This window comes from Mitsuaria sp. 7 (genome assembly GCF_001653795.1).
Classification (GTDB): domain Bacteria; phylum Pseudomonadota; class Gammaproteobacteria; order Burkholderiales; family Burkholderiaceae_C; genus Roseateles.
In genome coordinates, this window is the sequence record NZ_CP011514.1 from 4,878,474 (window position 1) to 4,934,953 (window position 56,480).

The 56,480-nt window shown below is 69.1% G+C and carries 51 protein-coding genes and 1 riboswitch (2 of these 52 cut by a window edge); of the genes, 26 read left to right on the forward strand and 25 right to left on the reverse strand.

All coding sequences use genetic code 11. The features are described from left to right. The 3 genes from ABE85_RS21445 to ABE85_RS21455 all read left to right on the forward strand — a co-directional run. Window positions 1-1,597, forward strand: partial view of a TonB-dependent receptor gene (locus ABE85_RS21445; RefSeq protein WP_067279422.1) — the 3' portion only. It extends 989 nt beyond the left edge of the window; only the last 1,597 of its 2,586 coding nucleotides appear in the window; its start codon lies off the left edge, out of view; its stop codon occupies window positions 1,595-1,597. A gap of 20 nt (window positions 1,598-1,617) precedes the next feature. Further along, window positions 1,618-3,294, forward strand: coding sequence for a phytase (locus ABE85_RS21450; protein ID WP_231993154.1), 1,677 nt, complete (start codon window positions 1,618-1,620; stop codon window positions 3,292-3,294). 103 nt (window positions 3,295-3,397) lie between these two features. Further along, entirely contained in the window at window positions 3,398-3,859 is a 462-nt protein-coding gene (locus ABE85_RS21455; protein ID WP_067279430.1) for a GNAT family N-acetyltransferase, read from the forward strand. An 11-nt stretch (window positions 3,860-3,870) separates the two neighbouring features. Here ABE85_RS21455 and ABE85_RS21460 read toward each other — a convergent pair whose 3' ends face one another. After that, window positions 3,871-4,470, reverse strand: a complete 600-nt coding sequence (locus ABE85_RS21460; RefSeq protein WP_067279432.1) for a diguanylate cyclase domain-containing protein — start codon at window positions 4,468-4,470, stop codon at window positions 3,871-3,873. A gap of 307 nt (window positions 4,471-4,777) precedes the next feature. On the opposite strand from ABE85_RS21460, the gene ABE85_RS21465 reads away from it, so the two are divergent. The 3 genes from ABE85_RS21465 to ABE85_RS21475 are packed head-to-tail and all read left to right on the forward strand — an operon-like array spanning window position 4,778 to window position 8,511. After that, complete coding sequence (locus ABE85_RS21465; RefSeq protein WP_067279435.1) at window positions 4,778-5,332, forward strand: ECF-type sigma factor; 555 nt, start codon at window positions 4,778-4,780, stop codon at window positions 5,330-5,332. A 56-nt stretch (window positions 5,333-5,388) separates the two neighbouring features. After that, window positions 5,389-8,100, forward strand: coding sequence for a serine/threonine-protein kinase (locus ABE85_RS21470; protein ID WP_067279438.1), 2,712 nt, complete (start codon window positions 5,389-5,391; stop codon window positions 8,098-8,100). A gap of 27 nt (window positions 8,101-8,127) precedes the next feature. Continuing rightward, entirely contained in the window at window positions 8,128-8,511 is a 384-nt protein-coding gene (locus tag ABE85_RS21475; RefSeq protein WP_067279442.1) for a hypothetical protein, read from the forward strand. 4 nt (window positions 8,512-8,515) lie between these two features. On the opposite strand, the gene ABE85_RS21480 is transcribed toward ABE85_RS21475, so the two are convergent. Further along, a complete protein-coding gene (locus tag ABE85_RS21480) occupies window positions 8,516-9,136 on the reverse strand; it encodes a hypothetical protein (RefSeq protein ID WP_067279445.1) in 621 nt (206 codons plus the stop codon). A gap of 63 nt (window positions 9,137-9,199) precedes the next feature. Here ABE85_RS21480 and ABE85_RS21485 point away from each other — a divergent pair, with 63 nt between their 5' ends. The 3 genes from ABE85_RS21485 (at window position 9,200) to ABE85_RS21495 (ending at window position 12,252) form a co-directional block, all read left to right on the forward strand. Further along, entirely contained in the window at window positions 9,200-9,724 is a 525-nt protein-coding gene (locus ABE85_RS21485; RefSeq protein WP_067279449.1) for a hypothetical protein, read from the forward strand. 153 nt (window positions 9,725-9,877) lie between these two features. Further along, window positions 9,878-10,117, forward strand: coding sequence for a hypothetical protein (locus tag ABE85_RS21490; RefSeq protein ID WP_067279452.1), 240 nt, complete (start codon window positions 9,878-9,880; stop codon window positions 10,115-10,117). 158 nt (window positions 10,118-10,275) lie between these two features. After that, window positions 10,276-12,252: an RDD family protein gene (locus tag ABE85_RS21495; RefSeq protein WP_067279456.1), complete on the forward strand. Its 1,977-nt coding sequence runs from the start codon at window positions 10,276-10,278 to the stop codon at window positions 12,250-12,252. Window positions 12,253-12,365: 113 nt separating this feature from the next. Here ABE85_RS21495 and ABE85_RS21500 read toward each other — a convergent pair whose 3' ends face one another. From ABE85_RS21500 to glpD, 8 genes are all read right to left on the reverse strand, one after another. Further along, window positions 12,366-12,842: a TerB family tellurite resistance protein gene (locus tag ABE85_RS21500; protein WP_067279459.1), complete on the reverse strand. Its 477-nt coding sequence runs from the start codon at window positions 12,840-12,842 to the stop codon at window positions 12,366-12,368. Window positions 12,843-12,952: 110 nt separating this feature from the next. Next, window positions 12,953-14,689, reverse strand: coding sequence for an ABC transporter substrate-binding protein (locus ABE85_RS21505; protein WP_067279460.1), 1,737 nt, complete (start codon window positions 14,687-14,689; stop codon window positions 12,953-12,955). Window positions 14,690-14,807: 118 nt separating this feature from the next. Next, window positions 14,808-15,116 (reverse strand): DUF2160 domain-containing protein, encoded by a 309-nt coding sequence (locus ABE85_RS21510; RefSeq protein ID WP_067279463.1) that lies wholly within the window; start codon window positions 15,114-15,116, stop codon window positions 14,808-14,810. Between the two features lie 12 nt (window positions 15,117-15,128). After that, entirely contained in the window at window positions 15,129-15,941 is an 813-nt protein-coding gene (locus ABE85_RS21515; RefSeq protein ID WP_067279465.1) for a carbohydrate ABC transporter permease, read from the reverse strand. Further along, window positions 15,934-16,818, reverse strand: a complete 885-nt coding sequence (locus tag ABE85_RS21520; protein WP_067279467.1) for a carbohydrate ABC transporter permease — start codon at window positions 16,816-16,818, stop codon at window positions 15,934-15,936. Before ABE85_RS21520 ends, ABE85_RS21515 begins: the two co-directional genes overlap by 8 nt. Continuing rightward, window positions 16,815-17,948 (reverse strand): ABC transporter ATP-binding protein, encoded by a 1,134-nt coding sequence (locus tag ABE85_RS21525; protein ID WP_067279470.1) that lies wholly within the window; start codon window positions 17,946-17,948, stop codon window positions 16,815-16,817. Before ABE85_RS21525 ends, ABE85_RS21520 begins: the two co-directional genes overlap by 4 nt. Then, on the reverse strand, window positions 17,948-19,018 hold the full coding sequence (locus ABE85_RS21530; protein ID WP_067279472.1) for an ABC transporter ATP-binding protein: 1,071 nt from the start codon (window positions 19,016-19,018) through the stop codon (window positions 17,948-17,950). Before ABE85_RS21530 ends, ABE85_RS21525 begins: the two co-directional genes overlap by 1 nt. A gap of 93 nt (window positions 19,019-19,111) precedes the next feature. Beyond that, window positions 19,112-20,803, reverse strand: a complete 1,692-nt coding sequence (glpD, locus tag ABE85_RS21535) for a glycerol-3-phosphate dehydrogenase (RefSeq protein ID WP_255362588.1) — start codon at window positions 20,801-20,803, stop codon at window positions 19,112-19,114. Between the two features lie 168 nt (window positions 20,804-20,971). Here glpD and ABE85_RS21540 point away from each other — a divergent pair, with 168 nt between their 5' ends. The 4 genes from ABE85_RS21540 to ABE85_RS28125 all read left to right on the forward strand — a co-directional run bounded on the left by ABE85_RS21540 (window position 20,972) and on the right by ABE85_RS28125 (window position 24,146). Continuing rightward, window positions 20,972-21,736 (forward strand): DeoR/GlpR family DNA-binding transcription regulator, encoded by a 765-nt coding sequence (locus ABE85_RS21540; RefSeq protein ID WP_067279475.1) that lies wholly within the window; start codon window positions 20,972-20,974, stop codon window positions 21,734-21,736. A 57-nt stretch (window positions 21,737-21,793) separates the two neighbouring features. After that, window positions 21,794-23,287, forward strand: coding sequence for a glycerol kinase GlpK (gene glpK / locus ABE85_RS21545; protein WP_067279478.1), 1,494 nt, complete (start codon window positions 21,794-21,796; stop codon window positions 23,285-23,287). 131 nt (window positions 23,288-23,418) lie between these two features. Further along, window positions 23,419-23,679: a hypothetical protein gene (locus tag ABE85_RS28120; protein WP_067279481.1), complete on the forward strand. Its 261-nt coding sequence runs from the start codon at window positions 23,419-23,421 to the stop codon at window positions 23,677-23,679. After that, window positions 23,676-24,146: a PIN domain-containing protein gene (locus ABE85_RS28125; RefSeq protein ID WP_067279485.1), complete on the forward strand. Its 471-nt coding sequence runs from the start codon at window positions 23,676-23,678 to the stop codon at window positions 24,144-24,146. Before ABE85_RS28120 ends, ABE85_RS28125 begins: the two co-directional genes overlap by 4 nt. Here the strand turns inward: ABE85_RS28125 and ABE85_RS21560 are convergent. The 3 genes from ABE85_RS21560 to ABE85_RS21570 form a co-directional block, all read right to left on the reverse strand. Beyond that, window positions 24,068-24,646 (reverse strand): TMEM165/GDT1 family protein, encoded by a 579-nt coding sequence (locus ABE85_RS21560; RefSeq protein ID WP_067279489.1) that lies wholly within the window; start codon window positions 24,644-24,646, stop codon window positions 24,068-24,070. The two genes, ABE85_RS28125 and ABE85_RS21560, sit on opposite strands and share 79 nt — an antisense overlap. 29 nt (window positions 24,647-24,675) lie before the next feature. Next, a riboswitch (yybP-ykoY riboswitch) is annotated at window positions 24,676-24,859 on the reverse strand. Further along, window positions 24,839-26,251, reverse strand: a complete 1,413-nt coding sequence (locus tag ABE85_RS21565; protein ID WP_067279492.1) for a pitrilysin family protein — start codon at window positions 26,249-26,251, stop codon at window positions 24,839-24,841. (Overlaps the previous riboswitch by 21 nt.) Next, window positions 26,248-27,567: a pitrilysin family protein gene (locus ABE85_RS21570; RefSeq protein ID WP_067279496.1), complete on the reverse strand. Its 1,320-nt coding sequence runs from the start codon at window positions 27,565-27,567 to the stop codon at window positions 26,248-26,250. The genes ABE85_RS21565 and ABE85_RS21570 overlap by 4 nt, the downstream gene beginning before the upstream one ends. Before the next feature lie 198 nt (window positions 27,568-27,765). On the opposite strand from ABE85_RS21570, the gene ABE85_RS21575 reads away from it, so the two are divergent. Next, window positions 27,766-28,149 (forward strand): VOC family protein, encoded by a 384-nt coding sequence (locus ABE85_RS21575; protein ID WP_067283298.1) that lies wholly within the window; start codon window positions 27,766-27,768, stop codon window positions 28,147-28,149. Window positions 28,150-28,191: 42 nt separating this feature from the next. Here the strand turns inward: ABE85_RS21575 and ABE85_RS21580 are convergent, their stop codons facing one another. Next, entirely contained in the window at window positions 28,192-29,499 is a 1,308-nt protein-coding gene (locus ABE85_RS21580) for an NAD(P)/FAD-dependent oxidoreductase (protein ID WP_067279499.1), read from the reverse strand. A gap of 62 nt (window positions 29,500-29,561) precedes the next feature. On the opposite strand from ABE85_RS21580, the gene ABE85_RS21585 reads away from it, so the two are divergent. Next, the gene (locus ABE85_RS21585; protein ID WP_067283301.1) at window positions 29,562-30,254 is read left to right on the forward strand and encodes a YafY family protein; all 693 of its coding nucleotides are present in this window, start codon (window positions 29,562-29,564) and stop codon (window positions 30,252-30,254) included. A 22-nt stretch (window positions 30,255-30,276) separates the two neighbouring features. On the opposite strand, the gene ABE85_RS21590 is transcribed toward ABE85_RS21585, so the two are convergent. Next, window positions 30,277-31,371 (reverse strand): acyltransferase, encoded by a 1,095-nt coding sequence (locus ABE85_RS21590; protein ID WP_067279502.1) that lies wholly within the window; start codon window positions 31,369-31,371, stop codon window positions 30,277-30,279. 170 nt (window positions 31,372-31,541) lie between these two features. Then, a complete protein-coding gene (locus tag ABE85_RS21595; protein ID WP_067279506.1) occupies window positions 31,542-32,111 on the reverse strand; it encodes a CoxG family protein in 570 nt (189 codons plus the stop codon). 95 nt (window positions 32,112-32,206) lie between these two features. Between ABE85_RS21595 and ABE85_RS21600 the strand changes: the two genes are divergently transcribed. Further along, entirely contained in the window at window positions 32,207-33,214 is a 1,008-nt protein-coding gene (locus ABE85_RS21600; RefSeq protein ID WP_067279509.1) for an XdhC family protein, read from the forward strand. 9 nt (window positions 33,215-33,223) lie between these two features. On the opposite strand, the gene ABE85_RS28130 is transcribed toward ABE85_RS21600, so the two are convergent. From ABE85_RS28130 to ABE85_RS21610, 3 genes are all read right to left on the reverse strand, one after another. Beyond that, entirely contained in the window at window positions 33,224-33,433 is a 210-nt protein-coding gene (locus ABE85_RS28130; protein WP_197507107.1) for a hypothetical protein, read from the reverse strand. 75 nt (window positions 33,434-33,508) lie between these two features. Continuing rightward, window positions 33,509-34,612 (reverse strand): acyl-CoA desaturase, encoded by a 1,104-nt coding sequence (locus ABE85_RS21605; protein ID WP_082938831.1) that lies wholly within the window; start codon window positions 34,610-34,612, stop codon window positions 33,509-33,511. A gap of 118 nt (window positions 34,613-34,730) precedes the next feature. Next, window positions 34,731-35,357 (reverse strand): DUF6515 family protein, encoded by a 627-nt coding sequence (locus tag ABE85_RS21610; RefSeq protein ID WP_067279513.1) that lies wholly within the window; start codon window positions 35,355-35,357, stop codon window positions 34,731-34,733. A gap of 302 nt (window positions 35,358-35,659) precedes the next feature. Here ABE85_RS21610 and ABE85_RS21615 point away from each other — a divergent pair, with 302 nt between their 5' ends. Beyond that, a complete protein-coding gene (locus tag ABE85_RS21615) occupies window positions 35,660-36,340 on the forward strand; it encodes a glutathione S-transferase family protein (RefSeq protein ID WP_067279516.1) in 681 nt (226 codons plus the stop codon). Between the two features lie 57 nt (window positions 36,341-36,397). Here ABE85_RS21615 and ABE85_RS21620 read toward each other — a convergent pair whose 3' ends face one another. Genes ABE85_RS21620 through ABE85_RS21630 form a run of 3 tightly spaced genes read right to left on the reverse strand, consistent with a single transcriptional unit; the run spans window position 36,398 to window position 40,259 of the window. Continuing rightward, a complete protein-coding gene (locus ABE85_RS21620) occupies window positions 36,398-37,240 on the reverse strand; it encodes a hypothetical protein (protein ID WP_067279519.1) in 843 nt (280 codons plus the stop codon). Continuing rightward, complete coding sequence (locus ABE85_RS21625; RefSeq protein ID WP_067279523.1) at window positions 37,237-39,675, reverse strand: penicillin acylase family protein; 2,439 nt, start codon at window positions 39,673-39,675, stop codon at window positions 37,237-37,239. Before ABE85_RS21625 ends, ABE85_RS21620 begins: the two co-directional genes overlap by 4 nt. Beyond that, on the reverse strand, window positions 39,672-40,259 hold the full coding sequence (locus ABE85_RS21630) for a response regulator (RefSeq protein ID WP_067279526.1): 588 nt from the start codon (window positions 40,257-40,259) through the stop codon (window positions 39,672-39,674). Before ABE85_RS21630 ends, ABE85_RS21625 begins: the two co-directional genes overlap by 4 nt. Window positions 40,260-40,644: 385 nt before the next feature. Between ABE85_RS21630 and ABE85_RS21635 the strand changes: the two genes are divergently transcribed. Then, a complete protein-coding gene (locus tag ABE85_RS21635; protein WP_067279529.1) occupies window positions 40,645-41,688 on the forward strand; it encodes an Abi family protein in 1,044 nt (347 codons plus the stop codon). 15 nt (window positions 41,689-41,703) lie between these two features. Here the strand turns inward: ABE85_RS21635 and ABE85_RS21640 are convergent, their stop codons facing one another. The 3 genes from ABE85_RS21640 to ABE85_RS21650 all read right to left on the reverse strand — a co-directional run bounded on the left by ABE85_RS21640 (window position 41,704) and on the right by ABE85_RS21650 (window position 44,872). Next, window positions 41,704-43,062, reverse strand: coding sequence for an MATE family efflux transporter (locus ABE85_RS21640; RefSeq protein WP_067279531.1), 1,359 nt, complete (start codon window positions 43,060-43,062; stop codon window positions 41,704-41,706). Between the two features lie 203 nt (window positions 43,063-43,265). Further along, window positions 43,266-43,529, reverse strand: a complete 264-nt coding sequence (locus tag ABE85_RS21645; protein WP_067279535.1) for a hypothetical protein — start codon at window positions 43,527-43,529, stop codon at window positions 43,266-43,268. A gap of 134 nt (window positions 43,530-43,663) precedes the next feature. Continuing rightward, window positions 43,664-44,872, reverse strand: a complete 1,209-nt coding sequence (locus ABE85_RS21650; protein ID WP_197507109.1) for a phospholipase A — start codon at window positions 44,870-44,872, stop codon at window positions 43,664-43,666. Between the two features lie 100 nt (window positions 44,873-44,972). On the opposite strand from ABE85_RS21650, the gene ABE85_RS21655 reads away from it, so the two are divergent. The 8 genes from ABE85_RS21655 to ABE85_RS21690 all read left to right on the forward strand — a co-directional run. After that, window positions 44,973-46,385, forward strand: a complete 1,413-nt coding sequence (locus tag ABE85_RS21655) for a hypothetical protein (RefSeq protein ID WP_067279538.1) — start codon at window positions 44,973-44,975, stop codon at window positions 46,383-46,385. Window positions 46,386-46,601: 216 nt separating this feature from the next. Then, a complete protein-coding gene (murQ, locus tag ABE85_RS21660; protein ID WP_067279542.1) occupies window positions 46,602-47,495 on the forward strand; it encodes an N-acetylmuramic acid 6-phosphate etherase in 894 nt (297 codons plus the stop codon). Between the two features lie 90 nt (window positions 47,496-47,585). Next, window positions 47,586-48,905 carry an MFS transporter gene (locus ABE85_RS21665; RefSeq protein ID WP_231993155.1) on the forward strand — a complete coding sequence of 440 codons (1,320 nt, stop codon included), beginning with the start codon at window positions 47,586-47,588 and terminating at the stop codon, window positions 48,903-48,905. Further along, complete coding sequence (locus ABE85_RS21670; protein WP_067279545.1) at window positions 48,902-50,050, forward strand: acyltransferase family protein; 1,149 nt, start codon at window positions 48,902-48,904, stop codon at window positions 50,048-50,050. Before ABE85_RS21665 ends, ABE85_RS21670 begins: the two co-directional genes overlap by 4 nt. Window positions 50,051-50,085: 35 nt before the next feature. After that, entirely contained in the window at window positions 50,086-51,621 is a 1,536-nt protein-coding gene (locus ABE85_RS21675; protein ID WP_067279549.1) for a glycoside hydrolase family 10 protein, read from the forward strand. Between the two features lie 614 nt (window positions 51,622-52,235). Next, a complete protein-coding gene (locus ABE85_RS21680) occupies window positions 52,236-54,704 on the forward strand; it encodes a TonB-dependent receptor (RefSeq protein ID WP_067279552.1) in 2,469 nt (822 codons plus the stop codon). A gap of 171 nt (window positions 54,705-54,875) precedes the next feature. Next, on the forward strand, window positions 54,876-55,892 hold the full coding sequence (locus ABE85_RS21685) for an N-acetylglucosamine kinase (protein ID WP_082938833.1): 1,017 nt from the start codon (window positions 54,876-54,878) through the stop codon (window positions 55,890-55,892). Further along, window positions 55,889-56,480 carry the 5' portion of an N-acetylmuramoyl-L-alanine amidase gene (locus ABE85_RS21690; RefSeq protein ID WP_067279555.1) on the forward strand. The gene runs 251 nt beyond the window's last position, so the window shows 592 of its 843 coding nt (coding positions 1-592); the start codon lies at window positions 55,889-55,891; its stop codon lies off the right edge, out of view. The genes ABE85_RS21685 and ABE85_RS21690 overlap by 4 nt, the downstream gene beginning before the upstream one ends.

Genomic DNA, 56,480 nt, shown 5'->3' on the forward strand with positions numbered 1-56,480 from the left:
CCGTGGCCTGAAGGCGCGCAAGGAGATCAACAAGTCCAGCGCGGTGGTGCTGGGCACCGAGCTCTCGCGCGGCGACTGGAAGTTCTGGGCCGAAGCCGGCGCCGGCCGCGCCAGCGAGAACAAGCCCGACACGCTGGCCTCGTCCTCGTTCACGGCGGACTTCTCCGGCCTGGGCTACACGGACACCGTCAAGCCGATGCCCACGACCGCCACCGGCCTGAACGACCCGTCGCGGTATGCCTTCAACAAGGCCAAGATCGAGAAGAGCGACGCCACCGACCGCGTGCGCCACCTGAAGGCGGACGTGCAGCGCGAGTTCGACCTCGGCGGCTGGGACCTCGACCTCAAGACCGGCCTGAAGGCGACGCGCCGCGACAAGGACAACGAGCAGGAGACCTACGCCCCCAGCGCCAAGGTATTGAAGAAGGCGCCGTACAGCCTGGGCAACGCGCAGCTCGGACTGGGCAACTTCGTCGGCGGCGGCCCGGTCGACTACCCGTGGACCTCGTTCGGCCCCGGCATCGACTTCGACAAGCTGCACGGCCTGTACGGCGGCTACGACCTGAACGCGTTCCGCGACGCGGTCGATTCCACCGTCAACGACTACGGCATGAAGGAGCGCACCGACGCCGGCTACCTGCAGGCGACGCTGGAAAGCGGCGGCACGCAATGGCTGGTCGGCGTGCGCCACGAGCGGGTGCGCTTCGCCGCCGACGGCACCGCGTGGAAGGACGGCGTGCTGAGCCCGGTGCATGAGGAGACGCGCTCGCGCCACTGGCTGCCGGCCGTGCTGCTGCGCCAGACGCTGAACGAGGGCCTGGTGCTGCGCGCGGCGCTGACGCACTCGGTGGTGCGGCCGGCCTTCGGTCAGTTGAGCCCCGGCGTGACCGTGGACGGCGACGAGGCCACCATCGGCAATCCGCTGCTCAAGCCGCTGCGCGCGCGCAACCTGGACCTGGGCCTGGAGCAGCGCCTGGGCCGCGACGGCGCGATGTCGGCCTACGTGTTCCACAAGAAGATCCGCGACTTCGCGTTCCAGACCGATCTGGCGGGCACGCCGGGCTGGGAGGACTTCAGCCACGTCGAGGCCTTCGCCAACGGCGGCGACGCGACGGTGCGCGGCGTGGAGCTCTCCTGGAGCCAGGCGCTGAGCACGCTGCCCGCGCCGTGGAACGGCCTGGTGATCGGCGCGAACGGCAGCTTCGTGAAGTCGCGCGCGACCATCGGCGGTTACGACGGGGGCCAGTTCGTCAGCCGCCGCATCGCGCTGCCGAGCCAGTCCGACCGCAGCGTCAACCTGAGCCTGGGCTGGGAGTCGCCGGCCTTCGGCGCGCGCGTCGCGCTGAACCACAAGTCGCCCTACCTGCTCGAAGTCGGCGACGTGCTGGACGCCCGCCAGGACCGCAAGGTCGACACGCAGAACCAGGTCGACGCGTCGATGCGCGTGCAGCTCACCAAGCAGCTGCAGCTCCAGTTCGAGGCGCTGAACATCGGCAATGAGCGCTACTACGTGTACCAGGGCAGCAAGGCCTTCAACACCCAGTACGAGCAGTACGGCCGCGCCTACAAGCTCAGCCTGAAGCTGGCGATGTTCTGAGGCGGCGGCACAGGATGACGATGACCATGATGAAGAAGACGATCCGCGCGCTCGCTGTGTCGACCGTGCTGGCCGCGGCGATCTCGATGGTGGGGTTCTCCGCCCACGCGGCGACGCCGAAGGCGTCGCTCGAACTCGGCAAGAGCGGGCTGCGCCTGCTCGACGACAAGGGCCAGGTGGTGGACGAGTTCGGCGTCCGGTCCAAGCGCTGGGACCGCCGCCAACTGGCGGACGGAACGACGGTCGCGCTGCTGCAGGACGCCGACTCCGGCGCCCTGCGCCTCATCGAGGTCCGTGATCGCCAGCTGCGTGAACGCGCGCACTGGGCCGGTCCCGCCTTCGATGTGGAAGCCGTCTGCCTGTACCTGGAGCCGCGGCAGCAGACGCTGCAGGCGTTCCTGCTGGGCAGCGACGGCTTGGCCGAGCAGTGGCTGCTGGGGCTGTCCGGCCAGGTCCGGGGCAGCGGCAAAGGCAAGGACAGCGGCGGGGACCTCGCTCGGGGCCAGGTGTTGCGTCAGCTCGCCACGGTGCCCGATGCCAAGGGTTGCACGGTGCGCGACGACGAGGCGACCCTGTACGTCGCCGAAAGCGGCGTGGGTCTGTGGGCCTTCGTCGCCGATTCGGAACGCGCGGGCCGTGAGCTCGTCGCCCCGGGCCTGGCGCCGCAGGACATGGCGCTCTGGCTCGAAGCCCGCGCGGCGCAACCGCTTCCGGTGATCCCGGTCGCGACGCCGTCGGCCCAGACCGAGCCGGTGCGCGGCGGCGGCGATGCGGCGGACGACCCGGCGATCTGGGTCCATCCGACGCAGCCGGCGAAGAGCCGCATCCTCGGCACCGACAAGAAGCGCGGCCTCGCGGTCTACGACCTGCAGGGCCGCGAGACGCAGTTCCTCCCGGTGGGCCGGGTCAACAACGTCGACCTGCGGCAGCGCGTGCGCTACGGCGATCGCTCCTGGGATCTCGCGGTCGCGACGCAGCGCGACCAGCGCAGCGTGCTGCTCTTCGGCATCGACGGGGCGGGCAAGGTCTCGACGCTCGCCGAGTTGCCGACCGGGCTGGACGAGGTCTACGGCATCTGCAGCGCGCGCAATCCGGCGGGCGGTCTGGACGTGTTCGTCAATGACAAGGATGGGCGTCTCCTGCAGCTGCGCGTGATGCGCAAGGCGGGCGCGTGGGCGTCGGCGCAGGTGGCGTCGATGAAGCTGGCGACGCAACCCGAAGGCTGCGTCGCGGACGAGCCCGGCCGGCAGCTGTTCATCGGCGAGGAGAAACGCGGCCTGTGGCGCGTGGCGCTGGACGCGGACGGCCGGCTCGGCGACGCCGCGGTCATCCTGCCGGTGGGCGACATGCTGCACGCGGACGTCGAAGGCATGGCCGTGCACCGCAGTCCCGCGGGCGCGTGGCTGGTGGTGTCCTCGCAGGGCAACGACAGCTACGTGGTGCTCGACGCCGACGCGCCGCATGCGGTCAAGGGGCGCTTCCGTGTCGGTCTGAATCCGGCGCGCGGCATCGACGCGGCGTCGGAGACCGACGGCCTGGACGTGACCTCGGCCTCGCTCGGCGGCGAGTACGGTGAAGGGATGCTCGTCGTCCAGGACGGCCACAAGCGCTGGCCCATGGGCCGGCAGAACTTCAAGCTGGTGCCGTGGAGTGAGGTGGTGCGGGTGATCGAGGTGCCAGGCGCCGCGGGCCGCTGAGACGTCCGCTCAACACGCGCGATCGACGGGTTGATCGCGCGGGCATGAGGGCTGATGATCCGGGCCTTTCCAACCCGGACTCAGTCCCTCAGCCTCGACGCGCATGTCCTCTGATCTCGTCATCCGCCCGATCGCCCCGTCCGACCTCGCCGCCTGGCGTCCGCTCTGGGACGGCTACAACGCCTTCTACGGACGGATGGGCGAGACCGCCCTGCCCGAGGCCGTCACCGCGTCCACCTGGTCGCGCTTCTTCGACGAGCGCGAGCCGGTGCACGCCTTCGTCGCGGAGCTCGACGGCCGGCTGGTCGGCCTGACGCACTACCTGTTCCATCGCAGCACGTCGCGCATCGAGGACACCTGCTATCTGCAGGACCTGTTCACCGCCGACGACGTCCGCGGTCGCGGCGTCGGACGTGCGCTGATCGCGGCCGTCACCGCCGCCGTGCAGGCGCGCGGCGGTCGTCGCCTCTACTGGCAGACGCACACGACCAATGCCGCCGGCCGCGCGCTGTACGAGCGCGTCGCGGAACACAAGGGATTCATCGTCTACGGCCAGGACTTCTGACCGGGTCGCGCTCAGCGCATCCGGCGGCGCAGATCCTGGCGCGCGCTCTCCGCAAGATCGGTGCCACGCGCACCGCCCTCCGGGAACGACGCCATGCCCATCTGCAGGCGCACGTGCATCGTCACGGCGTCCACGCCGTACGGCCCGTTGAGCGCGGTCTCCAGACGATGCTGGACCAGATGGGCCTCGGCGATGCCGGCGTCCAGCAGCAGCACCGCGAAACTCGTCTCCCCCACCTGCAGGACCATGTCGGTCCCGCGCACCCGGCTGCGCAGACGACGGCCCACCGCCGTCATCAAGCCGTCGCGGGCCTCGTTCGCAGCGGCGCGTTCTCCGGCACCCTCGCCTTCATCCGCGTCGTCGGCGCGGGCCGCGGGCCCGGCGGCCGCCGTCGCCGGCATGGCCGGCTCGGCCTCCAGCCACAGCACCGACAGATGGCCGCCATAGCGGCGGCACTGCGTCAGCTGGCGCGAAATCATGAGGCCGAACTCGGCCAGCGAATCGACCCGCGGCACCCACAGCGCCGGCGTCTGCCGCGGCGGCTTGATGAGCGCGACCCGGCCCTGCTCCAAGGCGTCGGCGGGCGCTGCGGCGGCGGTGGACGGGCTCATGCGCAACTGCTCCAGGCGGAAGACGGGTCACGCCCGCGCGCCGTGATCGGCCGCCCGCGGGGTGCGAAAAAATGAGGGTGAGGACACGACCCGCTGAAGCAGCCCGATCCATGCCGGCCTCCCTTGCCACATTGACCAAGCCGTGTCCTCATCTACTAAAACGGATCCCCGACGACGATCCCGACATCCGCTAACAAAAATCTTCTCAGTGGAAACCCTTGAATTGACGCCTGCATCGCGCTGGGCGCGTCATCCGTCGCCCGCTCCTCTGTAACAAGGTCATACGAGACCGCTAGAGTTCCGCTCCATGAAGGACATCACCGAACTGCTGCACGACGCCGGTCAAGGGGACCGGTCCGCCGCCGACCAGGTGGTGGCGCAGCTGTACGGCGACCTTCAGCGCCTGGCGCGTCAACGCATCCGCCAGGCAGGAGACCTGACCCTGCTGGACACCACCGCGCTGGTGCACGAGGCCTGGCTGCGGCTGGCCGGGTCGCAGGGCCAGACCTTCCCGGACCGGCGCCACTTCCTGGCCTACGCGGCGCGCACCATGCGCCACGTGGTCATCGACCTGGTGCGCGCGCGCCAGGCCGAGCGTCGCGGCGGCAACCAGCCGGACCTGACGCTGAACACCGCCGTCGTCGAGGGCGCACCGCAATCCGACGATCACATCCTGCGCGTGCACGAGGCGCTGGATGAACTGGCGACCATCGATCCGCGCATGGCGCAGGTGGTCGAGATGCGCTACTTCGGCGGCCTGCTTGAGCAGGAAATCGCGGAAGCCCTGGGCGTCACAGAACGGACGGTCCAGCGGGACTGGCAGAAGGCGAGAATCCTGCTTTCCATGAGCCTCAAGGACTGACCCCCGCCGGGTCGGCTCCGACGGATCCGTCCTCATCGCCACCAGACGCCCGCCCGATGGACGCACTCGATAAACAGCGCTGGATCGCGCTGAGTCCGCTGCTCGACGAACTCCTGGACCTGGAGAGGCCCGACCGCGCCCGCCGGCTGGAGGAGATCCGCGCCGGCGACGTCGCCATGGCCGAGCACCTCGAGGCGCTGCTCGCGCGCGACGAGGCGCTCAACGAGGACGGCTTCCTGGAACAACCCGCCGCGGAAGCGCTGCAGGGACCGGTGCCGTCGGCGGTGCCGCCGCTGGACTTCCGCGGCGAGTCGCTCGGCCCCTACGAGCTGGAGCGCGAGCTCGGCCAGGGCGGCATGGGCGCGGTGTGGCTCGCGAGCCGGGCCGACGGCCGCTTCGAGGGTCAGGTCGCCGTCAAGTTCCTGAAGTCCGGCCTCTTCGGCAAGGGCGACAGCGGGCGCTTCGAACGCGAGGGACAGATCCTCGCGCGACTCTCGCATCCCAACATCGCGCGGCTGCTGGACGCGGGCGTGCACAACGGGCATCAGCCCTACCTGGTGCTGGAGTACGTCGACGGTCTGCCGATCGACCGCTACTGCCAGATCAACGCGCTGGATGTCGAATCGCGCATCCAGCTCTTCCTCGACGTGCTGGCGGCGGTCGCGCATGCGCATTCGCGGCTGATCCTGCACCGCGACCTCAAGCCCAGCAACATCCTGGTCACGCACGACGGCCAGGTGAAGCTGCTGGACTTCGGCATCGCCAAGCTGCTCGACGACGCGACCCACTCCGGCGCGGCGACCGAGCTCACGCAGCGCGCCGGCAGCGCCTTCACGCCGCAGTACGCGGCGCCGGAGCAGGTGCAGCAGGCCGACGTCACGACCGCGACGGACGTGTATGCGCTGGGCGTGCTGCTCTATCAGCTGCTGGGCGGCAGGCACCCCACGGCCGACGACACGCAGACCCACCTCGACCGGCTGCGCGCCGTGGTGGACCTGGTGCCGAAGCGGCTGTCGGACGTGGCGCGGGACCAGCTCGACCCGGTCATCGCGCGCCAGGCCAAGCTGCTGCGCGGCGACCTGGACACGATCGTCGGGAAGGCGCTGAAGAAGAAGCCGTCCGAGCGCTATGCCAATGCCGAGTCGATGGCCGTCGACCTGCGGCACTGGCTGGCGCACGAGCCGATCACGGCAAGACCCGACACCCGGCTCTATGTGCTGGGCCGCTTCGTCCGGCGGCATCGGTGGAGCGTCGCGGCCAGCAGCATGGCCGTGCTGGCGATGGTGTCGCTGACGGGGCTCAGCGTGCTGCAGGCGCGGCGCGCGGAGCGGGCGGAACATCAGGCGCAGGAGCGGCGCCAGCAGGCCGAGGACCTGCTCAGCTACATGCTCGGCGAGTTCGCCGACAAGCTGCGGCCGGTCGGCCGGCTGGAGCTGCTCGACAGCGTGGGCAGCAAGGCGCTGACCTACCTGGCGCAGGATCAGGACGCGTCGCCGATGGAGCGGCTGCAACGCGCCAAGGCGCTGACCGTGATCGGCGAAGTGCGCGTCTCCAAGCGCAATCTGAAAGAGGCGCTGGAACCCCTGGTCGCGGCCCGCAAGCTGCTGGAAGGGGCGCCCCCGTCGGAATCCCTCACCGCCGAATGGCGCAAGGCACAGGGGGCCGCCGCCTTTTGGATCGGACACGTTCACTACTATTCCCGGGAGCTCGACAAGGCCACGGACGCCTGGCTCGCGTACCGCGACGCCATCCAGGCGTGGGTCGATGCGCAGCCGACGAATCGAGAGGCGCTCGTCGAGCTCTCCTACGCCTACAACAGCCTGGGGACGGCTCGACTCGACAGCGCCGATCTGCGCGGCGCCACCGACTACTTCCGACGCTCGATCGATCTCAAGCGGGCACGGGCCACCACCGGCGACTCGGACAACGCCGCAAAGATGGACCTCGCGGACAGCCTCAGCTGGCTGGGCAGCGTCACGCTGTGGCGTGGCGACGCCAGACCCGCGGAAGCCATGTTCTCCGAGGGAGCCGCATTGATCGCGGAGGTGCGCAACAGCGCGCCGAACGACGGCGCGTGGTCCTACCGGGAGGCCGTCATGCGCCGCTGGCGGTCAGAGGCGTTGATCAAGCTGGGTCGCGTGAAGGAGTCTGTCGCGGAAGCACGCAGTTCCGTGGATCTCCTGCGCAAGTTGCACGGACAGGACGCATCGAATGTTCAATGGTGGCTGAATCTGCTGCTCAGCGAAGCCACTGCGCTCGACTTCGAATGGTCGCAATTGACCCGGGCCGCGCGCATCGAGCAGGCGGCAGCATTGAAGACGCAGATCGAGGATTTCGCGAAGTCGAGACCCGAGACGAACAAGTCGCGGATGGTGGAGATCTGGGGACGGTGGTCGGTCATCGCCGCACGCACGCAAGCGGCGGACGGAGAGGCGGAGAGAGGGCTCCGGACACTGCAGGAGACGGCGGACGCGCAGGCGACACTGCTGGCGACACGCGCATCCGACATTCGATTCGTCCTCTTCTATGTGGATACGCGCCGTCAAATGATTGCCATTGCTCGACGCCATTCACTGCCTGCGCCTACCGCCGCGTGCCGGGAGATCGATGACATCACAATGAAGATGCCCGCCGCAATAGGCGTTCATCTCCAGATCACGCAGGGCTGGGTTGAGGCTCAATCCTGTCTGGGGAGAGGACATCGAGACGACGTCCGGCGTGCGGCCGAATGGCTGGCAATGAGCCAATCCAACGATCCTTCTCCCTGACAACCAAACTGCTCAAGGGAAAAAATCATGGCTTACACCATCTATGTCGACGGGAAGATCAGTGCCGACGGCAACTTCGCCGACTGCACCTATTCGCTGAACTATGACGGTTCCGATCCCATCGCGGGTTCGGAACTGCACATCCCCGTCAATGCCGGCGAATGCGTCTTCACGCAGGGTGAAAACACCGACCTGCTGCTGATCGGCGCGACGTTCAAGACCATCGGCTCCACGCCCGGCATGAATGCCAGCAATTTCGCCCCGGCGAATGACGAGAACTCTGTCAGCTTCGTCATGCCGGCCAACACGATCACCAAGGGTGTCGTGCTGCTTTTCTCGACGCCCGGCGTCGTGGAGAACCTGTACCCCAGCAGCGATCCGCAGGTCATCAACGACCAGCCGACCTGCTGATCGCTCAGGGCCGTCCGGCCCCTGGCGAGAGGCTGGTGAGCGCCTCCTCCGCCATGACCCGTCCCAGCCGGGACGGGTCCACCCGATCCATCACGCGCGCGTCGAGCGCGAATTCCTTCTGCTGCGTATAGGCCACCGCGCCTATCCGGGGCAGACTGCCGGCCGCCTGCGGCCCGAGCATCCCGAACACCGGATAGACGCGCAGCCGCACGATCAGCAGCCCCTGCGCCACATCGGCGAACAGGGCCGTCTCCAGCACCCGCGTGCAGCCGCGCCGCTGCACTTCCGCCAGCAGTCCCTGCAGATTGCGCGGCACGTCGGTCGCGGACACCGGCAGCACCACGTTCACCACCGGCAGGCCCGCAGCCACGAGCGGCTCGCGCGCCGCGAGGTTGAAGGCGCTGTTGGCCTCGTCCCAGCGGCGGTTGGCGGCAGGCTGGTCGGGATCGAAGTTGCGGCCCTGGCCGAACAGCAGCACGCACGGCGCGCCGCTTGCCACGGAGGCTGAGGCGGGCGTCGGAGCGGACGCCTGGGCGTGCGCCTTCGGCAGCCCGGCAGTCACGACGATGGCGAAGGCGACGATGGCGGCTTGAAGAAGCGCCTTCCGGGTGTGCGGTCTCGACATGGGGCGGATTGTGCGCCGCCGTGATCGCCGCACAATGGCCGCTCCGCCTTGCAGGAGAGAACGATGCGCGAATGGACGAGCCTGGGCCCCGTGTGTGTGACGACGGTGGCCGTGGTGGCGACGGTCGCCCTCGCCGGCTGCGCGACGCCGCTGAAGGACGAGCGCATGAAGGCCGGCGCGACGACCAGTGCCGACGTGCAGCAGTACTACGGCGCGCCGACGCGCGTCTGGCCCGAGGCCGACGGCGGCCGCACGCTGGAGTACGCGACGCAGCCCTTCGGCCAGACCTGCTACATGGTCCGCCTGGATGCGCAGGACCGCCTCGTCAGCACGACGGACGCCCTGTCGTCGGCGAGCCGCGAGCGCATCGTGCCCGGCCTGACGACCGACCAGGTCACGCGGATGCTCGGCCAGGAGCGCAAGCGCGTGTTCTTCAGCCTCAGCGGCGAGGACGTCTGGGACTGGAACATCGCGCCGGAGATGAGCGGCTACCTGCTGCGCTTCAACGTCCACTTCAAGAAGGGCGTGGTGGTGCGCACCTCGCAGAGCGTGGTCTATCCCGACCGGCGCTTCTTGTGGGATGACTGAGGCGCCGCGCGGCGGCGTCGTCGCGCGAGCGCGACGACCTCGCAACTTCAGGCTGTCCGTGCAGCAAGACGAGTCATTGAATCGCGCCTCCGTCTTGGAGACGATGGTCCACCGCGATGCCTGTTCCAAAGGCACCGAGAAAGGACCGCTCCCATGACCTCCATTGAAATCCAGTTGCCCCCGCTCCTTGCGCGCGACGCAGCGCGCGCCGGACTTTTTGCCCCGGACCGCCTGGAGGCCATGTTCCGCAGACAACTCCACGTCGACGATCTCCAAGCATTCTTGAGGGAGGAGGAAGACCTCGAAGAACTGGTCATGCAAGAGATTCAGGTGGACGTCGATGCAGTCCGAGCAGACAAACGAGCAGCCAAATGCAGTACGACTCGTGCTTGACACGAATGTCGTCGTTGAAGGTTCGTTCCCCTCCCAAAGGGGGAAGTCCAGCCCCACCCCTGTGACGGAATGAATACAGCCCCGCCGATGTCGTCGCGCTGACGCGGGGAGCGGTTCACACCCTCTTTACACTCCCGGCCCAAGAGGGAGAGAAGAGGATGTCGAACCAATCCGTCGGCCTGGCGCCCCGCGCGCTGGCCATGGTCATCGACGGCGTTTTGATGATCGCCGCGAGCACCTTGTTGATGTGGGCCGTGTACGGCGACCCGGTGTCGAAGTGGAACGATCTGCGGCCCGGCACCATTGCCATCAACTGGCTGCTGCCACTGATCGTCTGCGTCGTGTTCTGGAGCTGGCAGGGCGCCACGCCCGGCAAGCTCGTCGCCGGCCTCAAGGTCGTGGACGCCCGCACCGGCGAGCGCCCGACCCCCGTGCAGGCCGTGATCCGCTGGATCGGTTATCTGCTCTCGACGATTCCGCTGTTCGCGGGCTTCCTGTGGGCGCGCGTCGACGCCGAGGGTCGCACTTGGCATGACCGCCTGTCCCGCACCGCCGTCGAGCGCAGCCGGCCCGCGCCGGCCAACGGCGAGGGGCTGCTCATCGGCTACATCGCCAGCCACTGGCGCGGTGAGCAGAGCCTCGCCCAGAGCTTCTGGATCAACCACGTCCTGCTGACCTGGCCCCTGGCCGCCGGCGTGCAAGGTCTGGTCGCCTGGCTCGCCACCAAGAGCGACGGCCTGCAGGGCGTCGCGATCGCACTGCTGATCGTCTGGCCGCTGCTCATCATCGTCGAGATCTGGAGCGCCGTCGGCACCTGGCGCTCGGTGCGCGGTTACGTGGACGCCGGCGGGTCCTACCTGATCTCGGGCTTCGCCCGCCTGTCGCTGCTGGGCTCGTTCCTGCAGATCGCGTTCTCGCTGGCGCTCGGCGTGTTCGGGGAACTCCCCGAGCTGTGGAAGCTCGCCCGGGGCATCGACCCGATCGGCAACGTGCAACTCGTCGTCAGTGCCGACGGCCGCACGATGAAGCTCAATGGCCCCATCGGCGCCGGCGACGCGGGCCGGCTCGGCTCGCTGCTCGAAGCCTCCCCGGCCGTGCGCCTGCTGGAGGTCGCCTCGCCCGGCGGACGCGTGACCGAAGCCGAACGCATGGTCCAGCTGCTCCGCCAGCGCGGCGTCGGCACGCGCGCCACCGGCAATTGCGAGAGCGCCTGCACGCTGGTCTTCCTGGCGGGCAACAGGCGCCAGCTGATGCCGGGCGCCCAGCTCGGCTTCCACCGCGCCACCAGCGGCTCCTTCAATCCGGCCTTCGACGAGATCGCCAACCAGGAGCTTGCACGCACGTACCGCCGCATGGAGCTGCCGGAGGAATTCATCCAGAAGACGCTCAGCACGCCGGCGCGCACCATGTGGTATCCGCCAGCCGTCGACCTGGTGCGTCACTCGCTGATCCAGCCGCCGCCCAAGACGCTGGACGTCGCCCTGCCCGACGGCGACAAGCCCGGAGAGTTCGCGCCGCTGAGCGAGTACGTCAACGCGCTGCGCGCGAGCGACGCGTGGTTCCGGCTCGACCAGCGCTTCCCCGGTTTGATCGACGACGCGGCGGGCCGCATGCGCGCGGCCCATGTGGGGCTGGCCGGCTCGGAACATGCCGTCGACGGCGCGCAGATCGCGGCCCAGGGCGCGCTCGCCCCCAACGTGCGCGAGATGCTGCTCACCGGCTCGCGCGACCTGCGCCGCCGCTACCTGCAGGTGCTGCGCGCGCAGCTGACCGCCGCGCAGGCGCTGGGCGCCGAGACCTGCCAGTCCTGGCTGTCGGGATCGCCGGTGCCGCGCCGGCTGCTACCGGAAGATGCCATGGCGCTGGAGGCCCTCTGGCTCACCGACGCCGCCGGCGAGGCGCTCCCCACGCGCGCCCGCACGTCGCAGGCGACGCCGCTGGAACTCGAGGTGGTGAGCCGGACCGTCGGCGCCACTGCGGCGGGCGCGTTCTCCAAGCTGTGGACCGAAGGCACGGCAGGGTCCGCGCCCATCACGTGCGAGCGTGCCGGACAGGTGCTCGATCACATCCAGCGTCGCACCGTCGGCGCGCCGCGTGAGCTGGCGGAGCGGGTGGTGTTCCAGAACGCGCGCTGAGGCGGCAGCCGCGCGCGGCCACCACGTCACACCACGAAGAAGGCCCTCGTCAGAGGGCCTTTCCGTTTCCGGGGATACGAGGGGGAATGCGACGCAGCGGTCCGCGCCGCCGGTCAGTCTTCTTCGCCGAGGCCGGCCGCCGTCTTCGCGCGGATACGCGCGTGGTGGTAGGCCCCTTGCGGGATGTGCAGCAGATCGGCGATGCGCCACATCGTGTGGCGCTCGATGTCGCCGAGCTTGCCGTCGGCATAGGCCACGCCCCACATCAGTTCGATCAGGCGCAGCTTCGCGGACATGTCCCAGCGCTCGTCGACCGGCGAGGTGAAGGCGAACAGGTCGGATGCGGTGCGGGCGGTGCGCTCGGCCTGCGCGGTCAGCGCGTCGGCTTCATCGTCCGGCAGCGCGAACAGCGCCGTCAGCGCCTTGCGCACCGCGGCGCGCTCGACGCCGGAGAAATCGGCGTCCGAGCGCATCACCTCGACCAGCAGCACCGCGGCCGCCAGCGGCAGCGACGGCGCGACGACCCGCGAGCCGCCGAACGCGTCGTCCGGCACCAGCGTGTCGAAGAGATCGGTGAGCGACTTGAACATGCCTCGATGGTGGCATGTGGCGAGGGCCAGGGCTTATGCCGTGCTTAAGCCGCTGGCCCTCACCCCTCACCCCTGCCCTCTCCCGCAAGCGGGAGAGGGAGAAGCGCGGATCACCGCACCTTGCCGTCCTTCCACGCATTCAGCAGCTTCTCGTAGGCGATCGTCTCGCCCTTGGGCTTCTCGTTGGCCAGCTTGGCCCACGGCGCACCCTTGTCGGACAGCCACTTCTTCGGGTCTTCCTTCTTGTTGAGCTTGGGCGCGCACTTGGCCATGCCCGCGCGCTCCAGACGCGCCATGACCGCGTCCATCTCGTCCGCCAGCGTGTCCATCGCGGCCTGCGGCGTCTTCTCGCCGGTCACCGCCTGGGCCACGTTCTTCCACCACAGCTGCGCCAGCTTCGGATAGTCCGGCACGTTGGTGCCCGTCGGCGTCCACGCCACGCGCGCCGGCGAGCGGTAGAACTCGATCAGGCCGCCGTACTTGTTGGCGTTCTTGGTGAAGTAGTCGCTGCGGATGTCGCTGTCGCGGATGAAGGTCAGACCCTGGATGCTCTTCTTCAGGCTCACCGACTTCGCCGTCACGAACTGCGCGTACAGCCACGCTGCCGCGGTGCGGTTGGCGTCATGCCCGCTGAAGAAGGTCCAGCTGCCCACGTCCTGGTAGCCGTTCTGCATGCCGTCCTTCCAGTACGGGCCGTTCGGTCCGGGCGCCATGCGCCACTTCGGCGTGCCGTCGGCGTTCACCACCGGCAGACCCGGCTTGACCATGTCCGCCGTGAAGGCCGTGTACCAGAAGATCTGCTGCGCGATCTGACCCTGCGCCGGCACCGGACCCGATTCCCCGAAGGTCATCCCGGTGGCTTCCTTGGGCGCGTACTTCTTCATCCAGTCGACGTACTTGGTCAGTGCGTAGACCGCCGCCGGCGAGTTGGTCGCACCGCCGCGCGCCACCGAGGCGCCCACCGGCGTGCATTTGTCGTCGGCGACGCGGATGCCCCACTCGTCGACCGGCATGCCGTTGGGGATGCCCTTGTCCGCCGCGCCGGCCATCGACAGCCACGCGTCGGTGAAGCGCCAGCCCAGCGACGGGTCCTTCTTGCCGTAGTCCATGTGACCGTAGATCGGCTTGCCGTCCAGCGTCTTCACGTCGTTCGAGAAGAACGCGGCGATGTCCTCGTACGCGCTCCAGTTCAGCGGCACGCCCAGGTCGTAGCCGTACTTGGCCTTGAACTTGTCCTGCAGGTCCTTGCGCGCGAACAGGTCGGCGCGGAACCAGTACAGGTTGGCGAACTGCTGGTCGGGCAGCTGGTAGAGCTTGCCGTCCGGCGCCGTGGTGAAGCTGGTGCCGATGAAGTCCTTCAGGTCCAGGCCCGGATTGGTCCACTCCTTGCCCGCGCCGGTCATGTAGTCGGAGAGATTCATGATCTTCCCGTACCGGTAGTGCGTGCCGATCAGGTCGGAGTCGGAGATCCAGCCGTCGTAGATGCTCTTGCCCGACTGCATCGAGGTCTGCAGCTTCTCGACGACGTCGCCTTCCTGGATCAAGTCGTGCTTGACCGTGATGCCGGTGATCTCGGCGAAGGCCTTGGCCAGCACCTTGCTCTCGTACTCGTGCGTGGTCAGGGTCTCGGACACCACCGAGATCTCCTTCACGCCCTTGGCCTGGAGCTTCTTGGCCGCCTCGATGAACCACTTCATCTCAGCCGTCTGCTTGTCCTTGGACAGCGTCGACGGCTGGAATTCGCTGTCGATCCACTTCTTCGCCTCGGCCTCGCCCGCCCATGCGGCGTTCGCTCCCAACGCCAGCAATGCGGCCACGGCCAGCGCTGAATACTTGCTCTTGTTCACGCTTGTCTCCTGTGTCTGTCGAATCTCCCCCTGCTTGAGGACGAATCGCGGCTCCGGGGGAACGGGAAAGCCGAATTCCTTGAAGCTTCAACTACTCGATCAACGGCATCACCGCCGCTCAACCCTTGCGCAGGATCAGTCCCAGCACCAGCATCGATGCGACGAAGCTGAACCAGACGCTGGGCTCGGCTTCCAGCTGGAACCATTCCATCATCTTCGCGCCCAGGCCGACGAAGGCCAGGTTGATGTACGCGGCCGTCAGCAGGCCGATGAACAGCCGGTCGCCGCGCGTCGTGCGCATCGGCAGCCAGCCCTTGCGCAGCGTCGTCGGCGACTTGATCTCCCACACCGTCATGCCGACCAGCATCAGCACCACGCAGCTGAAGAAGACGGCCACCGGCGTGGTCCACACCATCCAATCGAACATCGTGGACCTCCTTTAGACGCGACCCATCGCAAAGCCTTTTGCGATGTAGTGACGGACAAACCAGATGACGATCGCGCCCGGCACGATGGTCAGCGTACCGGCGGCGGCCAGCGTCGCCCAGTCCATGCCGGAGGCGCTGACGGTACGCGTCATCGTCGCGACGATGGGCTTGGCGTTGACGCTGGTCAGCGTGCGCGCCAGCAGCAGCTCCACCCAGCTGAACATGAAGCAGAAGAACGCCGCCACGCCCACGCCCGCCTTGATGAGCGGCAGGAACACGGTCAGGAAGAAGCGCGGGAACGAGTAGCCGTCGATATAGGCGGTCTCGTCGATCTCGCGCGGGATGCCGCTCATGAAGCCTTCCAGGATCCACACCGCCAACGGCACGTTGAACAGCAGATGTGCCAGCGCCACCGCGATGTGCGTGTCCATCAGCCCCAGCGTCGTGTAGAGCTGGAAGAAGGGCAGCAGGAACACCGCCGGCGGCGTCATGCGGTTGGTCAGCAGCCAGAAGAACACGTGCTTGTCGCCGAGGAAGGAATAGCGGCTGAACGCATACGCGGCCGGCAGCGCCACGGCGACCGAGATCACCATGTTGATGCCGACGTAGATCAGGCTGTTGATGTAGCCGCTGTACCAGGACGGGTCGGTGAAGATGGTCTTGTAGCTGGCCAGCGAGAAGTGCTGCGGCCAGAGGCTGAAGCTGGAGAGGATCTCCTCGTTGGTCTTGAAGCTCATGTTGACCATCCAGTAGATGGGCAGCAGCGCGAAGAGCAGGTACGCGATCAGGAAGATCGTGCGCTTGCGGAAACGACGTTCATCCATGAGCGCTCTCCGTCTTGTCTTGAGTGCCCAGCGATTGCATCCAGTTGTAGAGGATGAAGCAGAGCAGCAGGATGATCAGGAAGTAGATCAGCGAGAACGCCGCCGCCGGGCCGAGATCGAACTGGCCGACCGCCTTCTGCGTCAGGTACTGGCTGAGGAAGGTGGTCGCGTTGCCGGGACCGCCGCCGGTGAGGACGAAGGGCTCGGTGTAGATCATGAAGCTGTCCATGAAGCGCAGCAGCACCGCGATCATCAGCACGCCCCGCATCTTGGGCAGCTGGATGTAGCGGAACACGGCGAACTTGCTGGCGCCGTCGATGCGCGCCGCCTGGTAGTAGGCATCGGGGATGGAGCGCAGTCCGGCGAAGCACAGCAGCGCCACCAGCGGCGTCCAGTGCCACACGTCCATGATGAGCACGGTGACCCACGCGTCGGTCGCGTCGCCGGTGTAGTTGTAGTCGACGCCCAGCGCCTGGAGCGAGGCGCCGAGCAGCCCGATGTCCGCGCGGCCGTAGATCTGCCAGATCGTGCCGACGACGTTCCAGGGAATCAGCAGCGACAGCGCCACGATCACCAGCACCAGCGACGAACGCCAGCCCTGCGCCGGCATCGACAGCGCCAGGCAGATGCCCAGCGGGATCTCGACCAGCAGCACCGCCAGCGAGAAGCCGAGCTGCCGCAGCAGCGCGCCGTGGAGCTCCTCGTCGCGCATCACCGCGGCGAACCACTCGGTGCCGACGAAGACGCGCCGCTCCGGCGAGATGATGTCCTGCACCGAGTAGTTCACCACCGTCATCAACGGCAGGATGGCCGAGAAGGCCACGCAGATGAACACGGGCAGGACGAGGAACCAGGCCTTCTGGTTGATCGGTTTCATGCGAGGCCCTCCGTGGTCGCCGCGATCAATCGCTCGTCGGCGCCGTAGAAGCAGGTGTGGGGATTGAGCACGCGCAGCGCCACGGTGGCGCCGGCGTCGGGCGGCTGCGCATGGGCGGACAGCCGCGCCTTCAGCGTGTGCGGGCCGACCTTCGCGGTGAGCAGCCAGTAGGTGCCGATGTCCTGGACCTGGCTGACCACGCCGGTGATCGTGCCGGGCAGCGCGGGGACGCCGTCGCTCACGTCGTCGACCTCCACGTACTCGGGCCGGATGCCCACCATGAACGGCTCCGCGCGCGACAGCGCCGCGCCGGAATCCGGCGGCACCGAGCCGGCGACCGGCTGGCCCGCGACGCTCAGACCCCCGCCGTCCTCCAGCGCCGCCGGCAGGAAGTTCATGCCCGGCGAGCCGATGAAGTGGCCGACGAAGCGGTGGCTGGGGCGCTCGAACAGCTCGCCCGCCGAGCCGACCTGCACCGCGCGGCCGCGCGTCATGACGACGATCTGGTCCGCGAAGGTCAGCGCCTCGACCTGGTCGTGGGTGACGTAGATCAGCGTGAGCTTGAGCTCGTTGTGGATCTGCTTGAGCTTGCGGCGCAGCTGCCACTTGAGGTGAGGATCGATGACGGTCAGCGGCTCGTCGAAGAGCACCGCCGAGACGTCCTCGCGCACCAGTCCGCGGCCCAGCGAGATCTTCTGCTTCGCATCGGCGGACAGGCCCGAGGCGCGCTGGTTCAGCTGGCCGTTGAGTTCCAGCATCTCGGCGATCTTGCCGACGCGCGCCTTGATCTTGTCCGCCGCCACGCCGCGGTTGCGCAGCGGGAAGGCGAGGTTCTCGGCCACCGTCATCGTGTCGTAGATGACGGGGAACTGGAAGACCTGCGCGATGTTGCGCTGCTGCGGCGTCAGCGCGGTCACGTCGCGGCCGTCGAAGCGCACGCTGCCCTGCGAGGGCCGCAGCAGTCCGGAGACGATGTTCAGCAGCGTCGTCTTGCCGCAGCCCGACGGGCCGAGCAGCGCGTAGGCGCCGCCGTCCTCGAAGCTCATCTTCAGCGGCAGCAGCGCGTAGTCGCTGTCCTCCTTCGGATCGGGACGGTACGCGTGGGCGAGGTCCAGGTCGATGCGGGCCATCAGCGGGCTCCCCGGCGCTCGGGGGCGCGTGTCAGCAGGCCGGCCGCGTCGAAGACGTGGACGTGGGCGGCGTTGAGGTACAGCGTCAGCGGGGCGCCGAGCTCGAAGTCGTGCACGCCGGTCAGCTGCGCGACCAGCTCGCCGATCTGCGTGCGCGCGTGGACGAAGGTGTCGGAGCCGGAGATCTCGGCCAGCTCGACCTCGCCCTGGATCGCGATGTCGCCGGGTCGCTGCGTGACGTGCAGCGCGCTGGCGCGCACGCCCACCGTCACGCCGCCCTGCCCCGGCAGCGCCAGGTCGAGCCCGGGCCGCAACTGCAGCCGGTCGCCCATGCCTTGCGCGATGAGCAGGTTCATCGGCGGATCGCTGAAGGCGCGCGCGACGCGCAGCGACGCGGGACGATGGAAGACTTCGGCGGTCGGGCCGTACTGCAGCAGCTCGCCGGCATCCATCACCGCGGTGTAGCCGCCGAGCTGGAGCGCCTCGGCCGGCTCGGTGGTCGCGTAGACCACGGTCGATTCACCGGCGGCGAAGAGCTGTCCGAGTTCCTCGCGCAGTTCCTCGCGCAGCTTGTAGTCGAGGTTCACCAGCGGCTCGTCGAGCAACATCAGCGGCGCCTGCTTGGCCAGCGCACGAGCGAGCGCGACGCGCTGCTGCTGGCCGCCGGACAGCTGCGCGGGGAGCTTGTCGAGGTGCATCTCGATGTGGAGCTTGTCGGCGAGCGCATCGACCCGCTTGCGGATGGCGTCGCGGTCGAGCTTGCCGCGCAGCTTCAGCGGCGACGCGATGTTGTCGCGCACGCTCATCGACGGGTAGTTGATGAACTGCTGGTAGACCATCGCGACGTCGCGCTTGCGCACCGGCCAGCCGGTGACGTCCGTGCCGTCGACCGTCACCGTGCCGTCGCTGGGCTTGTCCAGGCCCGCCATCAGGCGCATCAGCGTGGTCTTGCCGGCCTGCGTCGCACCCAGCAGCACGGTGACCGCGTTCGGCACCAGCCGCAGGTCCATCGGGTACAGGTGCTGCTGCGCGCCGACCTTGTGGCTCACGCCGCGCAAGGTCAGCTCCATGATGTCGGCTCCATCGATGTGTCTCTTCGCATGTCGTTCTTCTGGATCAGTCTCTGGATCGGATTCCGGACCGGCGCCCGCGCCGGGGTCAGGTCATGCCGCGGCGGCCGACGGCTTGGCCCAGAGGTGCTCGCGCTCGGCGAACCACTGGACCACCGCCATCCGCTGCGCCTCGGTGTAATGCAGTCCCAGCTTGGAACGGCGCCACAGCACGTCGTCGGCCGCGCGGGCCCATTCCTCGCGGACCAGATATTCGAGTTCCGCCTGGTGCAGCCCAGGGGCAATCTCCGGGCCAAGGTCGTCGAGCCGCTCCGCGCCGCCGAGCACGCGTCCGAGGCGCGCGCCGTAGGCCCGCGCGAGGCGCCTTGCGAGCGAGGGCGGCAGCCACGGGTGACGCTGGCCGACCGCGGACAGCAGGCGCTGGAAATCGGTGTCAGGCCGCTGCGGCGCGCCGATCCACTCGCGCAGATCGCCACCGGGCAGATGCGCATGCTCGGTCCAGGCGCGGCGACGATCGCCGAGCAGGTCGCCCAGCAGATCGGCCGCATCCTCGGCCAGCTTGCGGAAGGTCGTGATCTTGCCGCCCCAGACGCTCAGCAGCGGCGCGCCGCCGTCGGCATGGGTCTCGAGCAGGTAGTCGCGCGTCACCGCCGAGGGATCGCCGGACGCGTCGTCCAGCAGCGGCCGCACGCCGGCGTAGGTCCACACCACGTCCGACGCGACCACCGGCTCGCGGAAGTAGCGGCTGGCCTGCTCGCAGAGGTAGGCGATCTCGCGCTCGTCGATGCGCGCCTTGCCGAAACCGGCCAGCGCATCCGGTGCCAGCTCCACGTCGGTCGTGCCGATCAGCGTGAAGTCGTCTTCGTACGGGATGGCGAAGATGATCCGCTTGTCCGGGTTCTGGAAGATGTAGGCGTGGTCGTGCTGGAAACGCTTGTGCACGATGATGTGGCTGCCCTTGACCAGGCGCAGGCTCTTCGTGGCGAGCGCCTCGCCGCGGGCGGGCGCGGCGACCTCGCGCAGGAAGCCTTCGGCCCAGGGGCCGGCCGCGTTGACCAGCGCGCGCGCCTTCAGCGTGCGGTCGCCGTCGGCGCAGCGCAGTGTCGCGGTCCAGTGGTCCGCATGCCGCTTCGCCGCCGTGACCGTCGTGCGGGTGTGCAGCGCCGCGCCGTGCTCGCGCGCATCGAGCGCGTTCAGCAGCACCAGCCGCGCGTCGTCGACCCAGCCGTCGGAGTAGACGAAGCCCTTCGTGTACTCGGCTTTCAGCGGCTCGCCGTAGGGGGAGCGGCGCAGGTCCACGCCCTCGGAGGCGGGCAGCACCTCGCGCCGCGCCAGGTGGTCGTAGAGGAACAGGCCGATGCGGATCATCCAGGCCGGGCGCATCGCCGCGTCGTGCGGCATCACGAAGCGCAGCGGCCACATGATGTGCGGGGCGCTGCGCAGCAGGACCTCGCGCTCCTGCAGCGCCTTGCGCACGAGCGAGAACTCGTAGTACTCGAGGTAGCGCAGCCCGCCATGGATCAGCTTGGTCGAGGACGACGAGGTGTGCGCCGCGAAATCCGAGGCTTCCGCCAGCACGACCTTCCAGCCGCGGCCCGCCAGGTCGCGCGCGATGCCCGCGCCGTTGATGCCGCCGCCGACGACGAGCACGTCGCATTCACCCTCCGCGCTGCCAGGGCCGCCCGCACCGGACGCGTCGCGCGCGCCGGCGGCGCCTGCATCGAGAGAGGCGCGGTCGGCGGAGATCGGTTCGGGAATCGAGGCAGCGGTCGAGGCGGCGGTCAAGGTGTCTCCTTGGATCGAATTGGCCGGACAGTCAAACGGCCACCCTGCGATGGCCGTTGGAAAGTTCGCAATTCTGTTCTTCTTTTTTCTTTTTAGCGCGAATATGCGCGTTTCGACTGAGGGTTAACCCGGTCAATTGTTCGTTTCGGTTCCTTTAGCCTGCGCGCCATGAATCCGAACCCTCGCCAGAACAATCTGCTGCAGGAGGTGCGCGCCCATGGATCGGTGAGCGTGGAATCGCTCGCCGAGAAATTCGGCGTGACGCTGCAGACGGTGCGCCGGGACGTGCAGCGCCTGGCCGAAGCCGGCCTGGTGCAGCGCTTCCACGGCGGTGTGCGCGTGCCCTCGTCGACCACCGAGAACATCGCCTACCGCCAGCGCCAGGCCATGCAAGCCGACGGCAAGGCGCGCATCGCGCGCGCCATCGCGGCGCGCATCCCCAACGGCTGCTCGCTGATCCTGAACCTCGGCACGACGACCGAGGCGGTGGCGCATGCGCTGCTGCGTCACAAGGGCCTGCGGGTGATCACGAACAACCTGAACGTCGCGATGATCCTGAGCGACAACCCGGACTGCGAGCTGGTGATGGTCGGCGGATCGGTGCGGCACCGCGACCGCGGCATCGTCGGCGAGGCGGCGGTCGACTTCATCCGCCAGTTCAAGGTGGACATCGGCCTGATCGGCATCTCGGGGATCGAGTCCGACGGCAGCCTGCGCGACTTCGACTACCGCGAGGTGATGGTGGCGCGGACCATCGTCGAGCACTCCCGCGAGGTGTGGGTCGCGGCGGACGCGACCAAATTCAACCGGCCCGCGATGGCCGAGGTCGCCCGATTGCCGCAGATCGACGCGCTGTTCACCGACGAGCCGCCGCCGGAGCCCTTCCCCGCGTTGATGGCCGACGCCGGCGTGGAGCTCGTGGTCGCGCCGTAGCATCGCGACAGGGTTCGCTCAAGAAGCAGTTCAAGAACACAACGAACGAGACAAGCCATGACCTACCTGCTCGCCCTGGACCAGGGCACCTCGAGTTCGCGCGCGATCGTCTTCGACGCGCAGGGACGCATCGTCGCGATGGCGCAGCGCGAGTTCCGCCAGATCTATCCGCAGCCCGGCTGGGTCGAGCACGATGCCGATGAAATCTGGGAAACGCAGCTCTCCGTCGCGCGCGAGGTGCTGACGAAGGCGTCGCTGAAGGCCTCCGACGTGAAGGCGCTGGGCATCACCAACCAGCGCGAGACCACGCTGGTGTGGAACCGCAAGACCGGCCGGCCCATCCACCACGCGATCGTCTGGCAGGACCGCCGCGCCGAGCCGCAATGCGCCGCGCTGCGCGAGCAGGGTCACGGCCCGCGCATCCAGGAGAAGACGGGCCTGGTCGTCGACGCGTATTTCTCGGGGACCAAGCTGCAGTGGATCCTCGACAACGTCAGCGGTGCGCGCGACGCGGCCGAGCGCGGCGAGCTCGCCTTCGGCACGGTCGACAGCTGGCTGATCTGGAAGCTCACGAACGGCGAGGTGCACGTCACCGACGTCAGCAACGCCTCGCGGACGATGCTGTTCAACGTGCGCGAGAACCAGTGGGACGAAGAGCTGCTCGCGTTGCTGCGCATTCCGAAGTCGCTGCTGCCCGAGGTGAAGCCGTCGGCGTCCGAGTTCGGGCGCGTGGCCCCGGAGCATCTCGGCACGGCGCTGATGATCGGCGGCATCGGCGGCGATCAGCAGAGCGCGCTGTTCGGCCAGGCCTGCTTCGAAGCCGGCATGGCGAAGAACACCTACGGCACCGGCTGCTTCATGCTGATGCACACGGGGCCGCGTTTCCAGACGAGCGCGAACGGGCTGATCACGACGAGCGCCGCGCAGATCGATGCGACGCCGCAATACGCGCTGGAAGGCAGCGTCTTCATCGGCGGCGCGGTGGTGCAGTGGTTGCGCGACGGGCTGAATGCGATCAAGGGCAGCGGCGAGGTGCAAGGCCTCGCGGAGAGCGTGCCCGACGCGGGCGGCGTGATGTTCGTGCCGGCCTTCACCGGCCTCGGCGCGCCGTACTGGGACGCGGAAGCACGCGGTGCCATCGTGGGTCTGACGCGGGGCTCGACCGTGGCGCACATCGCGCGCGCGGCGTTGGAGAGCATCGCGTTCCAGAGCGCGGCGCTGCTGCAGGCGATGAGCCGCGACGCGGTGGCGGCCGGTGGCGCGCCGGTCAGCGAGCTGCGCGTCGACGGCGGCGCCTGCGTGAACGACCTGCTGATGCAGTTCCAGGCGGACCTGCTGGGCATCCCGGTCGTTCGTCCGAAGGTGATCGAGACGACGGCGCTCGGCGCGGCCTACCTCGCCGGCCTCACGGCAGGCGTTTACGGCAACCTCGGCGACATCGGCCGCAACTGGCACACGGAACGCACCTTCCGCCCGACCATGTCGCGCGACCGCGCCGAGACGCTCATGGCGCAGTGGGAACGCGCGGTGAGGCAAGCCTCGGCGCGCTGACCGGATCCCTCTTCGGAGGGCCCCATTCAGAGGGTCAGGTCTTCACCCCTCAATGACAAGTTTGAGGAAGTGCCAAGCAGGATCGGTCTGCCTAGAGTTGCGAGCTTCTGTTCCATTGAAGGAGAAGCTTCATGTCTGCACTGGATACCCTGGTCAAGGTTGGCACGTACGAAGAAGGGCAGGTGCTCAACATTCCCGACGCCGTCCGGGACGAACTCCGCTTGAATCCGGGAGACCGGGTGGAGTTCCTCAGGCTCGCGCCGCACGAGTATCTGATCTATTCGAAGGAGCACCCCCTCAGCCTGGAGGGAATGATCGGCAAGCCGAAACGCAAGGTAACGATCAAGGACATGAACCGGGCAATTCGTGCCCGGGGAGGTCATGTCGGATGAAGGGCATCGATACAAACATCCTCGTTCGCCACTTCGCGAACCAGGATGACCCGCAGACTGCGGTTGCCCGGCGCTTCTTGGGTTCTCTCACTCCGGAAGATCCCGGCTATGTCTCCACCGTAGCGCTGATGGAGCTGTGGTGGGTCCTCAGCAAGACCTACGAAATGGAAAGGGCCGGCCTCATCCGCACCGTTGGACGGATGCTTGCGGACCCTCGCCTACGCGTCGAACATGAGTTCGAGGTCGCCGACGCGGTGGATCGATTTGTCATGGGAACGGCTGACTTCCAGGACTACCTGCTTGAGCGTCGCTGTTCAGGCGAAGGCTGCGCCCGAACGATGACTTTCGATCATGGCGCAGCCAAGTCAGCGGGGATGACGCTGGTCGATCAGATCCCCAGCGATTCGCCGGCCCCCAGCAGCGTCAGCACCCCCAGCACCGCAAAGATGATCGCCGCGATCCCGTGAACCAGCCGCACCGGCATCTTGTGCGCGAGCTTGTCGCCGACGAAGACTGCCGGCACGTTGGCGATCATCATCCCGAAGGTCGTGCCCGCGACCACCGGCCACAGGTCGTTGAAGCGCGCCGCGAGCGCCACCGTCGCGATCTGCGTCTTGTCGCCCATCTCCGCCAGGAAGAAGGCCACGATCGTCGTACCCAGCACGCCCAGGCGGAACTTGCCGCCCGTCTCCTCTTCATCGATCTTGTCGGGGATCAGCGTCCACGCGGCCATCGCGATGAAGCCCACGCCCAGCACCCAGCGCAGCGTCTGCGGTGACACCTGCGTCGTGATCCAGCTGCCGACGGCACCGGCACATGCGTGATTGACCAGCGTCGCGATCAGGATGCCCAGCACGATCGGTCCCGGCTTGCGGAAGCGCGCCGCCAGGATGAAGGCCAGCAATTGGGTCTTGTCGCCGATTTCGGCGAGGGCCACGAGGCCGGTGGAGATGAAGAAGGCTTCCATGAAAGACTCAGCGGCCGAGACATACCAATGACCATGTCGCCGCCGGCCGCAAAAGTCCGGGGACATGGTCAAAGGTCTCGCCAGGCTGGGAACCCGTGGGTTCCTGGCTACCTCGCGCCATGAGCCAAAGCTCAAGTCTGTTGACGCGGGTCTGCTGAATCGGCCCGTCAGGCGACGGGCGGGGTGCAGCGGCTACTCCCCAATGACAGCCTTCATTGTAGTCGCAGTCAGTCCCGGCCACGCGCGCTGCACCGGCTCCGGCGGGCCGGCATCGCCCAGCAGCAGCAGATGTGTGCGGGTATCGCGCCAGCTGGACGCCATCAACAGCTGCAGCACCGGCGCACTCACCGCGCGCACGCGCTGCGGCCACTGCACGCAGTCGTCGAGCTCCCCCACCGCCAGCGCCAGTGCCAGCAGTGCGTCCGGCGCTTCGGCAAGCTGGAACTCGCAGTCCCCCTGCGCCAGCGCCTGCGCGAGCGCCAGATCCTCCGGCGTCACCGCCTCGGCCGCGAGCAGCGGCAACTGCTCGCGCAACAACGCGAGCTGGTCCGGCACCGCCGACACCGGCAACGTCACGCTCAAGCGCCAGCACAGCGCGCCGCCCAGCGATTCCATCTCGCTCTCCCACGGCCACGGCAGCCGCGCCGCGAGCCGTTGATGCATCAGCGTGCGCGCCAACTCGCGCAAGGCGGGCGGCGTGCCACGAGGCACCGGCGTCTGCACGATCAGCCGGCAGCCCTGGCCTTGCGACAGCGGCAGGAACTGCGCGGTCGCCGACGTGGGTGCGGCGGCGGGGAGCGACACCGCCGGCGTCGCACCGGTCGGTGGCACCTTCGCCACGCGCCATCCCCCCATGAAGTCTTCGGCCAACCCGCGCGCCGTCTGCAAGCTCAGATCGCCCGCGAACAGCAGCACCGCGCGTTCCGGCCGCCAGTACTGGCGGTGGAAGGCCAGCACGTCCTCGCGCTTCAGCCGCTTGAGGCTGGCCGAGGTCTGCACCGGCTGCGCGCGGCCGCGGAACTGCCGTCGCGCCGCCCACGGCGCGAGCAGCAGCGCATCGGCGCGCCGCAGTACCAGCGCATCGATGGCGCGGCTGCGGATGTGCTCCAGCGATTCGAAGGCGAGCAGCGGCCGCTGCGTCAGGTCCGCCAGCAGGTTCACCGCGTCGTCGCACTGATCGGGCAAGGCCTCCAGCACGATCTCCGCCGTCGACGGCGTCAGCTCCAACCGCAGCGGCAGTCCCAGCAGATCGCCCGCATAGGCGATGTCGGCGGATTCCATCTCCTCGCCGTCGCGCTTCGCGCCTTGCGCGAGCATCGACAGCGCCACTTCCGCCAGGCCGTCCTTGCCGGCCGGATCGCGCAGCCAGCCGCCCTCCCCGATCAGCCGGACCGCCGTGCGCGGCGCACCGGGTCGCGGCAGCACCACGACGCGCAAGCCGTTCGCGAGCTTCGTCTGTTCGAGCGGCAGGGGCAGCGGCGCGGGCACTGGCGGCGCCTCGGGCGGGCGATCGAAGCCGTCCTGCGCCAACGCCGGCCAGGCCACCGAACCCGACACGATCGCCGTGCCGAGCATCAGTCCACGTCGGTTCAGATCGACCGTCATGCGGCAACCCCCGCGGCGGCGCCGATGTCCGCCAGCAGCGTCAGCACCGGCGCCTGCACGACCTGCTTGCGCCAGAACTGCTGCACCTCGGCGCTGCTCAGCTTCGTCCACGCCGCCATGTCCTTGGCCGGCGCGCCGACGTCGCCCCGCACCGCCCAGGCGGTGCCGAGCGACCGCGCGAGGCGGTCGGCGGTCCAGTCGCCCGACAGCGTCTGACGCCGCAGCAGCGCCTTGGCCTTGTTGAGTTCCTCGTCGGTCACCGGCTCGTCGGCCAGCCGCAGGACTTCCTGCTGCAGCGCGAGCGCCACGGGCGCGGCGGTCTGACCGTGTGCCGCGAGCGCCTGCGCGACCAGCAGACCCGCGTCGCGATGCGCGTCCAGCCGAAGGCCGAGCTGATGCGCCAACGCCTTCTCGTCCACGAGCGTGTCGGTCAGCCGCCCGGAACGGCCCAGCCCCAGCAGGGCATGCGCGAGTTGCCACGTCGGCATCGACGGATCGTCGGCGCGCGGCACCTGCCAGACCAGCGCCGCGGCCGGCAGCGGCGCCCGCGCGAGCGACAGCTTCAGTGTCTGGCTCTGGGGCCGACGCGACTCGCGCAACTCTCCGGGCTCGGGGACCAAGGCGGTGGCGGAAGTCGACGCGGGCGTGGAGGCGGGCGTGGACGCCGGCAGCATCGGCGGGCGGATCGAGCCGAAGTAATGCATCACCCAGCGCGCGACCGCCGCCTCGTCGAAGGCGCCCGTCATGACGAGCAACGCACGGTCGCAGCCGAACCGGCCGGCGTGGAACGCGCGCACGGCCTCGATGTCCAGGTCCTTGAGCTGCTCCGGATCACCGAGCGCGCCGCGCTGGTACGGATGCGTCAGGTAGCCGCTGCGCTGGACGGCCAGGTCCAGCCGCGCATACGGATTGAGTTGCGGCGCCTGCACCGCCTGGCGCAGCTGCTGCCGCGCGACGGCGAGCGTGTCGGGCTCCAGCCGGGGATTGCTCATGCGTTCGGCCTCGGCCCACAGCACGCGTTCGAGCTGGTGGGCGGGCACGACGGTCTGCAGCGCGGCGAAGTCCTCGTCGATCTCCAGGCCGCTGCGGCCGCCGGCCGACGCGATCAGCCGGTTGAACTGCCCCGGCTCCAGATTGCGGCTGGCGCCGGCGACGAGTCGCAGCACCAGATGCGTCATGCCGCTGCGGCCGGTGGGATCGTCGCGACCGCCGCAGCGGTAGACCACGCGCACTGCCGCCTGCGTGCCCGCGACCGGGCGCGCCAGCCAGAGCAGGCCGTTGGGCAGCCGTTGCGGCTCGGGGGTCGGAGCACTCATGGGCGGCAATCCTAGCTGCCAATCCGCTGTCAGCAGCCGGTCCGCATGATGGACGCGACGTCGTCCTACACGGCGGCCCACCCGAATCGGGGGGCCGCGACCGGACGACGAGGGGCCCGGCTCACGACCAGGCCCCGCCTGCGGGGGACACGCGCCCCCTCGTCATCGTTCTTCCACGGAGAGCCCGCCATGAGCGCCTTGAACTTCGCCTACACGATCGTCTACGTCGAGGACGTGGGTGCGTCGCTGGACTTCTTCGAGCGCGCCTTCGGCCTGCGGCGACGCTTCCTGCACGAGTCCGGCGCCTATGGCGAACTGGAGACCGGCGCCACGACGCTGTCCTTCGCCCGGCACGACATCGCGCGCGGCAACCTCGGCCAGGACTACCGGAAAGCGGAGGACGGCGCGCCGCTGGGCATGGAGATCGGCCTGTCCACGCAGGACGTCCCCGCCGCCTACGCGCAGGCGCTGTCCGCCGGCGCGCAAGGCCTGACCCCGCCGATCACGAAGCCGTGGGGGCAGGTGGTGGCCTACGTCCGATGTCCAGATGGAACGCTGGTCGAGATCTGCACCCCCATCTGAACGCTTCTGACGTCCCTGATCGGGGAACCGGAAGCGGGTGCGTCAGGCTTCGTCGCGTGCGCCGGGCCGCGGCTCGACCACGATCCGCGCGTGACGCTGGAAGGTGAAGTACGCCCAGGCCCAGTCCGCGAAGACGCGGACCCGGTTGCGGAAGCCGATCAGGAAGTACACGTGCACGAACAGCCAGAACAGCCACGCGGAGAAGCCGCTGAACTGGATCGTCCCCAGGTCGGCGACCGCCGCCTTGCGGCCGATGGTCGCGAGGTTGCCGTAGTCCCTGTAGCGGAACGGCGGCTCCGAGCGTCCTTGCACGCGCGCGAGGATCTGCCGCGCCGCGTGCCGGCCGGCCTGCTTGGCGCCGGGGCTCACGCCGGGCACCGGCTTGCGGCTGCCGTCCTTCTCGAGGCTGGTGGCCGCGGCCATGTCGCCGACGACGTAGACCTCGGGATGGCCGGGGATGTTCATGTGTTCATCGACGACCACGCGACCGGCGCGGTCCAGCGGCACGTCGAGCGTGCGCGCCAGCGGCGACGCCGCCACCCCGGCCGCCCACACCTTGGTCCGCGACGCGATGCGTTCCTTGCCGCCGTCGGCGGTCTGGAGGTCCACGCCCTCCTCGTCGATGCCGACGACGCGGCAGCCGGTCCGCACCACCACGCCGATGCGTTCCAGCTGCGCCTGGGCCTGCGCCGACTGCGCCGGCTTGAACGCCGCCAGGATCCGGTCCGAGCCCTCGACCAGCAGCACCTGCGCGCGGCTGGGATCGATGCGGCGGAACTCGTCCCGCAGCGTGTGGCGCGCGATCTCGGCCAGCGTGCCGGCCATCTCGACCCCGGTGGGGCCACCGCCGATGACGACGAAATTCAGCCACGGCGCGCGGCTGTCGGCGTCGGGCAGCGTCTCGGCGCGTTCGAACGCGCTCAGCAGCCGCGCGCGAAGCTGGAAGGCGTCGGCCAGCGTCTTCAACCCGGGCGCGTGCGTCTGCCACTGGTCGTTGCCGAAGTAGCTGTGCGTCGCGCCCGCGGCCACGATCAGATGGTCGTAGGCGAAGCGTTGCCCGTCGGCGAGCACGACTTCCCGCGCGTCCTTGTCGATGCGTTCCACATCGGCCATCAGCACGGTGAGGTTGCGCTGGTGACGTCGCATGTGGCGGATCGGCGAGGCGATGGCCGGCGCCGACAGCCCGGCCGTCGCGACCTGGTACAGCAGCGGCTGGAACAGGTGGTGGTTGCTGCGGTCGATCAGCGTGACGCGGACTGGGGCGCCATCGAAGACCTTGGTGGCTTCGAGGCCGCCGAAACCGCAACCGACGATCACGACATGGGGGAGCGCAACATGTGGGTCAGCCATGCGACACATCGTAGCGGGGATGACGACCTGGACAGGTCATGCCCATGGCTGACAATCGTCCGATGCGCCGCGCCGACCGACTGTTCCAGATCGTCCAACTCATCCGTGGACGCCGCCTCACCACCGCCGAGTTCCTCTCCCAGCGGCTGGAGGTCTCGATCCGCACGGTCTACCGCGACGTCGCCGCGCTGCAGCAGCAGGGCGTGCCGATCGACGGCGAGGCGGGCGTCGGTTACCGCATGCGGGTGGGCTTCGAGTTGCCGCCGCTGATGTTCAGCGCCGAGGAAGCCCAGTCGCTGGTCGCCGCCGTGCGGCTCGCGCAGCCGCAGCTGGATGCGGTGCTCGGGCAGCGCGCCGAGGAGGCGCTCGGCAAGATCTTCGCGGTGCTGCCCGGCGCCGCGCGCGCGGCGGCCGAGAGCCTCACCGTCTACGCGCCTCAACGCGGCCTCGACGACGCCACGCGGGAGCGCCTCACGCACCTGCGCCAGGCCACCGAGTCGCGCACCAAGCTGCGTCTGCATTACCTCGACCTCAGCGACCAGACCAGCACGCGCCTCGTGCGGCCGCTGGCCTGCTTCTTCTGGGGACCGGTGTGGACCTTCTCGGCCTGGTGCGAGCTGAGAGAGGACTTCCGCAGCTTCCGCGTCGACCGCGTGCAGCAGCTCGAGCTGACGGAGGAGCGCTTCCGCGACGAGCCGGGCAAGACGCTCGCCGACCTGCAGCGGCGCGAGAACGCGCGCGAGAACTGGGCCTAGGTCGAGGCCGGGCCCCTCGGCATCAGCGGATCGCCACGCCCTGCGGCAGCACCGCGGCGCGCGGACGCCAGCGCAGCAGCGGCGCCTCGATCCAGCGGTGGAAGGGCAGCGCGGCCAGGTTGCTGAGGAACCAGGCGGCCACCAGCGCCAGCGGCGCGAGCGCGTCCAGCATCGGCGCGGGACTCTCGGCCCGGTGCTCGTAGAGCGCGTTCACGAGCAGGCAGACCGGGAAGTGCACCAGGAAGAGGGCGTAGGCATGACGCGCCATCGACTGCACCGGCCCCTGTCCGTGCCGCTCGAACCACGCCGGCAGCGTGCCGCGGCGCCACAGCACGATGACGACGGCCGTCAGCGCGGCGACGACCAGACGCTCCCGGAACTGCAGTGCGAGCGCGGCCACCATCAGGCCGCCCAGTGCCAGCAGTCCGGCGCGACGCGCGGCCGGCGCCCAGCCCTGGCACCAGCACAGCAGCACGCCCAGCCCATAGGCGCCGAAGAAATAGATCGCGTAGGCGTCCATGTCGGCCATGCGGTTGAACTTCAGCAGCGATGCGGCGCAGAGCGCGCCCACGACGGCCGGCGCCATCCACTGCCGCGACGCGCGCGTCAGCGGCAGACAGCGCAGCGCCCACATCACCAGCAGCAGCAGCGCGAAGAGCTGGAAGTCGATGGCCACGTACCAGGCGCCGACGGTCAACGCCTCGACCGACATCAGGTCGTGCAGCAGCAGCGCGTGGGCCAGGATCTGCGTCAGGTGGACCTGGGTCGGGACCAGTTCCGGCAGCAGCGGCTCGACCAGCCACGACGCCAGCAGCGTCAGCCCCACCGCCGCCATGAACGGCGGCACCAGACGCCAGTAGCGCTGCGCCAGCAGGGCCGGTGCCGACCGGCGCAGCTGCGATTCCTGCGCCGAGAGCGCCCTCGCGCTGAGGTAGCCGCCCAGCACCAGGAACACCTGCACGGCCATGCGGCCATAGTCGTAGAGCCAGCCCGACAGCAACGGGAACAGACCGTGCATGGCTTCGGCGATCGGTCCGTAGACCGACAGGTGATGAAGCACGATCAATTGCGCGGCGGCCGCGCGCAGCGCGTCCAGCGGGAACAGGCGAGAAGCCATCGGGGGGTCGGCGGATTCGGTCGCCGACGACGCTCGAGGGGCGCTTTCGGCGGAAAACGAAGCGGCCACCGCAAGGTGGCCGTTGAATTGCGCCGGATTCTATAAGCAAATCAACAAGTTACATCGATGCACATGTTAGATGACGGTCGCGTGACGCCCGCGCGTCGTGTTCAGCGCTTCGAACGGGGGCCCGGCGGACGCGGCTTGGGCGTGGGAAACAGCGTCCCGTTGAAGATCGCCGCGAACCATCCGATGTACCAGTCGACCAGCCGCTGCGGCCAGGGTTTGGGGGGCGCTTTCACCGGCAGCGGGCGGTCGGAGGGATGCCGGCGCTCGACGGCGGCGGCGAAGTCCGTGAGCCGCGCCCGGAGCGCCTGCAGCCCGGCGACCTTCGACGGCGTGGCGGCTTCGGCCTGGATCACGAGCGCCACGTGCAGCAGCGCGCGGTCGTCGCCGAGCAACGCCAGCCGCAGTTGCGCCTGACCGGTCACGGCGCCGGTGCGAGGCCCGCGACCCTCGAAGCTCAGGCGCAGTCGGCTGGGGGCGTCGAGATCGAGCAGCAGCACGCGTCCCTCGAATCCCGGCAGCGACAGCGCGAAGGCGCCCGGCGCATCGCCGGCCTGGAGGCTGGCGCCCTCGGGCAGGCTGTCCGCGAGCAGGGTCAGGTCGTGCAGCGTCTTCCAGGCCAGGGCCTGGGGGATGGGCAGGACGAGATCGTCATTGAGGGCGAGCGTGGGCATTGGGGGGATTGTGGGCCCGTCCGCGCGACCGCGCGGCGGCGCGGGCATGCGCGCGGTCCGACGCAGGCGGGAACGAAATTCGCTATGGTGCGCGCATGGACAACATGGACCTGCAGGTGCTGCGCCAGGTGCAGCAATGGATAGACGCCGACCAGCGCGTGGTGCTCGGCACCATCACGCGGACCTGGGGCTCGGCGCCGCGGCCGGTCGGGTCTATCGTCGCGGTGCGCTCGGACGGGCTGATCACCGGCTCGGTATCCGGCGGCTGCATCGAGGACGACCTGGTCGCGAAGATCCGCGAAGGCGCGCTGACCCTGAAGACGCCGGAGCTGATCCGCTACGGCGTCGGCGCAGAGGCAGCGCAGCGTTTCGGCCTGCCCTGCGGCGGCACGCTGGAGCTGATGCTGGAGCCGGTCGGTGCGCACTCGGCGGTCGCGCCGCTGCTGGAGCGGCTGTCGCGCGGCGAACGCGTGCTGCGCACGCTCGACCGGTCGACCGGGGCGGTCTCGCTGGCGGAGCCTGGTGAACACTCGCGCGACGGCGCGGACCGGCTGGTCCTGAGCGACGCGCAACTGGTGACGCACCACGGACCGCAATGGCGGCTGCTGATCATCGGCGCGGGGCAGATGAGCCAGTATCTGGCGCAGATGGCGCTGGCGCTCGACTACCAGGTGCAGGTCTGCGATCCGCGCGACGACTACCCGTGGACGCTGATCGCCGCACCGCTGACGCGCGAGATGCCGGACGACGTCGTCCAGCGTTTGAAGCCTGACGGCCACACGGCGATCGTCGCGCTGACGCACGACCCGAAGCTCGACGATCTGGCGCTGATGGAGGCGCTGCGCGGCCCGGCGTTCTACGTCGGCGCGATCGGCTCGCGCGTGAACCAGGCCAAGCGCCGCGCACGGCTGAAGGAGCACTTCGACCTGACGGACGCGCAACTCGATCGGTTGCACGGCCCGGTGGGCCTGCACATCGGCGCCCGCACGCCGCCGGAAATCGCGCTGGCGATCCTGGCGCACATGACCGCGGAGCGGTATGGCGTGCAGGTCAGCAGCAGCGCGACGCCGGTGGATGGGAACGAGGCGGGGTGCGTGGTCTAGCGGAGTAGGTCACGGCAGCGCTCCGAAGCCCGCAAGCAGGTGGTCGGGCAGCGGCGCATCGAAGTCATCGGAAATGCGGATCTGCCCCTTGAGAATTCCATACGGGACGCGCCGTTTCCGTGGCAGGGGTTCGCCTCCAGCCGACTTCAGAGCGGCGATGGGTGGGCAAAGTGAAGTCGGAAACGGGAACCGCTCCGCGGGCTTGGGAATCGTGTTCATCTTGAGCGCTGTCCAAGGAGAAGGAGGACGAATCAGTCTAGGACTCGCCTCCCTCCAGGCCCTTCGATGAGACGCTCAATTCGACAGCTGTTTGTCCTGCGTCAGGAACCTCGTCGATCGCCCATGCAATGTGTGGCTTGCAGGTCCACCGACAGATCGAATTCGAATCCGCATCGACCAATCTGTGGCAGACGAGTGGATCGCTTCAATGACGCGCCTCGGGCCCGAAGCAGGCCCGGGCGTAGTCACTGACGCCACCGGCATGGGATCAATGACGCGAAGCTCGGTCCGCGCGGGCATATCCGCCGGCAGCCGGAAGTCCCAGGCAAGGCCGAGCCGCTTGAACAGCATCAGCATCCACCAGCCCGGGTCGAGCTCGCCCGGGTAGAGGCCCAATCGCGCGGAGCCAGGGAAGGCATGGTGGTTGTTGTGCCAGCTCTCGCCCATCGTCAGCAGCGAGGTCCAGCGGATGTTGCGTCCCTGCACGGCGGCACCTTCGACCTCGTGATGCATGCCGCCCGCGTTGTGGGCGAAGTGCCCGATCAGCCAGTGCCCCACGACACCGGCGCAGACGCGTGCACACACGCCCCAGCAGACGAAGGCCCAGCCGCCCACGGCGTACAGCAGCAACGCGGGTGGCAGCTGCTGCAGCATCCAGGTGCGTTCCAGCACGCGCAGGTAGCGGTCATCGGCGATGCGCGGCTCCAGCTCGACGCGCGGCTCGCGCGCGAGACGCAGCTCGCAATGCAGCTGCCACCAACCGTCGCGCCAGAATGAGACGCCATGGCGCAGGTAGGGATGGCAATCGGGCAGGCGCTGCGCGAAGTCGCGCAGCTCGTGCTGACGCAACAGTCCCAGCGGTCCCGCGAGCCCGACCTGGACGCCGAACCAGATCAGCAGCCGTTCCAGCCAGCGCGGCGTCTGGTAACTGTCGTGGATCAGCTTGCGATGGCTGCCGAGCGAGTGGCCCAGCAACAGCACCGTGACCGTGGCCAGCACGAACACCAGCACGGCGGACCAGGACAGGAAGTACCAGACACCGACGAGCGCGCCTGCCAGATTCGCGATCAGCCAGAGCGACTTCACCGGCGAGTAGCGGACTTCGCCAACGAGGACATCTCCCGGCGCATCGACATGCACGCGGTGGCCGTCGAGGGAATCTGGGGCGGCGAAAGGCATGGTGCTCTCCTGCGTCGACCCTTGGCGGATCTGACTCGTTGGGAGCATTGGAAACGAAAAAAGGGCCAGCACGCAGCTGGCCCTTGCTCGTCGTTGAAGCCCTCGCAGAGGACGGCACTCAACGCATGCTGTACCCGCGCCCGTCCATGCACGCCTCCACCGCGCGGTTGAACACGCCGGCGTCGTTCATCGACGAGGGTTGCGTCGTCGCCCAGCGGTTGCACTCCTGGCGGTCGGCCTCGGTCTGTGCGGTCGACTGTCCGTTGCGCGGATAGATGATCGGATCGGGCCGCGGAGGCGCGACCGGCGCGGGGGTCGCCGCATCGGCGCCGGGCGGCGGCGCGACGACCACGTAGCCCGGTCCCGGCGCAGCCACCGTGTAGTACGCGCCGTTGGCGTAGTAGTAGGGGTAGCCGCCGATGCGCAAGGTCACGTAGGCGCTCGGCAGGATGGGCACCACGAAGCCCAGCGGCGGGGCGATCACGCGGTAGCTCGGGCCCCACGGCTGGTACCAGACGCCGCCGTGATACCAGTAGCGGTTGCCCACGAACACCGCGCCGCCCGGCAGGCCGCGCGAGACGTAGCCGGGCGCCGGGTAGTAGTGGTCATGGTGGTAGCGGCTGTCCAGGCGCAGGCCAATGTCGACACGCGCCCCGCCGCCGCCGTGATGCTGCGCGGACGCCAGCCCCGCGGTCAGGGCCAGTGCGACGGGGATCAACCAACGAAGCTTGTTCAGGCTGCTCATGATCTGCTCGCGCCGTCCATCGGCGCCCAGGAAGTCCAGATGGCTTATTCAACGCCGCAGCGCTCGGCCACGTCTACGGGAGGGAGTTTCGCCGGGGTAAAGAACCATTGCTTCGAAGGCCCCGTGCAAGCTTGAATGCACGCCACAAGCACGCCTTCACGCACCTCGCCACACCGGTCGTCACCCGGCGCCGTGATCCGGATCGGCGATGATTCGCGCCGCCTGGCGCCTCCCCCGTCACGGCATAAGCCACGAGAGATTCACGAGACTTTCACGCCGCTTCCACGCGCCGCCCCGACGCCATGATCGAGCTCTACTACTTCCCCAGCAACGCCAGCTTCGCACCCCACGTCGTCCTGCATGAACTGGGCATCCCGTTCCAGCTGCGGCTCATCGACCGTGACAAGGACGAGCACAAGTCGCCCGCGTATCTCGCGATCAATCCGAACGGCTTGCTGCCGGCGATGCGCGACACGCGCAGCGCCGGAGGCGACGGCGCGGTCGACAGCGAGCTCGTGCTGTTCGAGACCGCCGCGATCCTGCTGCACCTCGCCGACACGCACCCCGAGGCCGGCCTGATGCCGCCGCTGGGCAGCGCCGAGCGCGCGCAGGCCTACAAGTGGCTGATGTGGCTGACCAACACGCTGCAGCCCACCGTCATCGCCTATTACTACCCCGATCGTTTCGTCGCGCCGGGCAACACGGCCGGCAGCGCCGAGGTGAAGGCGCAGGCGCAGGTCCGCGCCGGCGCGCAGCTGGATCTGCTTGCCGCTGAATTCGAGCGCCACGGCGGGCCGTTCGTGCTCGGCGAGCGCTACTCGGTGCTGGACGCCTTCGCGTTCATGCTCTGCCGCTGGACGCGCAACTTCGCCGACCCGGCGCGCAGCCGCCCAGCCCTGGCCGCGTTCCTCGAAGGCATGGCGCAACGCCCGGCGCTGCAACGCGCCGTCGAGACCGAGCACTTGCCCAAACCCTGGTTCTGAGCCGCACGACGCGCCGCTCGCGCGTCCCGCGCGACGTCGGCGTGCCAACGCCGATCGTCAGCGCGCCGGCAGCGCCCGCAGGTACTCGTAGAGGCGCTGGGCGATCGCGGCGCGCTCGGCCTCGGGGAGCCCTTCAGCGAGCGGCGGCATCGCCGTGCCGGGGCGCACCGCCGTCGGCGTCAGCACCCATCGCTTCCATGCCGCGGCGTCGTATCCCTTGACGACCACGTCGAGGTCCAGCGGCATCTTGTCGCCGCCGTAGCCGCGGATGCGATGGCAGCTCAGGCAGTGCACGCGGGCCAGTTCGGCCGCGTCCGCATAGGTGGTCGCGACGCCGGCCGGCATCAGCGCGCGCATCGACGACGGCCCGATGTCCACGGACACGATCTGATAGGGCCACTGCATCCCGCCTTCGGCCTGCATTGCCTTCGACGTCCGGTTGTCCCACACGAGATAGAACGGTCCGAGCGGCACCGGGGGGCCGCCCTTCTTGTCGTTGTCGACCTGGAAGGCGGTCCCGTCGGCGCGCGCATGGACCAGCCACGCGCGATGCTGCGTGAAGCGTTCCACCGGGATGCGGGAGATGAAGCCGTCGAGTGCGCGGAACGTCAGCTCCTGCCCCGGTGCGCGCCACCCGTCGCCGAGCACCGCCGTCAGCACGGCATCGGCCGGAAAGCCGACATAACGCACCTCGGGCATGCGGCCTTCATGCATCAGGTGAGGTTCGAGGACCGCGACCGTCACGGCCTGGCCGATGCGCGGGTCCAGCTGGCGGCTGAGCGCCGCCGGCTTCGGCAGTTCGACGGCGAGCGCCGGCATCGCGGCCCACGCGCTCGACATCACGATCGCCGCAGCGACCGCCCGGGCGGATCGCCTCACGGTCACGGCCCTCGCGTTCATGGCTTCAGGATCAGCATCCCGCGAGAGTGCGCCTGCACGTCCGACTCGTTCAACCACTCGCGTCGGTACTGGCCCTTGGCCAGCAGCTCGGCCTGGTCGCTGTAGTGCGCATCCGGCCAGACGCCGCTCTGCCCCACCGGATTGACGCCGAGCGCCTCCTGCGGCTTCGCGAAGTCGATCAGCCGGCGTGTCGACGGCCCGTAGACGACGCCCCACGGCGCGCTGCCGTTGCGCTGCGCCAGGTTGTTGGGCACCTCCTGCCCGCCGGGCACCGGGAACGGACCGACGTTGAACAGCTTGTCGAGCGGCTTCTGCTTGCCCAGCGGGTGTTCGTGCGTCAGCGTGTGGACGCTGTCCCACCGCCACTTCGTGCTGTCGGGGCCGAGCGTCATGTCCAGGTGCGCGATCGCCGCCTTCCAGGCGCGGCGCACGATGTCGGTCTGCGTCTCGCGCTGCGGCGTCGTGCGGTCGTCCCACCAGGGCGAGTCGGCGTCCGCTGTCAGCTTCGGCAGCGCCTGGTCCAGCGCGCGCGTGCGGCGCAGGTTCTCGAACTGCGCGTCGCCGAGTTCATCCTTCATCGCCGCGCGCAGCAACTCCGCCGCGAACTGCTGGAACAGCACCGGCGCCACGGCGTCGGCCTTGTACGCGCCGTTCCAGCGCACCAGCGCCTCGACCAGCGACTGCTCCTGGGTCGACGCCGAGCCGCGCAGCAGCGGAATGATCGGCCGCAGCACGCGCGGGCCGTAGTCGGTCTGCACGTCGAGCTGCAGCGCCTGGCTGTTGGTGACGTCCCAGCGCTTGCCCTGGTTCAGCAGCGCGTCCAGGCGGATGCCCCGCTCGGCCAGGTTGTAGTAGCCCGGCACCGGCGTGTCGCCCGCCGGCTGGAAGTTGGCCGACACGATGTAGCCGCGCGCCGGGTTCTCCTCGTGCGGATTCGCGGAGAAGGGCAGGAAGCCCGGCTTGTCGGCCTCGTCCGTCGCGCCGTCGAGCACGAAGGTCGGGTTCACACCCTCAGGCCGGATCGGCAGCCTGGCCGCGGCCCACCAGGCGATGTCGCCGGTCGCGTTGGCCCAGACGACGTTCAGGCCCGGCGCGTGGATCAGGCTCACGGCCTCGCGCGCGCGGTCCAGGGTGTCCGCGCGGTTCAGCTTGTAGAAGCCGTCGACCACCGGGTTCTCGGTCTCCAGGAAGGCCCACCACATCGCCACGGGGCGCTCGCCGCGGTCGCCCGGGATCGCGTCGTTGACGATAGGCCCGTGCGGCGAGCGGCGCAGCGTCAGCACCTGGTCCGGCTGGCCCTTGACCTTGAGCACCTCCTGGCGCGAGGTCATCGGCACCCAGCGGTCCTTGATCCAGACCTCGTTCGGATTCTCCGGGTTGACCTTCTCGGCGATCAGGTCGACGTCGTCGTTCTGGAACATCGTCAGGCTCCAGCCGAAGCGCTGGTTGTGCCCCAGCAGCGCCATCGGATTGAGCGCGAGGTGATGCCCGTAGAGCTCGAACTGCGGCGTGCGCAGATGCGCCTCCCACCACACGGCGGGCGCCGAGTACGCGATGTGCGGATCGCCCGCGAGCAGCGGCTTGCCGCTGGCGGTGCGGCTGCCGGAGACGACCCAGGCGTTGCTGCCTTCGAACTGCGGCAGGCCGGCCAGCTCCGCCGCGCGGCCGCTGACCCCGGCCAGGCGCGCCAGCATCGGCGCCACGTCGGCGAAGCGCCGGTCCGCGGCATTCGGCGCAATGCGGGGCCCCGGCGCATTCAGCGCCTGCGGCTCCAGCGCGCCCTTCGGACGCCAGGCGAGATCGAAGATGCGCAGGTAGTCCGGCCCGAGCTGATCCCGCACCGCCGTCAACGCCGGCTCGGTGCGGAAGGCCGCCGCGAAGCTGTACGCCAGGTAGCCGGCGATGCTGTAGGTGTCCGCCGCAGTGAACGGGCGCTTGGGAATGCCGAGGATCTCGAATTCCAGCGGTGCCGGGCGCGTGGCCTGGTACTGGTTGACGCCGTCCAGGTAGGCGTACAGCGCCCGGACCGCACCCGGCTGCGCGGTGATCGCGGACGAGGCGGCCGCCAGTTCATCGGCGCGCTGCCGGATGCCGAGCGTGCGGAACAGCCGGTCGGTCTCGACCAGCTTCGGGCCGAGGACCTCCGCCAGCTCGCCGCGCGACAGCCGGCGCAGCATCTCCATCTGGAACAGCCGGTCCTGCGCATGCAGGTAGCCGAGCGCGCGGTAGAGGTCGTCCTCGTTGCGCGCGTCGACGTGGGGCACGCCCCACTCGTCGTAGCGGACGGTGACCGGCGCGCTCAGGCCGGTGAGCTGCAGCTCGCCGTCGCGCACCGGCAGCTTCTTGTGGACATGCCAGGCCGCGCCCGCGGCGACTATGGCGACGAGCACGGCAAGCGTGATCGCGCCGCGCCTGAGCCAGCGACCGACGCTCATGGGCGTACCGGTGGGCGCAGGTGGGACAGCGCCTCGACGCGCTTGATCAGCTCGCGGTCGTTCCAGGGCTTGTGGAACATGCCGTACAGCCCCTGGATCTGATGCAGTCGGGCATGCAGCTCCTCGTGACCGGTGATGGCGATCATGGGCAGGTCCTCGGTGGCCAGCGCCCCCTGCACCGCCTTGATCAGCTCGAAGCCGTCCATGTTGGGCATCTCGAGGTCGGTGATCAGCACGCCGAAGCGGGTCTGGCCGAGCAGCTCCATCGCCTCGACGCCGTCGCGCGCGGCGACGACCTCATGGCCGGCGTCGCTGAACAGCTTCAGCAGCTTGGCGCGCACCACGGCGGAATCGTCGACCACCAGCAGCGGCAGGCGCCCGGTCGCGGCCGCGACCGGTGCCGGCGGGGGAACGGTGGCGGCGGCCGGCCCCGGCGGCAGCGGGCGCGGCACGGGCGGCGGCGCGTCGAAGTCACGGTAGTCGCCCCGACGCACCGTGATGATGATGATCAAGATGGCCAACGGAACGACGATCAGCAGCGGCAACAGGAACGGCTGCAGGGTCTCAGGCAAATCAAACGGCATTCGGCTCTCCGACTCCTCCCCAAACCGGGCACGCTACACGGTCAAGGGGCGTCACTGTAGAGGAAAAGCCCGCTCGCTGGATGGCCGGTGGATGACACCCGACAAGCCGCTGCCCGACCCGCCGGCCCGATGCGCCCCCGCCACACACCCCCCTGAGGCGGGGTCGCGGCATCAGGGGGCATGACGGGTCCCATCGCGCCGGTCCGCTGTCAAGCCTGTTCGCACCGGCGCCACGCCGCACGCAGGTCCACCAGTTTTTGCGATTGTTGGCCAGCGACACCCCTCCGATGCTCTCGCCTCCGTCGAACAAACGGCCCGGCACGCACGAGGGCCACACGACGAATTCCTACTCATCTGTGCGATTCCGAAGTTCAGGAGGCTCGCTATGATTCATCCCAACAGCTCCCCCACCTCTGTGCCCGGCGAAAGCGCGGGATTTCAAGTGGGGGACATCTTTTCTCCCCTCGCGGCCGCCAATGGCCCGCAACCCCTCAAGCCCTTCACGTCCACTCACGAGCAGATCGCGCTGCTTCGTCGGCGTGGTCTCGACGTGCAGCAGGAGCCGCAGGCCCACGCGGTCCTTCGTCGAGTCGGCTACTACCGCCTTTCCGGTTACGCGCACTCTCTGAAGCAATCTGGCTCTACCGGCAACGCCAGCGCCGATGCCTTTCATATGGGCGCTTCGTTCGATCAGGTCGTTGGCATTGCCGACTTCGATGCAGCACTCCGTCTCCTCCTGTTGGACGGGCTTGGCACCATCGAGATCGCAGTCCGCGCAGCACTGGTGGAGCGGCTCGGACCGATCGACGTCGAAGCACACCGCAACCCGAAGCTCCTTGACCGTCGATTCACATCTCTTGACGCAAGTACTGGGACCTCACCCCACGACGAGTGGTTGAAACGCTTTGACGCCCTTTGCGCGAAATCGAGGGAGGAGTTCGTCGAGCACCATCGACTTCGCTACGGCGGGAGGATGCCGATCTGGGCCGCCGTCGAAATCCTCGAACTCGGATTGCTGTCGCGACTGGTGGAGGGCCTCCAGTTCCGAGATGCCAAAGCGATGTCGCAGCACTTCGGCGTGGGACATCCGATCGTGCTCAGGTCCTGGATGCACATGTTCAATGTCGCCCGCAATCGAGCGGCGCATCACGTGCGAATGTGGAACCGGGCCACGACGAAGATTCCGCTGCTTCCAACCAAGGAAGCCCGGCCCGACCTTGGATTCCTGCACGAGGACGAACATGCGAAGACCCGTCTGTTCGGAACGCTCAGTTGCATGCGAGCCATGATCCAGACGATCTCGCCCCAAGACGATTGGCACCAACAGATCAAGGCCCTGATCGCTTCTTTCCCGAAGGCGCACGGACTGTCGTTGCGCGCAGCCGGCTTTCCATCAGGTTGGGAGACTCTTCAGCTCTGGGCCGACTGAGCGTCGGACCTGCAGTCAGTGAGCGCGCGCCGCCCTCAACCGGCGGTGCACCGCCCTCGCCTGCGGCACCCAGCCCAGCCGCGCCCAGCGGCGCCACATCAGCAGGCCGCGGATCCACTCGTCGGCGGCGTAGGCGATCCACAGCCCCACCAGGCCGAGCCCCAGCACCTCGCCCAGCAGCCAGCTGCCGCCGGCCAGCACGAGCAGCATCGAACCGGCCCCCACCATCACCGGGTACTTCGCATCGCCCGCCGCGCGCAGCGCGTTGATGACGACGAGGTTGAAGGTCCGCCCCGGCTCCAGGATCACCGTGATCCACATCAGCACCACCGCGCTGGCGAGGATCTTCTGGTCGTGCGTGAACATCTGCAGCAGCCACGGCGACGCCGCCGCCGCGCCGGCCGCGACCACGACGCTGATCATCAGTCCCCGTGCGAGCGCGCGTCGCACCAGCCGGTGCGCCTCGTGCAGCTGCCCCGCGCCGATCAGGTGTCCGACGACGATCTCCGCCGCGAAGCCGGTCGCCAGGCCCGGCAGCAGCACGAAGTACATCAGCTGCGACGTGTAGCTGTGAGCCGCCAGCGCGGACGCGCCGAGGTGCCCCGCGATCGCCACGCTCACCATGTAGGCGAGCCGGTAGGCAATGTTCTCCGCCGCGCCGGGCAGGCCGATGTGCAGCACGCCGGCGAGCTCCGCGCGCTGCAGCCGCCACCAGTCGGACGCCTTCGGTCGCAGGTCCAGCCGCGCGCGCCACAGCCACACGTGCAGGACCAGTCCGAACGCCCGGCTCACCGCCAGCGCCACCGCGAAGCCCGGCAGTCCGAGATGCGGCATCAACGTGATCGACAGCAGCAGCTGCGCCACCTGCATCGCGACCAGCACCATCAAGGTGTCGCGACTGCGCAGATGGGCGCGCATCACGCTCGCCATCGACGCGTTCCAGGCGTCGAGCATCATGGCCGGCGCCAGCGCCATCAGGAAGGGTTGAGACAGCGGCAGCACCTCCGCCGGCGCATTCATCAGGCGCAGCAGCGGGCCCGCGAACAGCAGCGCCATCAGCGCCGTGAAGCCGCCCAGCCAGGTGCTCGCGCCGAGCGCCGCCCGCGCCGTCGCGTCGGCCACCGCGCGACGACCGCCCCCCAGTGCCTGCGTGATCACCACGCTGATGCCCGCGCCGATGATGCGGAACAGGATGAACAGCGTCGCCGCCAACTGGTTGGCCAGCGCGAAGGCGGCACCCGCAGGGTCGGAGATCCGCGCCGCCAGCATCGTCCCGATCACCCCGATGGCGATGCCCAGGCAGAGCTCGAGGAACAGCGGCCAGGCCAGCGCGAACAGGCGGGGGGTCGGGAGGGGCGTCGAGGAGGAGGACATCAGGCGGCGGCGGCAGACAAGTCCGCGCCACCGCTGACAGCGGAGGACACGACGCGAGGAATTCTCTCGTGATGCCCTCGGGCCAGGGACCGTAACCGCAATGAAACCGTGATGACGCCGGGCGGGTGAACGGCTCTGTGGTTTCGCCGCCACCGCGGCGGGCGATCAGCGATCGCTCGCGGCGTTCAGCCCGCTCTGCCCGCTCAGCCCGCCGGGGGTTCCGGCGGCGTGGCGACCGGGCACATCGGCAGACCGCCGGCCATCAGCGTCGCGCGCTCGGCGTCCTCGGCCTGCCGGAGCGACACCAGTTCCGCGCGCGTGCCGTAGAGCTCGTCGAGCTCCTCCAGCAGCAGCGCGCGCACCTGCGCCTCCGCCAGGGGTGGCAGCGCGCGGACCCATTGCCGGTCGCGCCCGTCCAGGCGGTAGACCACCACCCAGATGTCACAGGTGTCGATGAATGCGGACATCCGCGCAGCCTAGTCCAGCCGCCCGGGGCTGGCGATGGGGACTCCCCGACCCCTGCGCCATATTCATCGGATCGCGCCCCCAGGAAGAGGGATCAGCGCCGTGCCATCAGCGCAGGTCGATCAGCGCGGTTCGATCAGCGCCATTCGACGACCGACACGCCCAGTCCGATCCGCTGCTCGCGGAAGTTGTAGTCGATCAGGCTCTCGCCGTAGCCGCTGAACAGCTGCAGGTAGCCGTGCAGCCCGCCGCCGATGGGGAAGGCCCACTCCAGCTGCGCCGATCCGCGCGACCGGTCGCCCCCCTTCAGGCTGTGCCGCGCCGTCAGGGCGAACACGTGCCGGCCCACCTTCTGCGTCACCAGCATCTCGCCGCGGCCGACGTAGTCCTGGATGCCCGGGTTGTCGTCGCTGCCGGTGTTGAGGATGCGCCACCAGGGGCGCAGGCTCACCGTGGTCTCGCCGTGCTCCAGGCTGAGCTCGCCGATCACCCGGTTCCAGCTGCGCGACAGCGGCGCCGCCCGGCCGTTGGACTGGTGGTTCAGGCTCAGGCCCACCATGCTGGCCTTCCAGCCGAACGGGAGCCCGACATCGGTCCCGTGGGTCAGGATCAGCTCGGGCTCGTAGTTGGTCTCGCGGAACGGCCGCGACTCGCGCCCGTTGTAGATCTGCCAGCGCGAGTTCTGCGTGTACGCGCCCCAGACCGAGAACGTGCCATGGTCGTCGAGCGCCCAGATCTTGGACTTCAGGCTGATCTGGAACTTGGCCTCGTTCTTGTCCAGGTCCAGCGCCTGGACCACGCCGTTGTCCGGGCTCTCCGACGACGCCGGATTCGGCGAGCGGTTGGACCGCGAAGTCCACGACACCGGCAACAGGTACACCGGCCGGTGGGGACGCGGCAGGAAGCGCGGCATCTGGTCGCGGCAGGACAGCTCCCAGCGCTCCGACAGCGTCGAGCCCAGGTAGTTGCGGGCGCTGTTGGACGCCTCCGGCAGGCGCGAGCAGGGATCGTCGACGCGCGGGGCGCTGGCCGCGGCGGCCACCGGCAAAGCGGCCGGCACCGGCTGGAGCCGGACCTGGGCGGCGGCCGACGGCGGCGGCGCGTCGGGCGCCCGGCCGTTCAGGCGGTCGTAGCAGCCCAGACGCGCATCGTTGTCGCGGATCGCGGCACAGTCGGCGGGCGACTTTGCCGCCGCGGCAGCCGACAGCGCCGGGTTCTCGGACGGCAGCGCCGCCATCTGCGCGGACGCGTCCTGCGGCATGGCCGCGATGAACGCCGCCAGCAACGCGGCGGCCCATGTCATCGCCATGGCCAGACGGCGGCGGAACTCCCTGATCGACAGCATCTTCTTCAGCCCTTGTTCAGTCGGAGGCGTCGATTGCAAACAGCGTTCCCGGGTACGACGGCAGAACTTGCCGAGACAACGCTCCCTAGAATCCACCGCCATGCAGACGTCCCTCCCCGCCGACTTCGTGTCGGGCACCGCACCCGGCAAGTTCTGGCCCCGTTGGGCCGCGCTGGCCGCGCCGCTGCTGCTCGCAGCCTGCTCGCAGTTGCCGCGGACGCCCGCGCCCTCCTCCGAGCCCGCGACCGGCGGCCCCTTCAGCCCGGCCGCGCTTCAGGCGCTGCGGCCGGCGCAGTTCCGCTCGACCGTCGGCACCGCCGTCCAGGCCCAGGACCGGTGGAGCACCGACCGCGCCCGCATCCGCACGGCCTCCGCGCAGGCCCTGGCCGCCCCGCAGGACGGCGCCGCGTTGCGCGAGCTGGCGCAGGCGCTCCGGCTCGTCGCCCACTACCGGGCCGAGGTCGACACCACCCGTCCCGCGCTGCTCGCCGCGTTGCCGGCGCTGGACGGCCAGCCGGCGGACATCCAGCGGCCGCTGCTCACGGCGGCTTACACGCTCTATGCGGTCGACGCCGCACCGCTGCTGCGCCCCCTCCTGCCGCGCCTGGCCACGCCGCGCGAATTCGCGATCGCCGCCTACGCGCTGATGCAGACGCGCCAGCCTTCAGACCTGGCCCTGATCCAGTCCCAGCTCGCCCAGCGCGACCGCGACGAGCCGCGCCTGCAGGCGCTGGCGCAGGCGGTCTCGACCGCGCAAGGCGTGCCGCAATCGGCGCGTCCGCCGCTGGCCGACCTCCTCGCGGTCCGCCCGGGCTCCCCCGTCGTGTTCAGCTTCCAACGTCCGGGCCGTCAGCAGATGGGCCTGGCGCTGGTGCGGCAGGCTGACGGCCGCTTCGTGCGGCGGCCCGACGGCGGCCTGTTCAACATCGAGCAGTTGGCGCTCTCCAGCAGCGGCCTGCCCGGCACGATCACGCTGGGCAACACGCCGCAGGGGCTGTTCACGATCCAGGGCGCGGGGCGGGCGGCCTCCAACATCTGGATCGGTCCGACGCCGTACCTGCACACGAAAGTGCCGGGTGAAGCGAGCGTGGCGGAGTACGAGCAGCGCGCCCCCGGCCCGAACGAGCCGGTCTGGTCGCTGGACCGGTACCGGGCCTTGCTCCCCGCCTCGTGGCGCGACTACGCCCCGCTGCAGGAAGCCTGGCTGGCTGGCCGCGCCGGGCGCGACGAGATGCTCATGCACGGCAGCACGATCGATCCGCGCTACTACGCCGGCAGCCGCTACTACCCCGGTACGCCGTCGGACGGCTGTCTGGTGGCGATGGAGTACTGGTCCCCGGAGGGCGTGATGGTCCACAGCGACCAGATCGCCCTGCTGCAGGCCTTCACAGCCCAGGGACGCGATCGCGGTTACATGGTGCTGATCGAACTCGACGCCGCCCCCACGCCGGTGGCCCTGGCGGAAGTGATCCAGTCGGTGCTGGAAGCCGAGGCCCGCACGAACGGACGGTGATGAGGCACGAGCAGGGCATGAGGTTCGCGGACGCGAGGCCTCATGCCCGGATCGGGCCTGCGCGCTGGGGGTGGCAGTCCTTGCCAGAGCCCCCGCGAAGGTCCTCTCGATTACCGTGGGTTATGACGGTGCCGCCGCGTTTCATTGGCACTTGGGGAGTCTCCCCACTAGAGTAGGCCGCACCTTGCGGGCCTCCCCTTCCGCCCCGGCCGAGCCATGTCCTCTCCCCTGAAAACCGAAACCCCCAGCGCCCACCATCAAGACCTGGACCTGTACGACAGTGCCCGGCTGATGGAGGTCTTCATCGACGACCAGCGGTCGGCGGTGGAGGCGGTGCGGGCGGCGGCGCCCGCGCTGGCCGCGGCGGTGGACGCGGCGCTGCCGCGCATCGCGGCGGGCGGCCGGCTGCTGTATGCCGGCGCCGGGACGTCCGGCCGGCTGGGTGTGCTGGACAGCGTCGAGCTCGTGCCCACCTTCTCCTGGCCGCGCGAGCGCGCCGTCGCGGTGCTGGCGGGCGGCGAGGGCGCGATGTTCGTCGCCGTGGAAGGCGCGGAGGACGACGAGCCCCAGGGCCGCCGCGACATCGAGGCGCTCGCGCCGACTCCGGACGACGTGCTGATCGGCATCGCCGCCTCGGGCCACACGCCTTACGTGCTGGGCGCGCTGGCCGCGGGCCGCGCCGCCGGCTGCCTGACGATCGCGATGGCCAACAACCCGGGCGCCGCGGTGCTGGCCGCCGGCGAACATGCCATCCTGCTGGACACCGGCGCCGAAGTGATCTCCGGCAGCACGCGTCTGAAGGCGGGCACGGCGCAGAAGATCGCGCTGAACAGCTTCTCCAGCGCGCTGATGGTCAAGCTGCACAAGGTCTACGGCAACCTGATGGTGGACATGAAGGCCACCAACGCGAAGCTGGTCCGGCGTGCCGTCGCGCTGACCATGCGCGCCGCCGGCGCCGACGAGTCCGCGGCGCGCGCGGCGCTCGACCAGTGCGGCTTCCATGTGAAGACCGCCGTCGTGATGCTGCTGCGCCGGCTCGACGCGGCCGGGGCGCAGGCCCTGCTCGCGCGACACGCCGGCGACGTGCGCGCGGCGCTGGCCGATCGCTGATCGCCTCGCGCGGCGCTCGCACGGTCCTCGCACGCAAGCGCTGCAATCCCCGATGCGGCACCCCCTCTGTTTGCATCGACACTGAGGCCCATGTCCGCCTCTTCCGAATCTCCGAATTCTTCCGGCCAGGCCCGCAGCACGGGCGGCACGCGCAGCCCATGGCGCTGGGTGCCCACGCTGTATTTCCTGCAAGGCCTGCCCTACGTCTTCGTGATGTCGATGTCGGGGGTCATGTACAAGAACTTCGGCATCTCCAACACGGACATGACGCTCTTCACCGGCAGCCTCTACCTGCCGTGGGTGATCAAGCCCCTGTGGTCGCCGCTGGTGGAGATGCTGGCGACCAAGCGCCTGTGGACCGTGGCCACCCAGTTCGTGATCGCCGCCGCGCTGGCGGGCGTCGCGCTGACGCTGCCGCTGCCGGACTTCTTCCGCCTGTCGATCGCTGCGCTGTGGGTGATGGCCTTCGTGTCGGCCTCGCATGACATCGCCGCCGACGGCCTGTACCTGCTCTCGCTCGAGAAGCATGAGCAGGCCGCCTTCGTCGGCGTCCGCTCGACCTTCTACAGGTTGGCCAACATCTTCTGCATGGGCGGGCTGGTCACGCTGGCGGACCAGCTGCACAAGTCCGAAGGCGGCTGGGTCTTCGCCTGGCAGGTCGTGATGGCCCTGCTGGCCGGCAGCTTCCTGCTGGTGTCCCTCTATCACTGGTGGCGCCTGCCCCGCCCCGCCGCGGACCGCCCGTTGCCGCGCACGGAACGGAACTGGCCGATGTTCCTCCACATCTTTGCCGAGTTCTTCCGCAAGCCCGGGCTTCCGGTGATCCTGGGCTTCCTGCTGCTGTACCGCTTCCCCGAGGCGCAGCTGCTGAAGATCGCGGTGCCGTTCCTGCTCGATCCGATCCAGGTCGGCGGGCTCGGCCTGACGAACACGGAACTGGGCCTGGTCTACGGCACCGTCGGCCTGATCGCGCTCACGCTGGGCGGCTTGCTGGGCGGCTGGGCGATCTCGCGCGTCGGGCTCAAGCGGGCGCTCTGGCCGATGGTGGCCGCGATGCATCTGCCCAATCTCGTGTTCCTGGCGATGGCCTGGTCCCATCCGGGCTCGCTGTGGATCGTCGCCTCGGCGCTCGCGGTCGAGCAGTTCGGCTACGGCCTGGGCTTCACCGCATTCATGATGTACATGGTCCTCGTCTCGGACGGGCCGCACAAGACCGCGCACTATTCGATCTGCACCGGCTTCATGGCGCTAGGCATGATGATCCCGGGCATGTGGAGCGGCTGGCTCCAGGATCACCTCGGCTACCTGAACTTCTTCGGCTGGGTGCTGATCGCGACGATCCCGTCGGTCCTGATGGCCTCGCTCATCAGGATCCCGGAGAACTTTGGCCGCAAGGAGCCCGCCGCGTGAGCACGGCCTCGAACGGCGAGCGCCTGCTGTCGCTCGACGCCTTCCGCGGCTTCGCGATCGCGGCCATGCTGCTGGTCAACAACCCGGGCGACTGGTCGCAGCTCTACGCGCCGCTCGAGCATGCCGAGTGGCACGGCTGGACCTTCACCGACTGGATCTTCCCGTTCTTCGTCTTCATCAGCGGGATCTCGATGAGCTTCAGCCTGGCCCGCCGAGGCCAGGCCGCCGATCGCGTCGCCCTGCTGCGCCACATGTGGCGACGCGGCGCCACCATCATCCTGATCGGGCTGGCGCTGAACCTCTTCCCCTTCTTCCACGTCGAGACGCTGCGCATCCCCGGCGTGCTCCAGCGGCTGGGACTGGTCACGATCCTGGTCGCGCCGATCGCGCTGTGGTGCGGCTGGCGCGCCCAGCTGGCCTGGTTTCTCGGCCTGCTGCTGGGCTACGGCCTGGTGCAGACCGTCGTCGCCGTGCCGGACGCGTCCGGCGTCTGGCATCGCGGCTCGCTGCAGCCGGGCGAGGACGTCGGCGCCTGGCTCGACAGGACGCTGCTGGGCGGCCACCTGTGGGCGAAGAGCAAGACCTGGGACCCGGAAGGCCTGCTGAGCACGCTGCCCGCCGTCGCGAGCCAGATCGCGGGGCTGCTCGCGGGGCGCTGGCTGGCTTTGCGCAGCCGCGATCCCGGCGAGAAGGCCACCTGGTTCATGGTGTCGGGTCTTGCCTGCCTGTGGATCGCGCAGGTGCTCGACGCCTGGACGCTGCCCATCAACAAGAATCTCTGGACCCCCGCCTTCGTTTTCCTCACGACGGGCTGGGGGTGTCTGGTGTTCGGCGTGTTCTACTGGCTGCTCGATGCCGCGCCCCTGCCGCGGATGCGCCACGCGATGGCGCGACGCCTGCGGCCGCTGGTGGTGTTCGGCATGAATGCGCTGTTCCTCTTCGCGCTGTCGGGCGTGGTCGCCCGGCTGCTCGGCCTGATCCACGTCGCCGAGGGCGTCACGCTCAAGGCCTGGTTCGTCGCGCCGCTGCGCGCGCTGCCGGTGGATCCGCGTTTCGCGTCGCTGCTGTTCGCCGCCGGTTTCGTCGCGGTGTTCTACGGCATCGCGTGGGCGATGTGGCGGCGCGGCTGGATCGTGAAAGTGTGAGCGGCCCCTGCGGCGCCGCCCGTTGAGAGCCTTCGATGCGACGACGACAGTGGATGACCGCGGCCCTGGCCGCACCGGTGCTGGGTTCCCTGGGCACCACGCTCACGGGCTGCGGCAGCGCCCCGCCGCAGGCCTTGCCGGCGCTGCCCGGCCCCGGCCCTGACAACGCCCCGCCGCCGGCGCCGCGCGAATTCCGCGCCGCCTGGGTGGCGACCGTCGCCAACATCGACTGGCCGAGCCGCCGCGGGCTGAGCGACGCCGCGCAGATCGCCGAGATCCACGCGATCCTCGACAGCGCCCGCGCGCTGCGCCTGAACGCGATCGTGCTGCAGGTGCGCACCAGCGCGGATGCGCTCTACCGCTCGACGCTGGAGCCGTGGAGCGAGTACCTCTCCGGCGTGCAAGGCCAGGGCCCCGGCTACGACCCGCTGGCGCTGTGGATCGCGCAGGCGCACGCGCGCGGCATCGAGCTGCACGCCTGGCTGAACCCGTACCGCGCGAAGCAGAGCGGCGGCAAGTCGGCCGCCGCCGCCACGCACCTGAGCCGCACCCGGCCCGAGTGGGTCAAGAAGTACGGCGACCAGCTCTGGATCGATCCGGGCGAGCCGGCCGCCGCGGACCACACGCTGGCCGTCTGCCGCGATCTCCTGACCCGCTACGCCGTCGACGGCCTGCACATCGACGACTACTTCTATCCCTACCCGGTCCAGGACGCGGCCAAGCAGGACATCGACTTCCCCGACGACGCCAGCTGGCTGCGCTACCTGCACGGCGGCGGCACGCTGCCCCGCGCGGACTGGCGACGGGACAACGTCGACCAGCTGGTGCGGCGGATGTACGAGCTGGTCCGCGAACTGCGCCCCGCCGCGCGTGTCGGCATCAGCCCCTTCGGCCTGCCGCGCCCGGACTTGCGCCCGGCGGGCATCACGGGGTTCTCGCAGTACGACAAGCTGTACGCCCACGTCGAGCACTGGATGGCGATGGGCTGGCTCGACTATGTCGCGCCCCAGCTCTACTGGCCGCGCGCGCAGAAGCCGCAGGCCTTCGAGCCGCTGATGCGCGCCTGGCAGGGCGTCAATCCGTTGGAGCGTCACGTCTGGCCCGGCCTGTTCACGAGCCGCGCCGCCAACGAGACCGAAGGCTGGCCGATCGACGAGATCCCGGCGCAGATCGAGCTCACGCGCACCGCGCCGCCAACCGGCGGCCACCTGCACTTCAGCATGGTCGCCTTGCTGAAGAACCGCCGGAACATCGCGGACACCTTGCGAGCCGGCGCTTACCTTCATGCCGCCCTGCCGCCGGAAACGCCGTGGCTGACCGCGCCAGCCTGCGGGGCCGTCGCCCTGGAACGTCTGGCCGACGGCCACCTGCGCTTGTCCGCCCGGGACGGAGCTCCGCCCCGCGCCTTCGCGCTGTGGAAGCGTGACGCGCGACGCGCCGATTCCCCCTGGCTCTTCGACCTCGTGGGCCCGGACGGCGACCTGGGCGCCATCGGCGACGGCTGGCTGCTGAGCGCCAGCGCAGTCAACGCGATCAATCGCGAAGGGCCTCGGGTAACGTTCTCCAGCTGAACGCGATGACCCCAAAACTGTCGATTCCACACAACGACGTGTGAGTGCCGGGGCGCGCCCGTGCTCCGTGGAAACCCTGTATCACCCTGGTGCGCAAATAGCTCGGAAGAGCCCGTTTCCGGGCGGGTGACGCCCGTTCCGTCGCGTGCGGCAAACAGGTGGGGAAGCCCTGGCGCCCCTGTCATTCCTTGTCACAAACCCACAACATCCCGCAAAGAGACTCACGGCCGTGCATCGCCAAGGCGGGTGCCGGGACTCCCGGAATCCGCCCTGCAACAGGGCCCGTCAGCGCGGAAAGCCCCCTGCACGGCGGATTTCGCCGCATTGCTGGGGGCTGTCTCGACTGGTAGGCTTTTTGCTTCAGATGAAGGAGGAGCCGCATCAAGACGGTTCCCCGACACAGGCGGGCTGGTACGAGCAGAGCCTGGCCGAGGATGGATTCCTGGGCCGGAAAAACCAACGTAAAACGTTTGCGGTCTTCCGAAGTTGATGACTTCGAGAGAGGAAAACGGTTGCGCAAGGAATCTGCCGACGGAAGGGCGGGAAGCCTTCCCCAGCCGCACCAGGATTTCAGTTGTTAGTTCAGTTTGGTCTCGTCGCACAGGAGCGCAGGAATGAATCAGAAGAATTGGTCGGGTTTCCGCAAGACCGCGTTGGCAGCCGCCGCGGCATTGGTGGCCGTCATGCCAGCCATGGCCCAGGAAGCCAAGAAGGACGCTGACACGTCCGCGGATGACGGCGCTCCGCGCGCCAAGGAAGACAAGGTCCGTCTGGGCACGATCACCATCGTGGGCAGCGGCAACAAGCTGGCCGCCGGTCAGATGGTGAACGAGGACGGCGCCAAGGCGCGCAGCACCGTGACCCGCGAGGCGATCGACAAGGACCGCGCTTCGGGCAACCCCTTCCAGGCCCTGTCGCTCCTGCCGGGCGTGAACACCTACAACTACGACGCTACCGGCCTGTTCGGCGGCGGTCTGACGGTCCGCGGCTTCGGCGCCGACCAGATGGGCTTCACCGTCAACGGCGTGCCCGTCAACGACTCCGGCAACTTCGCGGTCTATCCGCAGGAATACGCCGACCAGGAAAACCTCTGCACCCAGTCGCTGCAGCAGGGCGCGCCGGACTCCGACTCGCCTCACGCCGGCGCCACCGGCGGCAACGTGTCCATCACCAGCTGCGATCCGGAAGACAAGCAGCGTGTGCGCGTGTCCCAGGGCTTCGGCGAACTGCGCTACACGCGCTCGTTCGTCCGCTACGACACGGGCCGCATCCTGAACAATGCCGCCAAGGTTTTCATCAGCTACTCGCATACCGAAGCCGACAAGTGGAAGGGCGACGGCGAAGCCAAGAAGGACCACATCGACGCCGCATTCCGCTGGGACATCAACGAAGACAACAAGATCCTGGGCTCGGTGCTGTACAACCGCGCCGTCAACAACGCGATCGGCAACGTCAGCCTGGCGCAGATCCGCACCAACGGCTACTTCTACGACTACAACCAGAAATTTGTCGGCCGTGTCAAGCCGACCAATGGCAAGGTCGACATCGATCCGTCGCAGTCGCCCAACTACTACAAGCTAGCCAACAACCCGTTCGAGAACGCCGTCGTGTCGGTGTCGGGCTCGTTCAAGATCGCCAACGAGACCTACCTGAAGGTTCAACCCTACCTGTGGTACGGCTTCGGCAACGGCGGCTGGAGCCAGCTGTCGGTCAAGGAATCCAACTTCCTGTTGAACCCGGCCACGGGCGTTGTCGGTGACGGCAAGGACCTGAACGGCGACGGCGACAAGCTGGACACCGTGACGATGGCTCGTGCCAGCGTGACGCGCACGTCGCGTCCCGGCATCACGACCGAGATCAACACGCAACTGGGTGACCACAACCTGCGCTTCGGCCTGTGGTTCGAACGTGCCCAGCACCGTCAAACCCAGCCGATGGTCGCAGTGGACTTCGACGGCAACCCGACCACGGTGTGGCTGAACAGCGGCCGCGTGACCCGCGCCGACGGTTCGCTGTACCAGGGCCGCGATTGGGACACGAAGAGCACCGCCTACCAGGCTTATGTCTCGGACAACTGGACCTTTGCCGGCGACCGTGGTCTGCTGACCCTGGGCGTGCGCGCCCCGCACGTCCAGCGTGATGTGAACAACGCGCCGAACGAAGGCACAAGCCAGAACGTCGCGTTCAACTTCAAGAAGACCTACAACGACGTGCTCCCGCAAGCCGGCGTGCGCTTCCAGCTGGACAAGAGCTCGCAGGTCTTCCTGAACATCGCGAAGAACTTCCGCGCTCCGCCTAACTTCGCCTTCACCGGCTCCAACGTTACGGTGACGAACGGTGTCGCAACCCTGGTCCGCGAAGCCAAGGCCGAAACGTCGATCATGACGGACCTCGGCTATCGCTTCCAGACCAAGGACCTGTCGCTGTCGGCCACGCTGTTCAACTCGGACTTCCGCAATCGCCAGGCCAATGCCTACGATCCGATCGCCGACAAGAGCACCTACATGAACGCCGGCAAGGTGAACAACAAGGGTCTCGAATTCGAAGCGGGCACCGGCACGTTCAAGGGCTTCAGCGCCTATGCGTCGGCAACGTTCCAGAAGAGCGAGATCAAGGACGACCTGCTGGTGGCTCGTCCGAAGATCAACAACAACACGTCGACCCAGGACATCTACCTGCCCCTGACGGGCAAGCAGTACACCCTGACGCCGCGTCAGATCTATGCGAGCTCGGTGCAGTACATCTACGGCGGTTTCTACGCCCGACTGAAGGTCAAGCGCAATGGCTCGCAGTACGCGTCGCTGATGAACGATGAGAAGGCTGACGCGTTCTGGACCGGCGACGTCGACGCAGGCTACAACTTCGGCAACGTGAGCTGGGCCAACAACGTGCAGCTGCGACTGAACGTCAGCAACATCGGCAACGCCAGGGGCACCAGCCCGAGCTCCGGCTCCGTGGCCAGCACCAAGGCCTACACGTACGCCCTGTCGGACGGCAAGTCGTTCACCTACAACCCGAGCACGGCGTTCTACTACCTGACCGCCCCGCGCTTCGTGTCGATGAGCCTGAGCGCCGACTTCTAAGTCGACGCCCCGAAGCGGCCACGGCCGCTCCGCATGAAAACCGCGCCGTTCCCGGCGCGGTTTTTTTTCGTCCGCCCGTCGACGGCCCATGAGCCTGGGTCATACCCGCCACGCGCATTGACAATGGCGAACGCACGGCGCGCCTCGTAAGCTCCGCGCGCCAACGCCGCCATGAGTCCCACGCCCTCCGCCACCGACCATCCCCACGAGCTCGACCGACCCGCGCGGCCTGTGTCAGCGCGCGCGGGCACGTCATCCGAATCGCTGGGACTGGGCCTGGACGCCGGCGGCACGCAGACGCGCTGGGCCCTGGCCCGGCCCGACGGCACCCTGGTCGCCCGCGGCGAGGTCGGCGGCTTCAGCGCGCTGCTGCTGGACACCAGCGCCGGTCGCGTCGTGCTGGCGCAGACGCTGCAATCGCTGGCCGCCGAGGTCCTGACCCACGCGGCGCCCGGCGCGCTGCACGGGCTGCAGGCGGGCATCACCGGCCTCGGCGAACCGGACGGCCCCGCCGGCCGGCAACTGCGCGCGCTGCTCGCTCAACAGCTGGGCCTGGCGCCCTCGCAGATCCAGTGCGACAGCGACATCGCGCAGGCCTGGCACGCGCTGTTCAAACCCGGCGAGGGTTATCTGGTCTATGCCGGCACCGGCGCGATCGCGGCCTTCATCGACGAGGCCGGCACGCTGCACCGCGCCGGCGGCCGCGGTCCGCTGCTGGGCGACGAAGGCGGCGGCCAGTGGATCGCCCGCGAGGCGCTCGCGCTGGTCTGGCGCCGCGAGGACGAGTCGCCGGGCGCCTGGAACGACTCCCCGCTGGCGCGACATCTCTTCGACGAACTCGGCGGCGCCGATTGGCCGACCACGCGCGCCTTCATGTACGGCGGCGACAGCGCGGCACGCCGCGGCTCGATCGGCCGCCTGGCGCTGGCCGTCGCGCGCGCCGCGGCGGACGACGACGCCGACGCGCTGGCCCTGCTGCACCGCGCCGGCCGCGAGCTCGCCCGACTGCCGCTCGCGCTCGTGCGCCGCCTGGGCGTGCGTCCCGTCAGCGCCGCCGGACGTGTGCTGCAATTGCATCCCGCGATCGAATCAGGCCTGCGCGACGCCCTGCCGCAAGACCTGTCCCTCACCGTTCATCAACCCGACACCGCCCTGGCCGCCGCGAGGCGGGCCGCGCCCGCCCCATGAAAACCAAGCTCCTGACCCTCGCCGCCGCCGCGCTGCTGGCGGCCTGCGCCACGCCGACGCTGCAGATCGACCGCACCCATGTGTCCGAGAACCAGGACAGCCGCGCGCAGTTCCTGATCCTCCACTACACGGTGCTGGACTTCGACCGGTCGATGAAGGTGCTGACCACCGGCGGCAAGGTCTCGGCCCACTACCTGGTGCAGGAGAAGCCCTCCAAGGTCTACCAGTTGGTCGACGAGAACCGCCGCGCCTGGCACGGCGGCGTCAGCTACTGGGGCGGCGCGACCAACCTGAACTCGGCCTCGATCGGCATCGAGATCGTGAATCCCGGCTTCACCGAGACGCCGATGGGCCGCGTCTACGCGCCGTATCCGCAGGAACAGATCGACGACGTGATCAAGCTGGTCCAGGAGATCGTCGCGCGCCAGGGCATCCGCTCGGACCGCATCCTCGGCCACAACGACATCGCGCCGGGCCGCAAGCAGGATCCGGGTCCGGCGTTCCCGTGGAAGCAGCTGGCCGACGCCGGCCTGATCGCCTGGCCCGACGCCGCGCAGGTCCAGATCAAGCAGGCGATCTACCAGGTCG

Bases quoted from the DNA above. Each gene is read 5' to 3' on its own strand.
- ABE85_RS21450 (WP_231993154.1), top strand. From the start codon at position 1,618: ATGACCATGATGAAGAAGACGATCCGCGCGCTCGCTGTGTCGACCGTG.
- ABE85_RS21455 (WP_067279430.1), top strand. From the start codon at position 3,398: ATGTCCTCTGATCTCGTCATCCGCCCGATCGCCCCGTCCGACCTCGCC.
- ABE85_RS21460 (WP_067279432.1), bottom strand. From the start codon at position 4,470: ATGAGCCCGTCCACCGCCGCCGCAGCGCCCGCCGACGCCTTGGAGCAG.
- ABE85_RS21465 (WP_067279435.1), top strand. From the start codon at position 4,778: ATGAAGGACATCACCGAACTGCTGCACGACGCCGGTCAAGGGGACCGG.
- ABE85_RS21470 (WP_067279438.1), top strand. From the start codon at position 5,389: ATGGACGCACTCGATAAACAGCGCTGGATCGCGCTGAGTCCGCTGCTC.
- ABE85_RS21475 (WP_067279442.1), top strand. From the start codon at position 8,128: ATGGCTTACACCATCTATGTCGACGGGAAGATCAGTGCCGACGGCAAC.
- ABE85_RS21480 (WP_067279445.1), bottom strand. From the start codon at position 9,136: ATGTCGAGACCGCACACCCGGAAGGCGCTTCTTCAAGCCGCCATCGTC.
- ABE85_RS21485 (WP_067279449.1), top strand. From the start codon at position 9,200: ATGCGCGAATGGACGAGCCTGGGCCCCGTGTGTGTGACGACGGTGGCC.
- ABE85_RS21490 (WP_067279452.1), top strand. From the start codon at position 9,878: ATGACCTCCATTGAAATCCAGTTGCCCCCGCTCCTTGCGCGCGACGCA.
- ABE85_RS21495 (WP_067279456.1), top strand. From the start codon at position 10,276: ATGTCGAACCAATCCGTCGGCCTGGCGCCCCGCGCGCTGGCCATGGTC.
- ABE85_RS21500 (WP_067279459.1), bottom strand. From the start codon at position 12,842: ATGTTCAAGTCGCTCACCGATCTCTTCGACACGCTGGTGCCGGACGAC.
- ABE85_RS21510 (WP_067279463.1), bottom strand. From the start codon at position 15,116: ATGTTCGATTGGATGGTGTGGACCACGCCGGTGGCCGTCTTCTTCAGC.
- ABE85_RS21515 (WP_067279465.1), bottom strand. From the start codon at position 15,941: ATGGATGAACGTCGTTTCCGCAAGCGCACGATCTTCCTGATCGCGTAC.
- ABE85_RS21520 (WP_067279467.1), bottom strand. From the start codon at position 16,818: ATGAAACCGATCAACCAGAAGGCCTGGTTCCTCGTCCTGCCCGTGTTC.
- ABE85_RS21525 (WP_067279470.1), bottom strand. From the start codon at position 17,948: ATGGCCCGCATCGACCTGGACCTCGCCCACGCGTACCGTCCCGATCCG.
- ABE85_RS21530 (WP_067279472.1), bottom strand. From the start codon at position 19,018: ATGGAGCTGACCTTGCGCGGCGTGAGCCACAAGGTCGGCGCGCAGCAG.
- ABE85_RS21540 (WP_067279475.1), top strand. From the start codon at position 20,972: ATGAATCCGAACCCTCGCCAGAACAATCTGCTGCAGGAGGTGCGCGCC.
- glpK (WP_067279478.1), top strand. From the start codon at position 21,794: ATGACCTACCTGCTCGCCCTGGACCAGGGCACCTCGAGTTCGCGCGCG.
- ABE85_RS28120 (WP_067279481.1), top strand. From the start codon at position 23,419: ATGTCTGCACTGGATACCCTGGTCAAGGTTGGCACGTACGAAGAAGGG.
- ABE85_RS28125 (WP_067279485.1), top strand. From the start codon at position 23,676: ATGAAGGGCATCGATACAAACATCCTCGTTCGCCACTTCGCGAACCAG.
- ABE85_RS21560 (WP_067279489.1), bottom strand. From the start codon at position 24,646: ATGGAAGCCTTCTTCATCTCCACCGGCCTCGTGGCCCTCGCCGAAATC.
- ABE85_RS21565 (WP_067279492.1), bottom strand. From the start codon at position 26,251: ATGACGGTCGATCTGAACCGACGTGGACTGATGCTCGGCACGGCGATC.
- ABE85_RS21570 (WP_067279496.1), bottom strand. From the start codon at position 27,567: ATGAGTGCTCCGACCCCCGAGCCGCAACGGCTGCCCAACGGCCTGCTC.
- ABE85_RS21580 (WP_067279499.1), bottom strand. From the start codon at position 29,499: ATGGCTGACCCACATGTTGCGCTCCCCCATGTCGTGATCGTCGGTTGC.
- ABE85_RS21585 (WP_067283301.1), top strand. From the start codon at position 29,562: ATGCGCCGCGCCGACCGACTGTTCCAGATCGTCCAACTCATCCGTGGA.
- ABE85_RS21590 (WP_067279502.1), bottom strand. From the start codon at position 31,371: ATGGCTTCTCGCCTGTTCCCGCTGGACGCGCTGCGCGCGGCCGCCGCG.
- ABE85_RS21595 (WP_067279506.1), bottom strand. From the start codon at position 32,111: ATGCCCACGCTCGCCCTCAATGACGATCTCGTCCTGCCCATCCCCCAG.
- ABE85_RS21600 (WP_067279509.1), top strand. From the start codon at position 32,207: ATGGACAACATGGACCTGCAGGTGCTGCGCCAGGTGCAGCAATGGATA.
- ABE85_RS28130 (WP_197507107.1), bottom strand. From the start codon at position 33,433: ATGAACACGATTCCCAAGCCCGCGGAGCGGTTCCCGTTTCCGACTTCA.
- ABE85_RS21605 (WP_082938831.1), bottom strand. From the start codon at position 34,612: ATGCCTTTCGCCGCCCCAGATTCCCTCGACGGCCACCGCGTGCATGTC.
- ABE85_RS21610 (WP_067279513.1), bottom strand. From the start codon at position 35,357: ATGAGCAGCCTGAACAAGCTTCGTTGGTTGATCCCCGTCGCACTGGCC.
- ABE85_RS21615 (WP_067279516.1), top strand. From the start codon at position 35,660: ATGATCGAGCTCTACTACTTCCCCAGCAACGCCAGCTTCGCACCCCAC.
- ABE85_RS21620 (WP_067279519.1), bottom strand. From the start codon at position 37,240: ATGAACGCGAGGGCCGTGACCGTGAGGCGATCCGCCCGGGCGGTCGCT.
- ABE85_RS21625 (WP_067279523.1), bottom strand. From the start codon at position 39,675: ATGAGCGTCGGTCGCTGGCTCAGGCGCGGCGCGATCACGCTTGCCGTG.
- ABE85_RS21630 (WP_067279526.1), bottom strand. From the start codon at position 40,259: ATGCCGTTTGATTTGCCTGAGACCCTGCAGCCGTTCCTGTTGCCGCTG.
- ABE85_RS21635 (WP_067279529.1), top strand. From the start codon at position 40,645: ATGATTCATCCCAACAGCTCCCCCACCTCTGTGCCCGGCGAAAGCGCG.
- ABE85_RS21640 (WP_067279531.1), bottom strand. From the start codon at position 43,062: ATGTCCTCCTCCTCGACGCCCCTCCCGACCCCCCGCCTGTTCGCGCTG.
- ABE85_RS21645 (WP_067279535.1), bottom strand. From the start codon at position 43,529: ATGTCCGCATTCATCGACACCTGTGACATCTGGGTGGTGGTCTACCGC.
- ABE85_RS21650 (WP_197507109.1), bottom strand. From the start codon at position 44,872: ATGCTGTCGATCAGGGAGTTCCGCCGCCGTCTGGCCATGGCGATGACA.
- ABE85_RS21655 (WP_067279538.1), top strand. From the start codon at position 44,973: ATGCAGACGTCCCTCCCCGCCGACTTCGTGTCGGGCACCGCACCCGGC.
- murQ (WP_067279542.1), top strand. From the start codon at position 46,602: ATGTCCTCTCCCCTGAAAACCGAAACCCCCAGCGCCCACCATCAAGAC.
- ABE85_RS21665 (WP_231993155.1), top strand. From the start codon at position 47,586: ATGTCCGCCTCTTCCGAATCTCCGAATTCTTCCGGCCAGGCCCGCAGC.
- ABE85_RS21675 (WP_067279549.1), top strand. From the start codon at position 50,086: ATGCGACGACGACAGTGGATGACCGCGGCCCTGGCCGCACCGGTGCTG.
- ABE85_RS21680 (WP_067279552.1), top strand. From the start codon at position 52,236: ATGAATCAGAAGAATTGGTCGGGTTTCCGCAAGACCGCGTTGGCAGCC.
- ABE85_RS21685 (WP_082938833.1), top strand. From the start codon at position 54,876: ATGAGTCCCACGCCCTCCGCCACCGACCATCCCCACGAGCTCGACCGA.